A 42,915-nucleotide genomic window follows, 5' to 3' on the forward strand; every position below is an offset into this window, starting at 1 on the left:
GGATCAGCGGCGGGGCGATGCGGATGGTGTGCTCGTGGGTCTCCTTGGCCAGCAGCCCACGGGCCTGCAGAGCCTCGCAGACCCGGCGCGCGCCGCCAGCGTCATGCTGCAGCTCGACGGCGATCATCAGGCCGCGGCCGCGGACCTCCTTCACCGACGGCGTGGCGATGGCGGCCAGGTTCGCCTGGAGCCGGGCGCCGACGCGGGCGGCGTTCTCGATCATGCCCTCCTCGGTCAGCACCTTCAGCGCCGCCCGGGCGATCGCGCAGGCCAGCGGGTTGCCGCCGAAGGTGGAGCCGTGCTCGCCGGGATGCAGGACGCTCATCACTTCGGTGTTCGAGAGCACGGCCGAGACCGGGTAGAAGCCGCCCGACAGCGCCTTGCCGATCAGGGTGAGGTCGGCCTCGATGCCCTCGTGCTCTTCGGCCAGCAGCTTGCCGGTGCGGCCCAGGCCCGTCTGGATCTCGTCCAGGATCAGGATCACGTTGTGGCGGGTGCAGAGCTCGCGCACGCGCTTCAGGTAGCCGGCCGGCGGGATGATCACACCCGCCTCGCCCTGGATCGGCTCGACCAGGAAGGCGACGGTGTTCGGACCGATGGCGGCCTCCAGGGCGTCGGCGTCGCCGAACGGGACCATCCGGAACCCCGGTGCGAAGGGGCCGAAGCCGCCGCGCGACTGGGGGTCGCTTGAGAAGCCCACGATGGCCACGGTGCGGCCGTGGAAGTTGTCGGCGGCGACGATGATCTCGGCCTGGCCGTCGGGCACGCCCTTGACCTCGTAGCCCCACTTGCGGGCGACCTTCAGCGCCGTCTCCACCGCTTCGGCGCCCGAGTTCATCGGCAGCACCTTGTGGCTGTTGGTCAGCGCGCAGAGCTCTTCGTAGAACGGAGCGAGCTGGTCGTTGCGGAACGCCCGCGACGTCAGGGTCAGGCGCTGGGCCTGCTCGGTCATGGCGGCCAGGATCTTCGGGTGACAGTGGCCCTGGTTCACCGCGGAATAGGCCGACAGGCAGTCGAGGTAGCGGTTGCCGTCCACGTCCCAGACGTAGGTCCCCTCGCCGCGGGTCAGTACGACGTCGAGAGGCTTGTAGTTCTTGGCGCCGTACTGGGCCTCGGTCTCGATGTACCGGCTGGCGAGCGAGCGCTTGAGGGCGATGTCGTTCACGGGGGCGGCTCCTATTCGGCGGCGTGGAGGTGGGCGGCGGGGATGGAGGTGCGGTCGAGGCGGAGCGTCATGCAGTAGGAGGCGCCGCCCGAGAGGATGAAGGGCGACAGGTCCACCTCGGTCAGGCTGTAGCCACGGCCCAGCAGGGTGCGGCGCAGGCTCTCGGGCGCCTGGGCCATGATGATGCGGGCGTCCAGGTTCACGGCGTTGACGCAGAAGGCCGCGGCCTCCTCAGGCGTCGCCTCGATGCGCTGGCTTTCGGGGATGCGGGCGCGGATCGTGGCGAGCGCCTCGGGCGTGAAGGCCAGCGGGTAGTAGAGCACCTTGCCGCCCGCCAGCGGGCAGAAGCAGGTGTCGAGGTGGTAGAACTGCTCGGTGGCCAGTTCGAGCGCGACCGTCTCGTGGCCAAAGGTCTTGCGGATCACCGGGATCGCGGCGCGGCTGGAGCGCGGGCCGTGGCCGCACCAGAACAGCTTGCGGTCGGCGTCCCAGATCGCGTCGCCGGCGCCTTCGTGGAACAGGCCCTCGGGTAGGTCGACGATCTCGCGCACCAGGCCGCGGGTCTTCAGGCGCTGGAACACCGAGCGCAGGATGGGCTCCTCGCCCTGGCGCTCGGGATACCGGAAGCGGGCCAGCAGCACCTTGCCGTCCAGCACCACGGCGGCGTTAGCCGGGAACACCAGGTCGGGGAGGCCCTTCACGGCCTCGATGGTCTCCACATGCGCGCCGGCGGCGACCAGCGCGGCGCGCAGGGCAGCCGAGCCGGCGCAGGCGGCCTCGGCGTGGGCGGGCGTCCAGCCCTTCGGGTCCATCCACGGGTTGATCCGGTAGCTCACGTCGAAGCAGCCGGGATCGGTCATGAGGAAGGTGGGGCGGTCCATGCGCACTCCTGCTGGGTCGTCAGCAGAAGCGTGGCTCGGGGTCGCGCTAGCGTATAGTTCCCAAGCTGATACATAACGCTGATCATATTGGCGTATTGTCAGGCTGGGGTCGCGATGTGATCGACGAACTGGACCAAAGTCTGATCGCGCTGCTTCGCGCTGATTCCCGCATGCCGGCCGCCAGCCTGGCCAAGGCGCTGAAGGTCTCGCGCGGCACGATCCAGAACCGTATCGAGCGGCTCGTCTCGCGTGGGGTGGTGCAGGGTTTCACCATCAAGACCCGCCCCGACGTCGAGGCCAACCGCGTGCGTGCGGTCATGACCATCGCCATCGAGGGCGAGCGCTCGGGGGCGGTGGTGAAGGCGCTGAAGGGTTTCCCCGAGGTCTCCGCCGTGCACACCACCAACGGCCGCTGGGACCTTGTGGCCGAACTGGACGTGGAAACCCTGCAGGCCTTCAGCGGCGCCCTGGACCGCATCCGCCAGATCGAGGGGATCGCCTCGACCGAGACCTCGATCCTGCTGGCGACGCAGAAGATGTGAGGCCTGGGACTCTCCAACCGCCTTCGGGCTAAGCTCGACCCATGAACGCGCCCTTCAAGACCGACGCGCTGCCCACGTGGCGGCTGGACGACCTCTATGCCGGTCGCGAAGACCCGAGGATCGAGGCGGATCTGGTCGAGGCCGAGCGGCTGAACGGGGAACTGGCGAAGCTGGAAGGGCGGCTGATCGCCACCCGCGACCGGCCGGCCGAGCTGGGCGGGATCATCGACCGTGGCATCGAGCTCTACGAAGAGGCCACCAACGCCATGTGGAGCGTCGGGGCCTATGGCTCGCTGTCGGCCTCGGTGGCGCGGGACGACGCGGCCTGGGCCAAGTTCGAGGCCGACTTGCGGGCGCGCTCGTCCCAGATCGCGTCACTCAGCCTGTTCTTCACGCTGGAGATCAACCAGCTCGACGACGTGGAGCTGGAGGCGGCGCTGAAGGCCCACAAGCCGGCCCAGCGCTGGCGGCCCTGGCTGCGCCGGGTGCGGGCCGGACGGCCGCACGAGCTGTCGCCCGAGCTGGAGAAGATCCTGCTGGACAAGGCGCCGGCCACCGCCAACTGGGGCCGCCTGTCGGACGAGATCCTGGCCACGCTGAGCGCCAAGGTGGGCGGCCGCACGCTGACCCTGTCCGAACTCCTCAACACCATGTCGAGCCCCGACGCAGCCCAGCGCAAGGCGGCCGCCGCGGCGCTGGCCAAGGCGCTGGCCGAGCGCGCTTCGACGCTGGCGCTCAGCCTCAACACCCTGGCGTTCGAGAAGCAGGTCGAGGACCGCTGGCGCAAGTTCGCCACGCCGGCGGCCGCGCGCCACCTGGCCAACGAGGTCGACGCCGACGCGGTCGAGGCGCTGGAGGCCGCCGTCGTCGACGGCTACGCCTCGGTCAGCCACCGCTACTATGCGCTGAAGGCCAAGGCGCTGGGCCGGACGCACCTGGACCACTGGGACCGCAATTGCCCGCTGGATACCACCCCGCCGCGCACCTACTCCTGGGCGCAGGCCAAGAGCGTAGTGCTGGAGAGCTTCGACGCCCTGGCGCCTCAGTTCGCCAAGACCGCCGAGACCTTTTTCGCCCAGCCGTGGATCGATGCCCGGCCGCGGCCCGGCAAGCAATCTGGCGCCTATTCACATTCCGTCACGGCGACCCGGCACCCCTATGTCTTCATGAACTACATGGGCGAGCGGCGCGACGTGCTGACCCTGGCGCACGAACTGGGCCACGCCGTGCACCAGACGCTATGCAAGCCACTGGGCACCCTTTTGGCCGACACGCCGCTGACCCTGGCCGAGACGGCGTCGATCTTCGGCGAGGGTCTGGTGTTCGAGAAGCTGCTGGCCGAGGCGCCGAAGGCCGAGCGGCGCGGCCTGCTCGCCGGCAAGATCGAGGACGGGATCAACACGGTGATCCGCCAGATCGCCTTCCATCGTTTCGAAACCCGCTTCCACGCCGCACGCCTCCAGGGCGAGCTGTCGGCCGATCAGATCGGAGGCCTGTGGATCGAGATCATGGCCGAGAGCCTGGGCCCGGCGGTGAAGCTGGACAAGGGCTACCGCCACTACTGGGCCTACGTCAGCCACTTCGTCCACGCACCGTTCTACGTCTACGCCTATGCGTTCGGCGATCTGCTGGTGCGCGGGCTGATGGAGAAGCGGCGCGAGGACCCTAAGGCGTTCGCGCCGCTCTACGAGAAGCTCCTGGCCGGCGGCGGGACCAAGACCTACGTCGAGGCCTTGGCTGCGTTCGGGCTGAACCCGCGAGAGAAGGCGTTCTGGGCGGCTGGCGTGAAGCAGCTGGAGCGGCTGGTGGACGAGTTCGAGGCGCTGGTCTGATCCTCAGGCCTTCGACCAGGCCTCCCAGAGGAGCTGGCCGCCGACCAGGATCATGAGGACGTAAATCAGGGTGTAGAAGCGGCCCGGGTCGATGCGGCGAACAAGCCAGACGCCGGCGACGGTGCTGGCGATGGCGATCGGCAGCAGGGCGGCGGCGGTCAGCAGGTTCTGCGGCGTGAACTGGCCCAGCGCCCAATAGGCCGGAACCTTGATCCAGTTGATGGTGGCGAAATAGATCGCCGTGGTGCCGACCAGGCTGGCGGGCGGCAGAGCCTTGGGCAGGACCCACATCTGGAACGGCGGCTGGCCGGCGTGGGCGATCTGGCTGGTGAAGCCCGAGGCGGCGCCCAGGCCGACGCCGAGAAGTGTGTCGGCGGCGGGGTGGATGTTGCGCGGCGTAGCGATCCGGCCGCCGCGCGCGACCCAGAGCCGGTGCGCCGCGAACAGGATCGAGATGGCGCCGAGCACCGCCAGGATGGTGACCGGCGAGACCCTTGCCGCCAGCAGATAGCCCGCGAGGATGCCGACGGCGGCTCCCGGCAGCATGATCGCCAGGGTGCGTCCGTCCCACGTCTTCCGGAACGCCCAGACGCCGACCACATCCTGGACAATGAGGATCGGCAGCAGGATCGCGGCCGCCTGCACCGGGGATATGGCCAGGGCGAGCAGCGGCATGGCGACCGCGCCGACCCCCGAGAACCCGCCCTTCGCCAGGCCCATCAGGACAACGGCCGGAACCGCCAGGGCATAGAACAGCGGGTCCTGAAGCATGGCCCTGCACCTAGCGGCGTGACGCGATGGCTGCAATCGCGGGGAGTCGACGCCGTGAGTTGCGCCGCGCGGGAACCTAATCTGTGTTGGACCGTATAGCGGCCATGCCCACGGCCAAGATTCTCATCGTTGAGGACGAGTTCGTCGTCGCCGCCAACCTCGAAGCCATTCTCGCGGAGCGCGGCCACGAGTCGGTCGGGATCGCACCGGACCTGCGCACTGCCATGGAACTGGCGGCGGAGGCTCCCGATCTCGCGCTGGTGGACGTGAACCTGCGCGATGGCGAGACGGGCCCGCAGATCGCCGAGCGCCTGCGCGAGCGTGGCGTGGCCGTGCTCTTCGTCACTGCCAATCCGCGGATGCTCGAAGGGGCGAAGGCCGACGCGATCGGCGTTCTGACGAAGCCCTGCGACGAAGAGCTGGTGGCCGCCGCCGTGGAGTATGCGCTGAGCGCGCGGCACGGCATCCCGTTGCCCTCGCCGCCGGCCGGCCTGACGCTGCTGCGAGCGGCCTGACGCTCCTCAGCGCCGGCGCAGGTGCGCGGCGGGCAGTTCCATATCCACTCTCAGCCCTGTCGGTCGCCATTCGCGACGCATCACGCCGCCGAGCTGCTGGACGATGCTCAGCTCGGCCAGGCGCGAGCCGAACCCCTCACGTGTCGGCGGGCTCGCGATGGGCGGGCCGCCCTCCTCGCGCCAGCAAAGCCGCAGGGTTGGCCCGACCGCCTCGACCGTGACGGTGACGCGGCCTCCCGGCTTGGAGAGCGCACCGTACTTCGCGGCGTTGGTGGCGAGTTCGTGAAAGGCCAGCGCGATCGGCGTCGCGCCCCGATCGTCGACGAACGCGTCGTCGCCTTCGACAACGATCTGGCCTTCGTCGAAAGCGGGATAGGGGCGGAAGATCTCGGTCAGCAGCCCCCGTAGCGTGGAGTCCCCCAGCTCAGGCCGAGATTGCTCACTGTGGGGACGCGCGAACTCGTGAGCTCGACCCAGGGCCGCGATGCGGTGCTGCAGATCCTTCGCCCAGGGCTTCAGCTGAGGCTCGTGGCGGCTGGTCAGGCCGATGAGGCCCGAAATGACGGCGAAGATATTCTTGATGCGGTGGCTGAGCTCGCGACTGAGCAGCTCGTTCTGCTCGGCGGCCCGCTTGGCCTGGTCGATGTCCGTGCACGTGCCGATCCAGCGCGTGATCCGCCCCGCCTCGTCCCGCACCGGCAAGGCGCGGCCGAGGGTCCAGCGATATTCGCCGCTGTGGTGGCGCAGCCGGTACTCGATCTCATAGGGCTCGCCCGTCTCCAGGCAGCGACGCCATAGCCCCCACGCGCGCGGCTGATCGTCGGGGTGGAACATTCCGTTCCAGCCTTCGCCGTCGGTCGAGCCCCGCGGAACGCCGGTGAACTCGTACCAGCGCGCGTTGTAGTAATCGTGGAAGCCGTCCGGCCGCGTCGACCACACCATCTGCGGCATGGCGTCGGTGAGCACCTGAAGCGTCGCCTGGGTCTGGCTGGCGTCGTCCGCGGGCCCTGCGGGGACCCACGGGACATCGACAACCGTGTCGCTGCCGGGTTGGCGAACGCCGCTAGGCTCGGATGTATCGGACACGATGTACCTTGATTGATTACTGGTCGCCGGTCCGCTCGCCCTACGACGAAGCCGATCCCGCGGATTTCACCACGGGAGTTAGCGGAAACCCAAGAACCCCAGGACGAGCAATACAATGACCACGAGGCCGACGAGATAGATGATCCGGTTCATATGGGCTCCTTAACCCGTGTTAAGGTTCCGCTTGAGAAACGGTTCCCGGGCGGCGCATTCACGTTGCGCCCGCGAGCGGGCTGGCCGACCATGGCCGGCGGCCAACGGGGGACCTCATGACGTTCAAGCTTACCGCAGCGATCGCCGCATCGCTGGCCCTGCCCTGCGCCGCAGCGCGGGCGGCCGAGCCGACTGTCCTGCCGTTGAGCGAGACCGAGCAAGCGAAGCCCACACTCCCCGAAATCCTGAGCCTGCGAGACCGCGCCAAGGTGATCGACGCCATCCTTGCGGGGCGGCTGGACACCGTGGTTCCCAAGCTGATGCGCGAGCAGGGCGTCGACATGTGGGTGTTGGTGGCCCGCGAGTACCTGGAGGATCCGGTCGTCGCCACGATGCTGGACGCCGAGAGCCTGCGGGCGCGCCGCCGGACCATCCTGATGTTCTTCGATCCCGGCGGGGGCAAGCCCATCGAGCGGCTGACCGTCAGCCGATACGGCCTGGGCGGCCTGTTCAAGCCCGTGTGGAATCCGGACCAGCAGCCCGATCAATGGAAGGCGCTGGCCGAGGCCATCGCGGCGCGCAATCCGAAGAAGATCGCCATCAACACCTCCTCGCTCACCGCGTTCGGCGATGGCCTGACCCATAGCCAGCACGAGGACATGGTCGCCGCGCTGGCGCCGGCCTATCGCTCGCGGTTGGTGTCGGGCGAGAAGCTGTCGGTGGGTTGGCTGGAGACCCGCACGCCTCTGGAGATGAAGTACTATCCGGGCATCGTGCGCCTCGCGCACGCCGTGATCGCCGAGGGATTCTCGACCAAGGTGATCAAGCCCGGCGTCACCACCACCGACGACGTCGTCTGGTTCTGGCGCGAGCGCCTGGCGCGGCTGGGGATCGACACCTGGTTCCATCCCTCGGTGGGCGTCACCCGCCAGGACGTGAAGGAGCTGCTCGAGGGAGACACGGTCATCCAGAAGGGCGACCTGCTCTGGTGCGACTTCGGGGTGACCTATCTGCGGCTCAACACCGACACCCAGCACCTGGCCTATGTGCCGAAAGACGGCGAGACCGACGCGCCTGCCGGGCTGAAGGCGGGACTGGCGGCGGCCAACAAGATCCAGGACGCGGTTCGCGCGGCCTATGCCGTCGGCCGAAGCGGCAACGATGCGCTGAAGATCGCGCGCGACACATCGCTCGCCCAGGGACTGAAGCCGTCGATATACTCCCACCCGCTGGGCTACCACGGCCACGGCGCCGGCCCGGCCATCGGCATGTGGGACGACCAGACCGGCGTGCCGCACGGCGCACAGGCGATCCACGCCGACACCGTCTGGTCGATCGAACTCTCGGCCTTCGCGCCGGTCCCGGAGTGGGGCGGCCAGGAGGTCCAGTTCCGCACCGAGGAGGACGCCTTCTACGACGGCAAGACGGTGCGGTTCCTCGATGGTCGCCAGACCGAACTGACGCTGGTCCGGTAGCGGGCTACTCCCGCACCAGATCCAGCACCCAGTTGTCCTCCCAGGTGCGGCCGCCATCGACGGAGAACGACTGGACGAAGTGGGCCTTGTCCTTGCCCTGGTGGCTCCAGACGTAGCGAACGAATATCGCGCGGCCGCCGAACACCTCATAGTCGTAGAGCTCGCCGACGCCGTTCCTGAACTTCCCGATGGTGGCCGGCAGACCGAGCGCGCCGTTGGCGGCGTCGACCAGATAGATGCTCCACTCGCCGCTCTTGGGATTGTAGAGCCTTAGCGTCTGCCCGTCGTAGCGCTTGCCCTCTTTGGTCACGACGTCGAAGTCCTCGAAGTTGCCGCGCCCGCCCGCGATTTTCCGCGTCTTGGATGTGCCGGTGTACTCGAGCCAGGTGGTCGAGCCCGACAGCGGCTTCTCCAGCTTGCGAAGATGGGCCTTCCAGTCGCCGATCAGGAAGTCGAAGCCACCCCAGCCATCGGGGTCGTCCGCGGTGTTGGCGGGGGGAGCGGGCGGCGAGGCGGGCGCGCCGACCAAGGTGGGTTGCTGAGCTAGGGCCGGCTGGGCGGCGAGGACCGCCGCGGCGAGCGCGGCGGCTTGGATCAGGCGATGCATGGAACCCTCCGTGTCTTTGGTGAGGGCGTTATGCGGGCCTAAAGCTGACAGCTGGCGTCAGGTTTTGTCGGCCGCGTACATTTTTGTCAGGCTTCCCGCGATCTCGGCCATGCGGGCCCGCAGTTCCGGCGGTTCCAGGACCTCGGCGTCGGTTCCGAGCTTCATGAAGTCGGAGGCGGCGTGCTCGAGGGACTCGATGGGAATGGTGACGGTCGCCCACCCGGCGGCGTCGAAGTCGGTGGCGGCGCGGGCGGCCCGTTCGGCCAGGGGGCTGACATTGCAGACGAGGCGCAGGCCCACGGGTGACAGCCGCAGCACAGCCTCCGTCTTGTAGAGCCGGTCCTCGAAGTCCTTCACCCACGACCGCCAATAGCCGGCCAAGTCGAACGCCGTGGGCCGCTCGAACGTCTCGGGCCGCAACTCCAGCGACTGGATATTCGAGACGCGATAGGTGCGCGGCTTGCCGCCCGATTGGGCGACCAGGTACCAGACGCCCGCCTTGAGGGTGAGGCCCATCGGCTCCAGCTCGCGTTCGACGACGCCCGCCCAGCTGTCGTAGCGCACCTTGATCCGCCGCGCGTTCCAGACCGCCTCGGCGATCTGCGGCAGCACGTCGGTCTGCTCGGCGTTTCGATACCAGCCGATGGGATCGAGGTGGAAGCGGCTGCCGATCCGCGCCGCGCCGGTGCGCCCCTCGGCGGGCAGGGCGGCCAGCAGCTTCAGCTGGGCCGCGGCCATCGCGTCGCCCAGGCCCAGGTCGGCGGCTGGGCCCGGCAGGCCGGACAGGAACAAGGTCTCGGCCTCGGCGGCGCTGAGGCCGGTCAGCCGGGTGCGGTATCCCTCCAGCAGTTGGAAGCCGCCAGAGCGGCCGCGATCGGCATAGACCGGCACCCCGGCGGCGCTGAGGTGGTCGATGTCCCGATAGATGGTTCGGACGGAGGTCTCGAACTCGTCGGCCAGCGCCTGGGCCGTCATCCGGCCGCGGGTCTGGAGCAGAAGCAGGATCGAGAGCAGGCGGCTCGCACGCATCCGGCCACCCTAGCAGGCAAACCCGACACGCTGTGTCAGCTATTGCGGCGCGGGATGTCGTTGCGCGGCCGTCGGGCGAACCAGCCGCCGACCACGCAAGAGGGCTCGCCATGGCGGACGGTGACGGTGGTGCGCTTGCCTGGGCCGGGCTGGAAGACGACCTTCCGCGAGCCGGTGTCCACCGCCACGGCGCCAGGGCCGCTGAACTGGCAGACGCTGTAGCTCTCCGGGTTCATGAAGCCCGTCTCGCGAAAAGCCGAGCAGCTGACGTCGCCGAGATGCCGGGTGAACTCGATCTTGTTGTAGGTGAAGGTCCTCGGGGTCTTGTGGCCAACGACCCGCAGATCTGGAGCCGCGACGACAGGGCAGGCCGGCCCCTCGATGGTCCACAGCTTCCGCTCGGCCTCCGCGCCCGCCCAGGTACGATAGACGTCGATAGCCGGCATGGCGATGAGCATCAGCAGGATGCCGCCCAGGCCCGCGTGCTGCAGGAAGGCGTCCCGCCGCGACGGCTTGCGCAACGCCCGGATCGCCTCGATCACGACACGGCTCCCGAATTACAGATGTAGAAAGTTACACGTGTAATCTCAGCGCGCAAGTAGGCTTCCCAACGCCCTCGCTGCGGTTAAGCTCGGCCGCCACGAGCGGGAGGCGCTGTTGAGCAAGGAACCGCGGGCCGGATGGCTCTCCCGGCTAGCGCCGGGTGTGCGCAAGGCGCTGGGCAAGCCAGAGGTCCCGGACGACCTCTGGCTGCGCTGCCCCGCCACGGGCGACATGGTCTATCGGCCGGACGTCGAGGCCGCGCTGTGGGTGACGCCCGCCGGCCACCACCTGCGGCTCAACGCGGCGCAGCGGCTGGCGGTGACCTTCGACGAGGGCGTCTTCGAGCGGCTGGCCTCGCCGACGGTCCCGGACGATCCGCTGGGGTTCGTGGGCGACAAGGCCTACGCCGACCAGATCGTGGCGGCGCGCGAGGCCAGCGGCGAATATGACGCCATGGCGCTGGCGGTCGGGGCGGTCGGCGGCGAGGAAGCGGTGGTCGCCGTGCAGGACTTCTCGTTCCTGGGCGGTTCCCTCAGCCGGGCGGTGGGCGAGGCGTTCGTCGAGGCGGCGCGGACGGCCGCGGCCCGTAAGCTGCCCTTCGTGCTGTTCACGGCGACCGGCGGTGCGCGCATGCAGGAAGGCACACTGTCGCTGATGCAGATGGCGCGGACGACCCTGGCGCTGAACGAGTTGAAGGGCGCGAACCTGCCCTATGTGGTGGTGCTGACCGATCCCACGACCGCCGGGGTGATGGCGTCGTACGCCATGCTGGGCGACCTGCATGTGGCGGAGCCCGGCGCCCTGATCGGCTTCACCGGCCGCCGCGTGATCGAGCAGACCATACGCGAGACCCTGCCGGACAACTTCCAGCGGGCGGAGTTCCTGCAGGAACGGGGCATGGTGGACCAGATCGTACGGCGCGCCGACCTTCCGGCCGTGCTGGGCAGCTATCTGAAGACCCGTCGTCTCGGCCGCGAACGCGCCGCCTAGCGCCGGCGGCTTCAGATGGCGCCGACCTGACCCGGTCGGCAGGATCGATCTGCTTGGTTTAGAGCGCGTCTCGGCCCGAAGCCGGCTTCCGCTTTCGCCCAACGCGCTCTAGCCGCGGCCCCAGGTCTCGTTTGCGCCCTTTCGCCGGCTCGGCGCCGCGGGGGGCAACTCGGGCCGTGGGCCGGGCCGGCCGAAATGCCAGCCTTGGCCGAACTTCACGCCCAGGCCGGCGACACGCTGGGCGACGTCCTCGGTCTCGATCATCTCGGCCACCGTGGCCACGCCCAGTTCCGCGCACAGTTCGGCGAGGCGCTTCAGCAGCGTCACGTCGCGGGGACGCGTGTCGAGCGCACGAACGAAGCGGCCGTCAAACTTGAGAACGTCGGCCTCCAGCTCGCGAAGATAGTCCAGTGACGCCGATCCCGCGCCGAAGTCGTCAAGGCAGACCACGTGCCCTGCCGCGCGCAGGCGCTGGATCTCGGCGTTGGCTGCCCCGAGGTCCGACAGCCGATGACTTTCGGTGACCTCCAGCAGGAGCCGCGGTCGCAGGTGCGGGAACGCGATCGTCGTCTGGAGAACGTCTTCCACGAACCCTGACGTCTCCAGCGAAAACGCGCTGATGTTGGCCGCGATGCGGGTCTCGGGCGGGGAGTCGCGCAGCATCGCCACCACGCTCTTCACGATGGCGAGGTCGAACTCGACGACCAGGCCCAGTTCCTCGGCGAGCTTGATCGTGGCCGCCGGGCCTCCGCCACTCTCGAAGCGCGTCAGCGCCTCGTAGTGGTGCACGCCGCGCGTCCGAAGGTCGACCACGGGTTGATAGACCAACTCGAAGCGGCCGTTGCGGACCATGTCCTTGAAGCGCTTCGAGTCGGCGACGGTCTGACGCAGCGCCGCCTCGAAACCCTGAGCGGCGGCGGAGGGCCCGTCCTCGATGCAGCGGTCCAGGGCGTAGCGGATCGCCCGCAGGCTCTCGCCGGGCGCCGCCGGATCCAGGGCCAGCTCGCCCGAAGACATCTCGACGCCGGGGCCGGCGAGCTCGCGGATGCGCTCAGCGAGCGCTTCCGGGCCCGCGGGACCCGACCGCAGCATGGCGAAGCGTTCGGAGCCGAGGTCGGCCGCCGGCGCGCCGCCGTACGAGGCCGCGCGAAGAACGGCCGCCAGCTTGCGCCGAGCGGTCTCGGCGGCCTCGGCGTCCATCGCCGCGAGGGCCGGAGCCAGGCCGGTGAATTCCAGCAGGTCGACGTGCAGCGGCGTGCCGGTCTGTTCGGCGTGCGTCAGCAGCCCGAGCGCCGCGGTCTCGAAGTCCTCGCGGCTGGCCAGACCGGACGCGTCGACCTGAACCTCGGTGGGACTCGGTTGCCAGAGGCTGAGGGCGACGGCCACGCCCGTCCTCTCGGGCATCTGGAACAGGGACAGCGTCGCCGTCTGCACGCCATTGCCGCTCACCAGGCCGATCTTGAAGGGGCCGCGACGTTCTCCAGGACGAAGGTCGAGCAGCACGGCCTCGACCAGGTCCTTGTCGGCCGCGTGGATCAGGTCGAGAAATCGCTCGCCGGCCAGGGTTTCGGCCTGGCGTCCGACCAGTTGGCCGCCGGCGCCCGTCCCGAAGGCGATCCGGCCGTCCCTGGCGACCTCCAGCACCATGTCGGCGCTGGCGAAGACGAAGGTGAGGAGTTGCACGACGCTGGGCGCGGCAGGGCTGTTACCGCCCCGCGGCGAGATCCTCGACACCCTGCTTACCGACGCCGCCATCCCGCTCCGCCCCGACGCAAAAACGCGCGGCGCCCGGAGTTCGGGCCGCCGCAGGATCACCGGATAACCCCACTGTGCTTACAAGGTGCTGAATGCGGAGAAATTTATCCGCCCGCGCTTCAGAACATCGGGTCGGGCGGCGGCCGCTTCTTCTTCCGTGGCCGTTCCCACATCACGCCTGGATAGCCCTTCAGGGGCGCCAGCGGCTCACCCAGGTAGGTCCAGTCGGCCTGCTCGCCGAGGTTCATGTGGTAGCGGGGCTCCCGCCCGGTCCGCGTCGCGAAGAGGGCGCGCGGCACATTGACCATCTGCGGCGAACGGGCGCGTTCGTAGGTCAGCGGCGTGCCGCAGCGCGCGCAGAAGCTGCGGATCGTGCCCGCCGCGTCGTCCTGGTATCGCGTGACGTGTTCCTCGCCCTCGACGAAGCGGAAGCGGCTACGCCAGCTGCCGACATAAGTGGCGTACGCCGCGCCGTGCGCCAGCCGGCTTGCGGCGGCATGATCGTGCCAGGCCCAACGGGCGGGAACGCCGATCTCCACCATCACGGCGCCGCAGGCGCATGCGCCCACCGCCACGTCTCCCCGCGCCATCAGTCCAGGCCCAGCCAGCCGAGGATCGCGGCGTTGGCTTCGCGCGGATAGGTGTGGCTCAGGTCGTCGATCTCGACGTAGGTGACCGCGGCGCCGGCCCGGGCCAGGTCGGTCGCGGCTTCGCGGGCCATGCCGACCGGGAACATCCAATCCAGGGCGCCGTGGACGATATGGATCGGGAGGCCCGCCATCCGCGTGGGCTCGGCGAACCCGGCCAGCATGGGATGGAAGGCCGCGGCGACCGGTCCGAGATGGGTGAACGGCGAGGTCGGCTCCAGCCCGGACACATAGGTGAAGGTGCCGCCATCGCTCATGCCGGTCAGCAGCATGCGCGTCTCGTCGATATTCCAGCGGCCGCGGACGTAGTTCAGCAGGCGACCGAGGTTCGGCGTGTCGAGGTCCGGGCCGCTGAGCGCCCAGGTGCGGCCGATCGCGGTGGGCGAGACCAGGATCGCGCCGCGCGTGCGCGCATCGCGCAGCCAGCTCCACAGGAAGCCTCGCCCGCTGCCGCTGCCGCCGTGCAGGGCCACGATCAGCGGCCAGGCGGTGTTGGGGTCGTAGTACTCCGGCACATAGATCGAGAACCCGCCGCGGGCTTCTGGCGCGTTGTCATAGTGGAGGACGCCCTTGTCCGGTCCGGGCTCGGCGTGCGCCAGCCGACGGGCCAGCTCGGCGTCGCCGCGGCGGTCGGGATCGAGGAAGAAGCGACTGACGGGCGGCAACGTCGCGGCCAGCGGATAGAGCGCCTCGTTCGCCTTCGGCAGGTGGCGCAGCGCGCGGAACACGGCCGTCAGCATCTCGGGGTCGTCGGGCGCGGCGCGCAACTCGTCATAGGCGCAGAGCGCGGCGTTTGATGCGGCGAGCAGGGGCGCGCGAACATGGTCCAGCTCGTCCGGCCAGGCCCCCAATCGGGCGGTCTGGCCACGCAGCTCCGCGTCGGGCTGCCCGACGGCCGCGAGAACGCTCTCGAAGTCGGGCGGATTAAGGTAGCGCGCGATGAAGCCCAGGCGCTCCAGCGCCTGCAGCAGCGGCGGCAGGAACGCCACCAGGTCGTCGAGCTCGCGCTCCTCCACGCATCCCCCTTCGCGTCGGACCCCTCCAACCTAGGGTGCGGCCGGCGAAATGGAAGCGCCGCGGACGATCGCCGTTCAGGCGGCCGGGGGGAACGCCAGGACGCGCGGCGCGGGGATCTCAGGCAGGCGCAACACGCGCTTCAGTTCCGCCACCTTGGGCGGCGCGCCCGAGATGGTGATGTCGCCGCTGGCCAGGGCGTCGGCCATTCCCCGATGGCCCATCCAGACCCGCACGAAGGCTTCGAGGTCGGCGCCCAGCACCACGTCCACCTCATTGCCCGGATCCTTGAGGCAGACCTCGACGTCCGCCGGCCGCAGTATCATCCACCAATAGCGGCGGGCCGCATGGGCGCGGGGGATGCCTCGGAACTCGAAGCGCAGCACGATCTCGCGATCGGGCAGTTCGGACCGCGAGATCTGGCGTCGCATGCCCCACATGAGCAGCGTCGGGTCCAGTTCTTCGTGCGCGATCCGGCCCTGGCCGTAGCGCTGGCCCCAGTCCGACATCAGGTTGACGATGCCGCCGAAATGCTCGCCGGCGGGCGTCAGACTGTAGAGCTTGCCCTGCGCCAACGGCTCGGTGGCGATGACGCCCGCGTCCTCGAGTTCGGCCAAGCGCTGGACCAGCAGGGCGCGCGACATCAGGGGCACACCACTGTGGATCTCGGTGAACCGCTTCGCGCCGAAACACAGCTCGCGCACGATCAGCGGCGTCCACCGTTGAGCGAACACCTCGGCTGTCTTGGCGACCGGGCAGAATTGTCCGTATCCCTTCATGCCGCCAGGGTTGTCCGGAGAACCGGGTTCGACAAGTTCATTCTTCGAACTGGAGGCTATCGGGGGATATCGACGATACGCGGTCCTCGACATCGCGAACGATTGAGGCTGCCAATGAACATTATGGTCAAACACCCCCAAGCCACCGACTGGGCGCAACGCGTTCACGACCTTGCACCGCAGATCGCTCCGCGCGCGACCGAGGCCGACGAAACCGACGCCTTCGTGGCCGCGAACCTGGAGCTGCTCAAGGCGGAGGGCTTCCAGACCGCCCCCGCGCCGGCCGAGCTCGGCGGCGGCGGCGCCAGCATCGCCGAACTCTCGGCCATGCTGCGGGCCCTGGCCGGCTATTGCGGTTCGACCGCCTTGGCGCTCGCCATGCACACCCACGCCGTGGCCCTGCCGGCCTGGCGCTGGCGGCGCACGCCCGAGGCGGTGGAGGGTCTGCTCAAGCGGGTCGTCGGCGAGGGCCTGACCCTCGTCTCGAGCGGCGGCTCGGACTGGCTGGACGGCTCGTGCGTCGCCACGCCCGTCGAAGGCGGCTTCCGCGTCACCGGCCGCAAGATCTTCTCCAGCGGGTCCCCGCGTGGCGATCTGCTGGTGACGATGGCCGTCCAGGACACCCCCGACGGGCCGATGGTCCTGCACATGGCGATCCCGATGCGGGCCGAGGGCGTGCAGGTGCTCGACACCTGGCGCACCCTCGGCATGCGCGGCACGGCTTCGCATGACCTACAGCTCACCGAGGTGTTCGTCCCCGAGGCTGCGGTCACGGTCCGCCGGCCGTCGGGCAAGTGGCATCCGCTGATGCACATGGTCAGCATGGTGGCGTTTCCACTGATCATGAGCGTCTACGTCGGCCTCGCCGAGGCGGCGCGGAACCGGGCCGTGGAACTGGCGGCGCGCAAGGCCTCCGCAGACACCGAGCAACTGATCGGCCAGATGGAGACCGAACTGGCGGCCGCGCGGCTGGCGCTCGCCGACATGGTGGCCTGCGCCGAGACGCAAGAGCCCGGTCCGGAGACCACCAACCGCATCATGACCGGCCGGACGCTGGTCGCGCGCGCATCCATCGCCACGGTGGAAAAGGCCATGGCCGCGGCCGGCGGCGCGGGCTTCTACCGGGCCACGGGGCTGGAGCGGATCTGGCGCGACGTCCAGGCCGCCCGCTACCACCCGCTGCAGGAGCCGGCGCAGGCCCGCTTCGCCGCGCGCGTCGCGCTGGGCCGGCCCATCGACGGCTGACGCCGCCTCCCGGAAACGTCCGAGCCGGCCGTGCCCCAGACCGCCGCCGGCTCGTGCGACCCCGCCGCCTCCCCCGAACAGGCGGCGGGGGTATCCGCTTGCCATTTTTCAAACGGCCGTTAGACCGGATCGCGATGGCCAACGACCTCGCTGACAAGACCGGTTCTTCGAAGGAAACCTACGACGACCGGCCGTTCCATTCCGACGACCTGCCGCCCGAGGTCCGCGCGCCGCTGGCGCCTTACGCCGGGGCCGAGCCGGCGTCGCCCGAGTGGTTCAAATGGGCCGTGGCCCAGGCGCCCGAGCGCAGCTTCGTCACCTCGCACGGCACGAAGATCGAAGCGCTGACCTGGGGCCAGCGCGGCAAGCCCGGACTGCTGCTGGCCCATGGCAACAGCGCTCACGCCGACTGGTGGAGCTTCATCGCTCCCTACCTCGCGAAGGACTATCGGGTCACCGCCATGTCGCTTGCCGGCATGGGCGAGTCCGACTGGCGCGAGACCTATCGCTTCTCCGACTTCTCGGACGACGCCGAGGCGGTCAGCCGCGCGACGGGCCTGTACGACGGCGGCCGCAAGCCGATCTACATCGGCCACTCTTTCGGCGGCGGGCAGGTGTTCTTCACGGCGGCGCAACGGCCCGAGCTGATGGAGGCTGCGATCCTGGTGGACACCGGCTTCGGCGGGCCCCCGCCCGAGGTGCTGAAGGAACGGGCCGCGCGCCGCGAGCTTCTGGCCAACATCCCCAGCCCCGACAAGCCGTCGCGCGTCTATCCCACCCTGGCCAAGGCGTTGGAGCGGTTCCGCCTGATGCCGCCACAGCCGGCCGAGAACCACTACATCCTCGATTTCATCGCCCGCCGCTCGCTACGGCGCGCCCCGCTTTCCGAGGCGGACGGCGGCGGCGAGGGGTTCGCGTGGAAGTTCGACCCGAACATGTGGGAAAAGCTGGACCGCTCCGGGATGGGCATGTCGACCAGCGGCAAGCTGCCGCCCGTCGCGGTCCCGTTGGTGCACATCTATGGCGAGAAGAGCCGGATCATCGAGCGTCGGCGCGTCGGCGAGGAGACGGCGCTGGCCGAGGTGGCGCGCGAGATCGAGATTCCCGATTCCCACCACCATGTGATGATCGACCAGCCGCTGGCGCTGGTGGCGGCGCTTCGGACGCTTCTCGCCACTTGGCCGCATTGAACCCGGGTGGCGGTTCGTGTATCGCCCCCTCGACCTCCCTTTTCGTCTGAGAGTGAAATCCCGATGGCCGGAGCTTCTTCCGACTACCAGCGCGGCAACATGGACATTGCCGAGCAGACCGCGACGTTCCACCTGATCATGGGCCTGACGAAGTGGGGCTCGCTGTACATCGCGGCGGGCGTGTTCTTCTTCACCCTGCTGTTCTGCACGCACACGGGCTTCGCCGGCTCGGCGATCAGCGCCGTCGTCATGCTGGTGCTGGGCACGCTGCTCCTGCGCGACAAGAAGGACGCCGCGGCGCACTGACGCCCGGCCAATCCAGGCTGCCATTGACGAGCCTCCGCGAACGCGGGGGCTTTGTCGTGCGTGGAGCCCCGGATCGGTGTGAACGCCGGTCGCCGGACGGGTCGTGCGTTGCGCAGGAAGCTCCCTGAAGTTCGTCGTCCGGTGAAAACTTGCGCGGCTTTGCTGCGCTGCAGCGAAATCTTTCAAACATATGTTCGAAAGCCCGGCTGAGGGCGGCTGGACAAGGGTTCGCCACACCCCCTATGGTCGCGCCGCAAGAGGGCTTAGCGGGGGATTTCGCGGACCATGGCCGTTATCGCCGTGACGAAGGAACGCCGGGCGGGCGAGACCCGCGTGGCCGCCGTGCCCGAGACGGTGAAGAAGCTGATCGCGGCCGGATTCTCGGTGGTCGTCGAGACAGGGGCCGGCGTCGCCGCTTCCTATCCCGACGCGGAGTACGAGGCCGCGGGCGCCGCCATCGCCAAGACGGCCAAGGACGCTATCGGCAAGGCCGACATCCTGTTCAAGGTGCGCGGCCCCGAGGCCGATGAGATCAAGGCGCTGAAGTCCGGCGCGATCGTCGCCGCGACGCTGAACCCCTACATGGAGCGCGCCACGGTCGACGCGCTGGCCGCCCAGGGGGCCACCGCCTTCGCCATGGAGTTCGTGCCGCGGATCACCCGCGCCCAGGTGATGGACGTCTTGTCGTCGCAGGCCAACTTGGCGGGCTACCGCGCCGTGATCGAGGCCGCCGAGGCCTACGGCAAGGCGCTGCCGATGATGATGACCGCCGCCGGCACCGTCGCCGCGGCCAAGGTGTTCGTCATGGGCGTGGGCGTCGCCGGCCTGCAGGCCATCGCCACGGCCCGCCGACTGGGCGCGGTTGTGACGGCGACCGATGTGCGCCCCGCCACCAAGGAGCAGGTCGAGAGCCTCGGCGCCAAGTTCCTGGCGGTTGAGGACGAGGAGTTCAAGAACGCCCAGACCGCCGGCGGCTACGCCAAGGAGATGAGCAAGGAATACCAGGCCAAGCAGGCCGAGCTCACCTCCAGCCACATCGCCAAGCAGGACATCGTCATCACCACCGCCCTGATCCCGGGCCGCCCGGCGCCGAAGCTGGTCAGCGCCGCCCAGGTCGCCTCGATGAAGCCGGGCTCGGTGCTGGTCGACTTGGCCATCGAGCAGGGCGGCAACGTCGAGGGCGCCAAGCTCGGCGAGGTCGTCACCACGGCCAGCGGCGTGAAGATCCTGGGCATTCCGAACCTGCCGGGCCGCATCGCCACCGACGCCTCGGCGCTCTACGCCCGCAATCTGCTGGCCTTCTCGGGCCTGTTCCTCACCAAGGAAGGGGCCTTCGCACCCGACCTTGAGGAGGAGATCCTGAAGGCTGCCCTGGTCACCCACGGCGGCGCGGTCGTCCACCCCAACCTCAAAGCCTGATCCGGAGCTGAAACGATGGATGTCGATCCCACGGTCTTCCGCCTGGCGATCTTCGTGCTCGCGATCTTCGTGGGCTATTATGTGGTCTGGAGCGTCACGCCGGCGCTTCACACGCCGCTGATGGCCGTGACCAACGCCATCTCGTCCGTGATCATCGTGGGCGCCCTGCTGGCCGCCGCGGCGAGCGGCGGGGACGGCCATCTCACCACGAACGTCATGGTCTCCAAGGGCGCCGGCGCGATCGCGGCGGCCTTCGCGGCGGTGAACATCTTCGGCGGCTTCCTCGTCACCCAGAGGATGCTCGCGATGTACAAGAAAAAGTCGAAGTAGCGCGGCCGGGCGGGGGCACTGCACATGAACGCCAATATCGCGGCCATCCTGTACCTCGTCTCCGGGGTGCTCTTCATCCTGGCGCTGCGGGGCTTGAGCTCGCCGACCACCAGCCAGGCGGGCAACCGCAACGGCATGATCGGCATGGCCATCGCGGTGGCGACCGCGCTCGCCACCCTCTGGGGCCAGGGCGCGCTGGATCCGCTGACCCTGGGCCTGATCGTCGGCGGCGTCGCCATCGGCGGGGGCGTGGGCGCCATGATCGCGCGCAAGGTCGCCATGACCTCGATGCCCCAGTTGGTCGCCACCTTCCACAGCCTGGTGGGCGCGGCCGCCTGCCTCGTGGCCGTGGCGGCGATCTACACGCCCGCGGCCTACGGCATCCTGGGCGACGACGGCTCGATTCACCTGAACTCGCTGATCGAACTCAGCCTGGGCCTGGCCATCGGCGCCATCACCCTCACGGGCTCGGTGATCGCGGCGCTTAAGTTGAACGGCAACATGAGCGGCGCGCCGATCCTGCTGCCCGCGCGCCACCTGCTGAACATCGTGCTGGCCCTGGGCATCGTCGCCCTGGTGGTCGTGCTCGTGATGAGCGGCGGCTCGGCGCTGTGGGCGTTCTGGGCGATCCTGGCGCTCAGCCTGATCATCGGCATCACCCTGATCATCCCGATCGGCGGCGCGGACATGCCCGTCGTCGTGTCGATGCTGAACAGCTATTCCGGCTGGGCGGCGGCGGCCCTGGGCTTCACGCTCGAGAACGTCACCCTGATCATCACCGGCGCGCTGGTGGGCTCGTCGGGCGCGATCCTCAGCTACATCATGTGCAAGGCGATGAACCGCAGCTTCATCTCCGTCATCCTGGGCGGCTTCGGCGCCGAGGACGCGGCGGCCGGCGGCGGCGGCAAGGTCGAGACGCGCCCCGTGAAGCAGGGCTCGGCCGACGACGCGGCCTTCATCATGAAGAACGCCAGCAAGGTCATCATCGTCCCCGGCTACGGCATGGCCGTGGCCCAGGCGCAGCATGCCCTGCGCGAGATGGCCGACAAGCTGAAGGAGGAGGGCGTCGAGGTGAAGTACGCCATCCACCCCGTCGCCGGCCGGATGCCCGGGCACATGAACGTTCTGCTGGCCGAGGCCAACGTCCCCTACGACGAGGTCTTCGAGCTTGAGGACATCAACGCCGAATTCCCCACGGCCGACGTGGCCTTCGTGATCGGCGCCAACGACGTGACCAACCCTGCCGCCAAGACCGACCCGCAGTCGGCCATCTACGGCATGCCCATCCTGGACGTCGAAAAGGCGCGCACGGTGCTGTTCGTGAAGCGCGGGATGGCGGCCGGTTATGCGGGCGTCGAGAACGAGCTGTTCTTCCGCGACAACACGATGATGCTGTTCGGCGACGCCAAGAAGATGGTCGAAGGGATCCTGAAGGGGCTGTAGCGGCCCCGATCTCAGCCGAAGAGATCGCCCGTCGTGAAGGACTGCCCCGTGATCACGACCGGGCTCTCCGCGCCGCCGATCACGTGACCGTTGCGGCCGACAAGCACATAGCCGTCCATGACACCGTCGCCGTCGAGGTCGATCTCGACGCGGCTCAGCGGGGGACCCACCAGGGTCGTACCGAAATCGCCGCCAGTCCCGGTTGGCGGCGTCAGGGTTGGATGCGTCGGATCGCCACCCTGGCCGGTGAACCCTCCGCCACCCGAGCGGTCGCCGTCGCCGCCTTGGTCTGGGGTCGTCGTGGTCGTGACGGTCTTGTCGTCCGTCACCGGCTTGGCTGGAAGTGTGATGATCCGGCCGTTGGCCGTGGTCAGCTTATCGCCGTCGAGGACGCTGAAGTCGAGGACGACGCCCAGCAGCGTGTTGGCGTGGCCCAGCTGAACTGGCGCTTCGACCACGAAGGTGTCCGCGCCCGCGCCGCCAATGGCGACCGTTCCCGAGGTCAGTTCGATCTGGTCGTCGCCCGCGCCGCCTTCCAGCAGGTCGTGGCCGCCGCCGCCGCGCAGCGTGTCGTTGCCGGCGCCGCCGATGATGTGCTCGTCGGCCGCCGTGCCGGTGATCCGGTCGTCGCCGTCCGTGCCGCGGATGACGGCGGGAGGCGGCTCGGCTTGTGGCGCGGCCATCACGGCCTCAGTCTTGGCGGTGGGCGTCTCGGCCGGAGAGTCGACGGGGCGCGAGGCGACCAGCGGAGTCGGTTCGGCTTCGCGCGGCGCGGCGGCCTGCGGAGGCTCCGGCGCCGGCGCGACCAGGATCGCCGCAGCATGCGGCGCGTTCGCCGGCTGCTGCAGGGTGGCGCCCTGGGTCGCCAACTCGCGCTCTTGGGTCGGGGTCTCGTCTTCCGGCGGCGGTGGGGCAGGTTCGCTAGGCAGTTCGGGTGGCAGCTCTGCGGCCTCGGCCGTCCCGGCGACACCGGACGTCTCGTAGAAGAAGGCCGCGGCGGCCACGAGGGCGAGGAAGGTCTGGCCTTGGCGGGCCGTCAGGCCGAACGGCAGGATCGTGGCGCTCTGCGGCGCCATCGCCGCTTCGGTCACATCGAGTCGGTCCCGAAGGGCCGCGTGGAGGTCGGCGCCCTCGTTCACTGCGTCGTCCACCGCGGAGTGGACCACGAACCGGCCATCGATGCGCGCCACGTGGATCAGGACGTCGCCCGAACCATCGGTGACCACGCACCAGGGGTCGCCCTCGTCGGTGGCCCCGAAGATCACCTCGACGTGCACGCCGCCGGCGGCAAGCCGGTCGGCGACCTCTTCCAGGCGCGCGCGTTCACCCGCGGTCCACTCGCCGCTGTCGCGCACACGGGCGATGAAGGGAACGACCTGACCCATGGCTCTAGGGAAGCATCTCCTGCCCGATCTCGGGGCTTAGCCGGTCGCCCGGCCCTTGAGGGCCTGGGCCGCGCTCTCGGCGCCGAACAGCAGCCTATATAGTTCCGGTTCGTAGAAGCGCAGCAGGGTCTTGGCGAAATCTCCGGGTTCGAGGCCCAGCGCCGTGGCCCAAGCCCCCTGCGTTTCGATCGGCAGGCGGCCCAATCCGCTCTCCACCTGCGAGACGAACGTGTAGTAGCGCAGCCCCACCTTCTCGGCCAATTCGGCTTGAGTGAGGCCCGCGTCCTCGCGCGCCGACTTCAGCCAGCGACCGGCCTGCTGGCGCAGGACCTTGATCTGGGCGGCCTTGGCAGGGTCGGTCGCGGGTCTCGGCATCGTGGGCTCCGGGCTTGCGGTGCGCACTTGCGGCACGCACCCAAGCCTAATAATACAGTATTTACGCAACGCATAATTACGCGACGTGTAGCCGCTCGTCAGCTGCTATCACGCCGACTCGTTTCAGGAAAGCAATGAAGCGCCTCCTCGTCTCCGCGGCCGTGCTGCCGCTCATTCATGCCGCCTCCGCCCACGCGGAGACCAAGATCACCACAGCTACCACCGCGCCGGTGCGGACCTCCACCATCGCGAGCGGACAGCCCGACCATCTGACCATCGACACGACGGGTTCGATTGCGCCGACGGCGGCGGGCGCCGCGGTGACCGTCGACAGCTCCAACGCCGTGATCAACAACGGGTCCATCACATTCACCGGCGTCAACGGCGCCACCGGCGTGCTGGTCAACAGCGGCGTGGCCACCGCGCTGACCAACAACGGCACGATCAGCCTGGTCGAGGACTACACGGCCACCGACAGCGATAGCGACGGCGACCTGGATGGCCCGTTCGCGCAGGGCTCGGCTCGCTTCGGCATCCGGGTGCAATCCCCCGGCGCGATTGGCGCCATCGCCAGCGGTGGCGCGATCAGCGTCGAGGGCAACGACTCGGGCGCGATCTCTATCGAGGGACGGCTTACCGGCGCCCTCACCACTACAGGTGCGATCTCGCTGGTCGGCGACCGCGGCGTGGGCGTGCGCGCAGATTCCGTCTCCGGCGACGTGAGGATCCTGGGGGCGGTCCAGACCCAGGGCGAAGGCACGGTGGCCGTGCAACTCGGCAACGTGGACGGCGCTGTCGTGCTGCAAGGCGCGATCGCCAACACCGGCTACCGGTCGAGCGACCGGCTGACCGACGCGGCACGGGCCAAGCTTGACGCCGACGACCTGAAGCAGGGCGGCGGCGCGGTGCGCATCACCGGCAGCGTCGGCAAGGGCATCCTTCTCGACCGGCCGCCCGCCGACAACAGCACCACCGACACCGATGAGGACAAGGATGGGATCGCCGACGCCGCCGAGGGGACGGCGGCCATAGCTTCGTACGGCGGGGCGCCGGCCATCGACATCGGCGGCGCGACCGCCACCACAATCGGCGCCGTCGGGGCGGGCGACCTGGCGTTCGGCTTCATCAACCGCGGCGCCGTCTCCGGCAATGGCGTGAACGACGGCATCGCCGGCACGGGCGTTCGCATCGGTCAGGCTGGCGGCGGGACCGTCACCGTCCAGGGCGGCATCAGCAACATCGCCGGCGCCTCCATCGTCGGCCGCGCGTACGGCGCCCAGTCCACCGCCGTGCTGCTGAACTCGAACGCGGCCGTCCCGGCGCTCCGCAACGCCGGCACCATCGGCTCGGAGCAGAACGGCGGGCTGCACGACGCGCGGGCCATCGTCGACCTGTCCGGTAAGCTGGCGCTGGTGGAGAACTCGGGCGTCATCCGCGCCGTGGTGAACCCGGTCACCGGCGTCACCCAGACCGGTAAGGCGATCGCCATCGATCTGTCGGCCAACACCACGGGCGCCACCGTGCGCCAGGCGAAGGTCAACACTGCCGACGCGCCGGCGATCGGCGGCGACGTGCTGTTCGGCTCAGGCGCGGACCGACTGGAGATCCTGGGCGGCGCGTTCGCCGGTAATATGACCTTCGGCGCGGGCGCCGACAGCCTGGTGGTCGACGGCGGGGCCACCGCCGCCGGTCGGATCTCGGACAGCGACGGCCGCCTGGCCATCGACGTCCGCGATGGGCGCCTGACGGTCGCCAACACCGAGACTGTGACGGTGAGCTCGCTCAACCTGGGCGCCAAGGGCGTGCTGGCGGTCAGCGTCGACCCGACGCTCACCAATACGCGCCTGAACGTCACCGGCGCGGCCACCGTGGCCACCGGCGCGCAGGTGGACGTAACCCTGACCACCATCTCCAAGGGCTCGAAGTCGTTCCAGATCGTCCAGGCGCAGAGCCTGGCAGTCGGCCAGGCCGGCGCGACGCTGGCCGGGGCGCCGTTCCTCTACAGCGCCAGCCTGCGGGCCGACGCGGGGGCCGGCGCGCTCTACGTCGACCTGCGGCCCAAGACGGCGACGGAACTGGGCCTGAACCGCTCGGGCGCCCAGGCCTATGACGCGGTCTTCGCCTCCCTCGACAAGGACGACCGCATCGAACAGGCCTTCCTGGGCCAGAAGACCCAGTCCGGATTCCAGGGCCTCTACGACCAGATGCTGCCGGACCATTCGGGCGGCGTGCTGATGTCGGCCGCGGCGATCTCGGCGGCGGTGTCCGGCGCGGTGGCCGAGCCGGCGCCGATCGATCCCTCGTCCGGGACCGGGGTCTGGGCCCAGGAGGTCGCCTTCAACATCAAGCGCGACAAGCAGGACGCCGCCGGCTTCAAGAGCCAGGGCTTCGGCTTTGCCGCCGGCATGGACCTGCAGGGCGAGAGCGCGGCGCTGGGGGCCAACGTCTCCTTCGTCACCACCGACGTGAAGGACCGCGGGGCGGCGGCGGGCGAAGAAACCTCGATGAACCTCTTCGGCGCCGGCCTCTATTGGCGCCTGGATGGCGGCCCGCTGCAGGCGGCCGTGCGCGGCGGGGTGGGCTATGCCTTCTTCGACGGCGACCGGCGGCTGGAGGCCGGCACGGTCAGCCTGCGGGCGGATTCCAAGTGGAACGCCTGGATGGTCGACGCCTATGCGGGCGCCTCGTACGAGATGCGCATGGGCAGCCTCTACGCCCGGCCCGAGATCTCGGCGAGCTACCTGCGGCTGGCCGAGGACGGCTACAAGGAGAAGAACGGCGGCTCGGGTTTCAACCTGATCGTCGACAAGCGGACCGGCGACATGCTGACCGGCGAGGCGCTGCTGGCCATCGGCTGGCGCTTCGGCGACGAGGTGTACTTCGCCCCCGAGATCAAGGCCGGCTATCGCGCCAAGCTGGCGGGCGGACCGTCGCGGACCACCGCCCACTTCGACGGCGGTGAGGAGTTCACACTGAATCCGGAAGACGTCTTCAAGGGCGGTGCCGTCGCCCGTGTCGGCTTCCGCGGCGGCGCGGCGCGCGTGGTCTATTCGGTCAACGCCGGCGCGACGGTCGACGGTGACTACGAGGAGTACGACGCGCGCGCCACGGTCCGCTTCCAGTTCTGACGGCGGCCTCTCCCGAGGAGGATCGCCGGCGGAGCCCGGGCCGGATGGCCGTCCGCGACCGTCCATGCGGACGCGCCGCGTACCGGCCCGGGCGTTTCGACAGCTCGCCTCGCGGGCGCGCGCGTTTGCCCGCGGCCCGCTTTTTGCCTAGAACGCCCGGCAGTTTGCCGGCCGGTCCCGTATGGACGCGGCCAGACCGCGTGCGGTTGGTGGGAGTTCGAGACCCTTGGCGCCAGAACGGAAGCCGATCCTGAAAGCCCGCTCGCGCCTTGCGGCGGAGGCGGCGATCGTGGCGACTGCCGGGCTCAGCGCTTTCGCGGTGGCCCATGCTTCGCTGCTGGCGCCATCCGCGGCCCCCAAGCGCACGGCGGAACAGGTCGCGCTGACCAGCGCCAAGGCCCGCCCCGTGTCGGCGGCGGCGGAGGACGAGGTCCTGATCGCATTCGAGGAGCCCGTGCCCGGCCACGCGGTCGTCTCGCCCTTCGGCCTGCGCCAACTGCCCTGGGAGGGCAACGGCCGCCTGCACGAGGGCGTCGATATCTCGGCCGACAGCGGCGTGCCGGTGATCGCCGCCGCCGATGGCGTGGTCGTTGAGGCCGGGACCAAGGGCGGCTACGGCCGCTATGTCGCTGTGCGCCATGCCGAGAGCCTGACCACCTTCTACGCCCACCTGGGCGCCATCGCGCCTGGCTTGAAGCCCGGCATGGCGGTGAAAGCAGGGATGCCCGTAGGCCGCATAGGCTCGACCGGCACATCCACCGGCCCGCATCTGCACTTCGAGATCCGCGACGGCGATCAGCGGCCGCTGAACCCGGCCATGTTCCTGGGACGCGCCTTCGCCGAAGCCGGCGACCTGCCGCTTGACAAGGCCAAGCGCTACTCCGGGCGGGTGCGTATGGCCTATGTGTCGTTCATCCCCGAGAGCAAACGCGCATTGATGGAAGCGCGCGACAACCCAGGCACGATCGTGGTCCGCCGCAAGACCACCGACGCGGAGGATCTGGCCGCCGCCCAGAAGAATCTGGAGGGGCAGGCCAAGGCCGCCGCCAAGCAAGAGAAGATCGACGGGATGCGCGAGCTTTCCATCGGTCCGGACGGCCGCCCCCGGGCCCAGCTCAGCCTTTGAGCGGCTATCGCGGCGAGAAGGTCGACATCGGCGGCCGGTCCCTGCGGATCGTGCGCGCCGGTCCAGCGGCCAGCGACCATCCCCTGATCGTCTGCGAGCACGGCGCGTTCGGCTGCGCCGCCGACTGGGCCGTGGTGCAGGAAAAGCTGGCGGCGCGCGGCCTGCGTAGCCTGGCCTACGACCGCGCCGGCCTGGGTCACTCCGACGCCGGCCCCGCACCGCGCGACGGCCGGGCGATCAACGACGACCTCGAAGCTCTATTGGGCGCCCTGCGCGAGACCGGTCCAATCCTCCTGGTCGGACACTCCATGGGCGGGCTGATGGTCCGACTCTTCGCCTTGGAGCGCGAGCGGCGTCTGACCGGGCTGGTGCTGGTCGATGCGGTGACGCCCGACGTCTTCAACCTGCCGGGCGGCCCGGCGGCGATCAAGAGCTTCGGCCGCCTGCTGCAGGTGGTCAGCCACGGCGCGCGGTTCGGGCTGATGGTCCCGGTGTCGGTGATCAGCGGCAATCTCATCGGCCTGCCGGGCGCGGCGGGGGCAGAGAAGCGGCGCATCCACGCCTCGGCCCCCCATGCCCACGGGGCGGCCGCCGAGGTGATGCAGTGGCCCCGGACGTCGGAGATGGCCGGCGCGGTCGAGCTTCCGGCCGACCTGCCGGTGGCGGTGGTCACCGCCGGCCCGCACAAGGGGCGCGGCGCCCTGAAGGCCATCCAGGAAAAGCCGGCGAACCATTCGCGGGCTGGTTTCGTGGAGCATGTGCCGCCTTCGAACCACGCCAACCTGCTGGGCCCACGCTACGCGGACGCCATCGTCCGCGGCATCGACCACGTGCTTCAGGCCGGCTCGCGCTGAACCAGGCCGGCGGCGGCGCGGAAGCGGGCGCCCACCAGGCTGAGAAGCGGCGCGAGTCGTACGCCGCCGTCCGCCTCCACGACAGCCGGCAAGGCCCCGCGCGCGGCGGCGGGAATGTCTCGCAGGATCGCCCGGTCCGCCGGCGTGAGCCACCCGGCGAGCCCGGCCAACCGTCGCACCTCCGGACCTGAAGCGATCTCGAAACGTCCATCCCACACGCCGGGCGGACGCATGATGGCAAGACCGCCCCGTCCGGCCTCGCCGCTCTCGCGGTGGATACGTACCGATCCGTTGCACACCTCGATACGGGCGCCCGCCAGGGTTCCCACAAAGGGCTCTGAACCGACCAACGCAGCCGCGACACGGGCCACGCGGCCACTGGTCGGCAGGCGCTCACCGCCTCCCGCGCAGACGACGGCCATTCCGACGAAGCGATGTACGGCTTCCACAGGCTCCGCACGCAAGCGGGAGCGGTCGATCATGATGACGCCCGCGTGCTCGACCGCTAGGTCGGCGAGGGCGAGCGGCGCCTCAGTCGGGGCGGGTGGACACGCCGCCGGGGGCGCGAGCCGCGCGCGGCTGCGGGCATAGCGTGGGTCGGCATTCGCGGGGTCGTCGATCCAGATCTCGTCCCGGTCCCGCAGCCACGCGCGGAGTTCGTCCCGGCCCGCCTGCAACAGTGGCCGAAGCATGAAGATGCAGCGCCCTTCCGGCCATACAGGGGAGGGCGACCAGACGCGTGGGTCGGGGGTCGTCGCCCCCTCTGCGCGCATGACCGCGGCCTCGGCGAGGTCGTCGGCGGTGTGGCCCAGCAGGATCACCCGGGCTCCGCTCGCTCGCGCCGCGTCCGCGAGCAGACGATGCCGCGCGGCCCGGGCGGCGGCCGGCAAGCCGGTCTTCGGCTTCTCGCCCTCCCAGGCCAGGGCCTCGAACGGCCGAGCGAGGCGCGCGGCCAGGGCGGCGCAGGCCTGCGTCCAGGCGGCGCTGTCGGATTGCAGTCGATGATCGACGGTCAGGATCACGAGCTCTCGGCCGGCGTCGCGGGCCCAGGCGTCGGCGATCAGCGTGAGGGCGAGGGAGTCGCCGCCCCCCGACAGCGCGATGGCGATGGGGCGGCGGCTGTCGCGCAGTAGATGGCTGTCGAGAACCTGGCGGGCGGCCGCCTCTAGGCCGCGCACTTGGCTTGGGTGCGGGTGGCGGCGGCGCGGCTCTGCACGTTGGCGGGCGCCTTGGCGTAGCGCCGGCCGAATTCGCCCAAAATCTGGCAGGCGTCGGCGGGCTTCTTCAGCGCGACCAGCGAACGCGAAAGCTCCACCACCGCGTCCGGCGCCCACGTCGTCTGGGGCCAGCCGCGGATGGCGGCGATATAGGCCTGGGCGGCATGCGCGTGGGCGCCGCGCACGCTCAGCGTCTTGCCCCACCAGTAGTTGGCCTCCGCGGTGCGCTGGCCGTCCGGGTAGGCCTGGACGTAGCCGGCGAAGGCCTGCTCCGCGCCGTCGTAGTCGCCCGCCAGCATCAGCTGACGCGCCTGGGCGAAGTCCTTGGCGGGATCGCCCGCCGCGGCCTGGACCCCAGCCGGAGGGCCCGCGCCGCCAAAGGTGTCGGCCGGCGGCGCGGTGACCTTGCCTTCGAGGGCTGTAAGGCGTTCGGTAAGCGCCGCCACCTGCTGCTTGAGGGAAGCGATCTCGCGCTTGGCTTGGTCGGCCTCCATGGTGGCGCTCTCGACCGAGCCGTTCAGCCTGCGCAGGGTCTGCTCGAGGTCGTTCAGCTTCTCGCCCATCTCGGCCAGGCGCGCGTCGGTATCCGCGGGCTGCACGACGACCGGCTTTCCGCTGTCGCGCAGCTGGAAGACGATCGAGCGGAGCTCGCGGACGACCTTTTCCATCCGCTCGACTCGCCGGGCGTCGCGGGCGTCGAGCGGATCGGGCTGGCCCTCGGCCGGCAGCGGCGTCTGCGCGGCCGCGGGTGCGGCCGTCGCGAGGACGGCCGCGGTGAGCAGCAGCGCAGGCAGGCGGCTTAGACGCATCGTCGCTTAGCGGGCGCCGGAGACGATAGCCGTGCGGGCGTTCCGGTTCTTGGCCCAGGCCTCTTCGCCCGAACCCGCGTCGATCGGCTGCTCCTTGCCGAACGAGATCGTCGAGATCCGGCCGGCGGTGACGCCCTGGCTCACGAGGAAGTCGCGCACGGAATTGGCCCGGCGGGCGCCAAGGGCGAGGTTGTATTCGCGGGTGCCGCGCTCGTCGGCGTTGCCTTCGATCTTCACGACCACGCTCGGATACCGGCGCAGCCATTCGGCCTGGGCCGTGAGCAGCGGGCGAGCATCCTCGCGGATGTCGTGCTGGTCGGTGTCGAAGTAGACGCGGTCGCCCACGTTGACGACGAAGTCCTGGGTGGAACCCGGGATCGGCGCGGTGGCTTGCCCCGTCACCGGGCCGGCCTGAGGCGGCGCGGTGGACGGACCGGTGGTGGCCGGCGGCGTCGTCTGGGTCGGATAGGTGGGCTTCGGCTTGCTCTGGCAGGCGGCCAGGGACGCCGCGGCCGTTGCGACGAGGGCCAGGCGAAGGGCGGCGCTCCCGGTGAAGCTGCGGACCATAAACGTCTCCTCGTTCTTGGGGCTGTTGATCATCTGAAGGGTCTATCGGGCGGTATTACGGCGCAAGTCTAGTTAAGCAAAGGGGACCAGGCGGGGTCGGAACCCGCCCCCGGATAGGGCATCGGCTGAAGGATTCGCCCCGTCACATCCACACTCCATAACCTGGGGGCGCCCCCCGGGGTTTCACGCGAGAACATCAAAACGCGACCATTGGGGGCCCAGGTGGGCCCTTCGTCCAGATAGCTGGAGGTCAAGAGGCGCTCGTCCGAGCCGTCCGGGCGCATCACCCCGATGTGGAATTCGCCGCCTGTCTGCTTGGTGAAAGCGATGAATTCCCCGGTCGGGCTCCACACTGGCGTCGTGTAACGGCCACCGCCGCTCGAAATGCGCCGCGCGCCCGATCCGTCGGCGCCCATCACGTAGAGTTGCGGTGAGCCGGCGCGATCCGAGTTGAACACGATCCGCGACCCGTCAGGCGAGAACGAACCCGAGGTGTCGATGGACGGGTCGCTGGTCAGGCGCGTGGAGCTGCGGCTGGACAGGTTCATCACGTAGATGTCGCTGTTGCCGCCACGCTCGACGGAGAACACGACGCGGCTGCCGTCGGGCGAGAAGCGCGGCGCAAACACCATGCCGGGGAAGGTGCCCAGGCTCTCGCGGCGCGCCGTCTCGAGGTTGAGGATGTGGATGGTCGAGCTGTCGGGCCGGAGCGACATGTAGGTCACCTCCTGGCTGTTCGACGAGAACCGCGGCGTCATGACGATGGTGTCGCCTGAGGTCAGGTAGCTGGGATTGGCCCCGTCCTGATCCATGATCGCCAGGCGCTTCACGGGGTTCAGGCGCGAGCCGCTCTCCGCCACGAACACCACGCGGGTGTCGAAGTAGCCCTTTTCGCCCGTCAGTCGCTCATAGACGGCGTCCGAGATCTTGTGCGCCACCTTGCGCCAGCTCTCCGGGCTAGCCGTGAACTGCAGGCCCAGGAGCTGCTGCTCGGCGAACACATCCCAGAGCCGGAAGTCGACGCGCAGCTTGCCCCCTTCGACGGTGACCTGGCCATTGACCAGGGCTTGGGCGTTGATGGTCTTCCAATCGGCGAAGCGCGGCTGGACGTTGGCCGTCAGGCCCTTTTCCACGAAGCTGGCGGGGTCCAGCGGCCGGAAGAGGCCCGAGCGCTGGAGATTGGCCGAGATCACCCCGCTGATGTCGGATCCCACCTGGCCGCCGCCGAAGGCCGGCACCGCGATGGGTAGCGGCTGGACGTCGCCGCGGTTGACGTTGACCTCGATCTCGGCGCGCGCCGGCTGGGCCAGGGCGGCCACGAGGGTGATCGCGCTCAGGAGGGCGAACAGGACGGCGGCGACGGGATTGCGGGCTTGGACGCGGACGCGGCTTCGGGTCATCGGGCGCAGGCCTCTCGGGCATTGAAGTTGACGGCGATACGGTCGCCGTAGAATTCGCGGGGCAGGTTGCGGAACGGAGCGGCGGCGTAGACCGCCCGGGTGGCGCGGTCGGCGGCGGCGAGCGAGACCGGCGTACGCGGGCCCTGGATCTCGCTGCGGACGTCGCCGACCACCTGGCCCCCGACGCCCATCTGGAAGGTCACCTTCACCACCACGTCGCGGCCGCCCTCGACGTCGCAATTGGGGTTCCAGCGGCGCTGCAGTTCCTCTGCGAGGCCTTGCAAGGCGGCGCCGGCCGCAAGCCCGCTCCCCGTGGTCTGGCGGGCCACCGGCGCGGCCTCGGCGCGGGTCTGGCCCTTGGGCGCGGCCGACGGCCGCTGGGGCGCGTTGCGCGCAGGCGCGGTCAGGCTGGCCGAGAGGGCGTCGAGGTCGAAGCTCTTCGGCGCGGGTTTGGTCGGAGCCTTCGCCGCGGGCGTGGCCGGCTTGGGCGTCGGAGTCGGCGCGGCCTTGGGCGTAGGCGGCGGCGGAGTCGGTTGGGGCGGCGGCGGCGCAGGCTCCGGCGGGGCTTCGGGCGCTGGCTCCTCGGTGGCCGCGGTCTGGCTCTCCGGGGCCTGGATCGCCGGGCGGGTGTCGACGTCGGGGGCGCTGGAAACGATCGTCACGGGCACGACCGCGCCCACCTTCAGGTCGCGGCTGCCCCAGGTGATCATGAAGGCGGCCGCCACCGCCACGTGCAGGGCGACCGAGCCCAGCGCGGCGGGAGAGACCTCGAAGCGCCTGGCGCTGGCCCGGCTCACTGCGCGGCCTCCTCCTGACCCTGGCCCGCCGACGGCTCGGCGCCCGAGGACGGGCCGCCGGTGTCGGTGATCAGGTTGATCGAGGTGAAGCCCGAGGTGGACAACGAGGCCATCACGCGGGCGACGATCTCATAGCTGGCGCGGCCGTCGGCGCGGACATAGATCGGCCGGGTGGTGTCGGACGCCATTTCCTTGAGCTGCGGCGAGAGGTTGGCGAAGGGGACCTCGTTCTCGCCGATGTACAGCCGCCCGTCCGAGCGGATCGAGATGGTGATCGGGTCGGGCACGTCCTGCATGGCGCCCGCCTCGGTCTTGGGCAGCTCCACCGGCACGCCGGCGGTGAGCAGGGGCGCCGAGATCATGAACACGATCAGCAGCACCAGCATCACGTCGACCAGCGGCGTGACGTTGATCTCGCTCAGCGCGCCCCGGCGACCTCGGCCGTAGCGCCGGCGCCGCTTGGCGCCGCCCGCCGCGAAGGCGTCGTTGGCCGACAGCGCCATGGCTCAGCGCTCCGCCAGGCGGCGCTGGATGGCGGTGGAGAGGTCGTCGGCGAAGCCCTCCAGCCGGGCGGCGTACTTCCCGGCCGCGGTCGAGAAGCTGTTGTAGAAGATGTAGGCCGGGATGGCCGCAACAAGTCCTATAGCGGTGGCGAACAGGGCCTCGGCGATCGAGGGGGCGACGATGGCCAGCGAGGTGTTCTTCTGGATGGCGATCGCCTGGAAGGACCGCATGATACCCCACACCGTGCCGAACAGCCCCACGAAAGGCGACGCGGTGGCGACGATGGCCAGGGCGCCCAGGCCGTTCTCCACGCGGGCGCTCTCGCGCGCGATGGTGGCGTCGAGGTGACGGTCGATCCGCTGGATCAGGAACGCGATCTGGCCCTCGCTGGCGGGACCCTTGTTGCGGGCGTCGCGCCATTCTTTCAGGGCGCCTTGCAGCATGCGGGGCAGGGCGTGGGTGGGCGCCGGGCCGGCGGCGCCGGCGACGTCTTCCAGGCTGGCGCCCGAGGCGACCTCATCCTCGAACCGGTCGGCCTCGCGGTTCAGCTTGGCGAACCTGACCAGCTTGTCGATGATGATGGTCCACGACCACAGCGAGGCCACGGCAAGGCCGATCATCACCAGCTTCACGACCCAGTCGGCGCGCAGGAAGATCGTGACGAGGTCGAAGCTCTCGGGCGTGACGGCGGCGGCCGGGTCCATCATCTCTCCTAGTGTCGTGTCCGGTCGTGGGTTGGCGGGGTTCGGTGGCGATCTTATGGCGTCTCGAAGTAGGGACTCAGAAGATCGACCATCCCTGGTGGCGGGCGGCGCGCGCGGCCGGACATGTCGATGCAGACCGCCTGGACCTTGGCCTCGGCGATCAGCTCGTCACCCCGGGTGATGCGCTGGCTGACCAGCAGGCGCGGCCCCTTCACGCTGTCATAGGTGGTGCGGACCAGCAGCGCGTCGTCCACCCGGGCGGCGCGCTTGTAGTCCAGCTCGATGCGAATGATCGTGAAGGCCGTCGGTTCCGGCAGCTCCAGCAGCGCCGTGTGGCTGATGCCCACCAGCCGGAAGAAATCGCTCCGCCCGCGCTCGAAATAGCGCAGGTAGTTGGCGTGGTAGACGACGCCGGTGAAGTCGGTGTCCTCGTAGTAGATGCGCACCGGCAGCTGGTGCTCGCGGCCCTCCAGCCAGCCGGTCGAGGGCTCAGCGCTCGAAGGGGTGCTCATTCGAACAGGTCCGGCGTCGAGGGCTGGCCCACGCCCTTGGGCGCCGTCAGGCCGAGGTGGGCGTAGGCCTTGGCGCAGGCCATGCGGCCGCGCGGCGTGCGCTGGATGAAGCCCTGCTGCAGCAGGAAGGGCTCGATCACGTCTTCGACCGCGTCGCGCGCCTCGGCGATGGCATAGGCCAGGGTCTCGACCCCCGCCGGCCCGCCGGCATAGTTCTCGATCAGGGCCCGCAGGTAGCGGCGATCCAGTGCGTCCAGGCCCATCTCGTCCACGTCGAGGCGGGCGAGCGCGGAGGCGGCGGCCTTGCGGTCGATCACCGCCGCGCCGTCGGCGGCGGCGAAGTCGCGCACCCGGCGCAGCAGGCGACCGGCCACGCGCGGGGTGCCGCGGGCGCGGGCTGCGATCTCCATGGCGCCGTCCGGCGCGAGCTGCGTCCCCAGCTTGGCCGCGGCGCCCAGCAGCACCTTCTGCAGCTCCTCGTGGGTGTAGAACTCCAGCCGGATCGGGATGCCGAAGCGGTCGCGCAGCGGCGTGGCCAGGAGGCCCGCCCGCGTGGTCGCCGCGACCAGGGTGAAGGGCGCGAGGTCGATGCGGATCGAGCGCGCCGACGGCCCCTCGCCGATGATCAGGTCCAGCACATGGTCCTCCATCGCCGGATAGAGGATCTCCTCGACGTTGGCGGCCAGGCGGTGGATCTCGTCGATGAACAGGACGTCGCGCGGTTCCAGGTTGGTCAGGATCGCGGCCAGGTCGCCGGCCTTGGCCAGCACGGGCCCCGAGGTGGCGCGGAAGCCCACGCCCAGCTCGCGGGCGACGATCTGGGCCAGAGTGGTCTTGCCCAGGCCGGGCGGGCCGAACAGCAGCACATGGTCCAGCGCCTCGGCGCGGGCCTTGGCCGCCTCGATGAAGACGCTGAGGTTGCCCTTGGCCTGCTGCTGGCCGACGAACTCGGCGAGGGTTTGAGGCCGCAGCGCCTTGTCGGTCGGCTCGAACGCCTGGGGTTCGCCGGAGACGATGCGGGTCATGGGGTTTGAACCGCGAGAAGGGGAACCACGAAAGGCACGAAAAACACGAAAGGATATGCCCCGCGAGCGCCTTGCGGGCTTCGACGCCGAAGGCGTCCGACCACGATGGACCGCGCCGCTTCGCGGCCTTGGCGGATGGGACCGCCTTTCGTGTTTTTCGTGTTTTTCGTGGTTCCAATCCTCACCGGCCCAGCTCCTGCAGGGCGGCCTTGATCAGGGCGGGGGGTTCGGCGTCTTCGCCCAGGCGGATGGCGGCGGCCTCGACCACGCGGCGGGCGGCGGGCTCGGCGACGCCCAGCCCCATCAGCGCGGCGACGGCCTCGCCCGACGCCGACGGCTTCATGGGCTCAGCGGCGGTCGCCTGGGCGTGGAAGGCCGCCACGGTCCCGCCGTCGGTGATCGGCTTGCCCTTCAGCTCGGTGACGATGCGCAGCGCCAGCTTCGGCCCCACCCCGTTGGCGCGGGCCACCGCGGCCTTGTCCTCGCGCGCCACCGCGGCGGCCAGCTCGGCCGGGGGCAGCACGTCCAGCACGCCCAGCGCCGCCTTCGGCCCCACGCCCTGGATGGTGCGCAGAAGGACGAAGGCCTGGCGGTCCTCGCGGGACAGGAAGCCGTAGAGGGTCATCCCCGTCTGCTCGCCCCAGTGGCTCTCCACGTGCAGCAGCGCCTCGCCGCCGATCTCGGGCAGGCGCGACAGGGTGCGCGCGCCACAGCGCACGACATAGCCCACGCCCATCACGTCGATGAGCGCGTCCTCCTCGCCGACCTCGGCCACCGCGCCGCGCAGTCGGCCTATCATGTGCGAATCACGTTCGGCATGTGTTCCGGAGGAGTACCGCAGAGGCGACTCCGGGGGAATGATACCGCGCTTATACGGCGGTCACTTGTGGGGGTTGGGGACGCCCGAGCCGTACGGCGGGTCGCGCAGGCCGTCGGGGCAATTGTCGATCACGCCCGAGCAGGCGGTGAGGAGCACGGCGGCCAGGGCGCAGAGGGTGAGGGTGCGCATGGCGCACATGGTGGAGCTTGGATTGCGGCGAACTGGTGGCGTCCACGCCGCGCCCAAATCTGCGCGGGTCTTGTAAGAACCGGAAATCCGGTTCACGTTTACCGTGGTTGCGGATGGAAGGGGGCGCGAGCCTGCCGGCCAGACACGTGGCCACCGCGGCTTGGCCGGGGATCACAGGACGTCGCGAAGGGGGAAATGCTCATGAAGGTCAACAGACTCGCCGCCGCCGGCCTCGCGGCGGTCGGCCTGGCGCTGGCGCCGGCCGCCATGGCCGCTCCGCAGGATTCGGTCGGTGCGAGCGCCAAGGAATCGCGGGTGACGCGGCGGCCGAACATCGTCGTCATCCTCGCGGACGACCTCGGCTACAACGACGTCTCGCTGCATGGGAATCCGCTGGTTCGGACGCCCAACATCGATTCCATCGCCCAGGGCGGGGCCCGGTTCGAGAGTGGCTACACGGGCGACGCCGTCTGCGCGACGTCGCGCGCGGCGCTGCTGACCGGCCGCAACTATTCCCGCTATGGCTTCGAATGGCTGCCGAACCTGCCCGGGTTCGTGAACGCCAGGAACGGCAAGTACGTCGTCGAGCGCTATCCGGCCAAGGTGCTGCCGAACGACGGCAAGCCGATCCCGCCTGAGAAGAACGGACTGCCCGACACCGAGCTGACGATGGCCCAGGCCTTGAAGGCCCAGGGGTACCACACCGGCATCGTCGGCAAGTGGCACCTGGGCACCGCGCCCAACCTGCTGCCCCAGCGCCGGGGCTTCGACGAGTTCGTGGGCTTTCCGGGCGGCGCGGCCCTCTACGCGAAGGTGGACGACCCGACGGTGGTCACCGCGAAGCTGCCGTGGAGCGGGATCGACGCCTATCTCTACGACAACCTGACCACCAACGTGTGGCGCGACGGCAAGCCGACGCCGGCGAAGAAGTACATGACCTACGAGCTGGCCGACGAGGCGGCGGCGTTCATCGACCGCAACCGGAAGCAGCCGTTCTTCCTCTACCTGGCGTTCAACTCGCCACACAATCCGATCCAGGCGCCCAGGGCGATCTACGATCGGATGGGGCACATCAAGGACGAGAAGACGCGGGTCTATTATTCGATGATCCAGGCGATGGACGACGGCGTCGGCCAGGTCCTGAAGAAGCTGAAGGATTCCGGGCTGGAGAAGGACACGATCGTCGTGTTCCTGTCCGACAACGGCGGCGCGTCGTATCACCAGATCCCGCAGGAGAACCTTCCCTACCGCGGCTGGAAGACCACCTACTTCGAAGGTGGGGTCCAGGTGCCGTTCTTCATGAAATGGCCGGCGAAGATCCCGGCGGGGACCATGGTTCCCGGCATCGCCTCCAGCCTCGACCTGTTCCCGACCTTCGTCGCCGCGGCAGGCGGCAAGCTGCCCGCCGATCGCGAGTACGACGGGATGGACCTCTCGCCCTCGCTGACCGGCCGGGCGGGGCCGGACGCCCTGCGCGACCGGACGCTCTACTGGCGCAAGGGCGACTACAAGATGGTGCGTTCGGGGAACTGGAAGCTGCAGACCATCGACGACCCGAAAGCCGCCTGGCTCTTTGACCTCGCCACCGATCCCACCGAGCGGACGAACCTGGCGCCCCTGATGCCGGAGAAGGTGCTGGAGCTGAAGGCGCTCTATGCGGCGCAGGAGAAGAAGTACATCGCCCCGGCCTGGCCGGCCACCGCCCGGACCCGCATCAACGTCGACGGCCATCCGCCGGTGATCCCTGGGACGGTCGAGTATGTGGAGTGGATGAATTAGCGGGAGGTCCGGGACGCCTGGCCGGCGGGCTTGTCGCCCGGGCGTGGGCGCCGGGCGTCCGCCGGCGCGGGGCGGCCGTGAAAGCGGGCGCCTCCGCCACCCGCCGCCAAGCTCCCGAACCGCCCGCGGCCAAGTTGTTTGTCGGCTTCGGACGCTTGGCCCACGTTCGGGGATCGACCCCTAGGTGACCTTGGGATGGTCCGCTTTGCGGCGTAGTTGTACTTTCTCGCTGCCTGGCTGATCAGGTGATCCGGACGCCATCGCGTGGGAATGGGGCGCGCATGGCGTCGCCGGAGAATCGCGACAGAGCTTGCCCTATGAGGCGGACGTCGCCTCGCGTGCCAGTAGGAGTAGGCGTGGTCGACATCGATGAGATCTACGACGCCGCCTTCGATCGCGAACGCTTTCCGGCCCTGCTGAGGAAGATCATCCAGGCGATGGGCGCCCAGTGCGGCTTCCTGGCGTGGGTGGACATGGCCGAAGAGACCCGGTTCGAGACCGAGTTCGGCAACGATCCGGCCTTCCTCCAGAGCTACATGACCACCTACGGCGAGCTGGACCTGATGCGGCCGACGCTGCAGGCGGCGGACGAGGGCGTGATCATGCAGGCGTTCTCGCATCTGCAGACGCCGGAAGTGCGGAAGAGCCGGTTCTACAAGGAGTGGCTGGCCCCGCAGGAGATCGTGGACAACCTGGCGGTCAACCTGATCAAGCGCGAGCAGATGTTTGCGCCGATGGCGATCATCCGCACCGGCGATGCGCCGCCGTTCAGCGCCGACGACGTGGCGCGGCTGGAGGCGCTGGTCCCGCACCTGAAGCGGGCGATCTACATGCAGGCCCGGCTGATCCACCAAGCCAACCTGGTGAGCGGCTATCGCAGGATCACGAGCGGTGCGCGCAATGGCGTGATCCTGCTGGACGCCCGGTTGCGGGTTCTCGACCTGGACCCCAGCATCGGGACGCTGACCGGGCTGAAGGTCGGCCAGACCGCGGGCGCGGCGACGGCGTTTGAAGGCGCCGTGCTGCAGACCGTGCGCGACGACGCGCCGGTGGCGATTGCGGTGGCGGGCAATGAGGGTGACCCGGTGACGCTGCTGTGCGTGGCTCAGACGCTGCGACGCGACCCGTTCGGCGACCTGACGGCGGATGGCGCGGCGCACGCGGTCCATGTGATGCGGGTCGACCACGGCTCGCCGGTGGCCTTCGCCAGCATGGCCGAACTCTACAGCCTGACGCCGACAGAGCTGAGGGTGCTGGCCGACGCCTTCGCGCACGGCGACCTGACCATGCTGGGCGAGCGGCTGGGCATGGCCAAGGCCACGGCGCGGACCCACCTGCATCGCATCTACGACAAGACCCAGACCCAGGGGTTCGCGGCGCTCTGCCTCCTGGCGCACCGGTTCGCCCTGCCAGGCTGAGAAAAGCGCGCAGGGTAAACAGATGATGGACGCGCCCGCGCGCGGCTCCGTCTAACGCTCCAGACGGCGCCGGCTTGGCGCCGAGGCTGGGAGAAGTCTTGATGAAACTGGGTCTGGCCCTCGCGGCGATCGCCGTGGCATTGCCGCTGAGCGCCAGTGCGGCGAACGTCTACCTGTTCGATTCCGCGCCGAAGGCGGCCAACTACGAATTCGCGACCTACCTGCCGCCGGGCGAGAATTTCAGCACCGGCAACTACGCGGCGCAGGGCCAGTACGGCTATTTCGATCAGGCGCTTGGCTTCTATTACCGCAAGGACGGGCAGGCGAACTCGGTTCCGCGCTATCAGGCGATGAACACGAGCTTCGTCTATGACCCGTCGACCGAGGGCGCGATCCTGTCGATCGACGCGGCGCTGACGCAGAAGCACTATCTGTATCTGGACGGGCAAGCGGTGACGCCGTCGGCTCCGATCGGCACCACGCTGCGGGTCCTGGCCGAGCAGGACGGCAAACTTTACGAAGCGTCGGCGTTCGGCGGGACCGCGCCTGGCATCCTGGGCTGGAACTACTCATCGCTGACGGGCCTTGTGGCCAGCGACTTCCTGCTGTTCGACCGCGACAATCCCTACGCGCCGCGCACGGAGACAGGGCTCGACTTCGCCGGCGGCCTGATCCGTTTCGGCTTCGAAGTCGTCCCGTCGCGCGTGGTCTACACCAGCGGCAATCCCATCCCCCAGACCAGCTACTCCGACGCCCTCTATGAGGTCGACGACTTCGGAATCACCCTGCGCACCGGCGATATCGTGGCCGGCGGCGGCGTGCCGGAGCCGGCGACCTGGGCGCTGATGATCACCGGCTTCGGCCTGACGGGCGCGGCCCTGCGCCGCCCCCGCGAAGGCGCGCTCGCCGCCTGAACCAAAGATCCCGATCCCGCATCAGGCGGCCGCAGCGATGGGGCCGCCTTTTCTTCTGGGCGGATATCCCCCGTGCGCCCCCGGCGGGCTGATGCAGACGTCCGCTGTCGACCCTTAGCGGACCTTTCGCGAGTTGCTCCTCTCCCACAGCGCTGCCGCGCCTGGGAGAGGAGATGGCTCTCAACCACCCTCCTCAGAACTCCACTGGGTCTCCGTTGAGCGGGCGACGGAGGGGCGGCCTGCAGCCGCCGGACCGCTATTTCCCCGCATAGAGGTCCACGGCCCGCCTGGCGGCGGCGTCGTAGTAAAAGAGGGCCTGTTCGGCGCCTTCGGCGGCGGCGGGGTCCTTGGCGTAGCGCTGGTAGGTCGCCCAGTGGCCATGGGCGTTGCGGCAGTGACTGTCGCGGTCGTTGATGCCCGTGGAATAGCGGAAGGTCTGGTAATTGGCCTGGGTGTAGCCGGCGCAGGCGGACTCCGCGAACAGCCAGTCGAGGCGACCGCGTTCGGCCATAATGCGCTCGCTGTGGGTGGGCTGCTTCTTGATCTCGCCAGCGCCGGCGTAATCGCCGTTGGCGACCGCGCGCTCGATGTCGTCGGCCTGTTTCAGCATCTGGGCGCGCGCGTCGGGCGGAAGCTTGTCGCCCAGCTTTTCCACGTTGGCGCGCATCTGACGGGCCATTTCGAGCATGTGCTGGGCGGTGCTCTGGGCCGAGGCGGGGGCCGGGACGAGCAGCACGGCCGCCGTGGCGGCGGCCAGGGCCAGGCTAAGGACGGTGGCGAGGATGGGTGCGCGCATCCGGGGCGGGTCTCCAGTCAAGGTTCGGAGCCGACAGTACGGCCGAACGCGGGATTCGGACGAGATGGCCGGCTGAGAACAAGTTCGCCTTCAGGGCCGGGTTGGGGGGAAGCTGGGCGGATGACGTCCGGTCCTGCTTCTCCCGCTTCTTCCCGCTCCCGCGCCGTCCGCACCCTGGCGCGACAGCCGGCCCCGGCGGGGATCTATGCCTCGTCCTACCGCCCGGAGGTGGCGGCGGGGATCTGCGCGCGGTTGGCGGCCGGGGAGAGCCTGCGGGCGATCTGCCGGACGGATCCGTCGATGCCGACGGAGAAGACGGTGTGGAACTGGGCGCGGGCGCATCCCGACTTCGCGGCGGCGAAGGACGCGGCGGTGAGCTGGGCGCGGTCGCGGGCGAGGGCGGCGCATTCGGCCCAGGTGGAGGCGCGGGAGGCCCGGTGGTGGGCGCGGGCGCTGTCGTCGCCGGACGGACGCTCGCGCGTGCGGCGTGCGAGCGGCTATTCGCCGGCGCGCGTGGCGCCGATCCTGGATCGGGTGTGCCTGGGTGAGCCCCTGTACCTGGTCTGCCGCGAGCCGGGGACGCCGTCGCTGGGGACGGTCTACAACTGGCTGCGCGCGCACCCAGAGTTCCGGGCGGCCTATGCGCGGGCGAAGGAGGTCGCGTTCGACTACCTGGTCGAGACGTCGGCCGACGCGGCGCCGTGGCTGGGGAACGAGGCGCGTTCGATGCGGGCGTTGCGGCGGATCGAGACGGCGGCGCATCGACGCTGCGCCCAGATCGCGCCCCGGACGTTCGGGAACGGACCGTACGGGCCGGAGTCGTTGCGGGGGGGGGGGGGGGGGGGGGGGGGGGGGGGGGGGGGGGGGGGGGGGGGGGGG

At 69.8% G+C, this 42,915-nt stretch carries 43 protein-coding genes (1 of these 43 cut by a window edge); 18 read left to right on the plus strand and 25 right to left on the minus strand.

All coding sequences use genetic code 11. The features are described 5' to 3' along the window. On the minus strand, positions 1 to 1,165 hold the 5' portion of the coding sequence (rocD, locus tag ACODSY_RS16830) for an ornithine--oxo-acid transaminase (RefSeq protein WP_488952920.1). It extends 53 nt beyond the left edge of the window; the window shows 1,165 of its 1,218 coding nt (coding positions 1-1,165); the start codon lies at positions 1,163 to 1,165; its stop codon lies off the left edge, out of view. Between the two features lie 11 nt (positions 1,166 to 1,176). Beyond that, positions 1,177 to 2,046: a dimethylarginine dimethylaminohydrolase family protein gene (locus tag ACODSY_RS16835; RefSeq protein WP_488952921.1), complete on the minus strand. Its 870-nt coding sequence runs from the start codon at positions 2,044 to 2,046 to the stop codon at positions 1,177 to 1,179. Between the two features lie 116 nt (positions 2,047 to 2,162). Between ACODSY_RS16835 and ACODSY_RS16840 the strand changes: the two genes are divergently transcribed. Together ACODSY_RS16840 and ACODSY_RS16845 are read left to right on the plus strand one after the other, a co-directional pair. After that, entirely contained in the window at positions 2,163 to 2,588 is a 426-nt protein-coding gene (locus ACODSY_RS16840) for an Lrp/AsnC family transcriptional regulator (protein WP_488952922.1), read from the plus strand. Positions 2,589 to 2,629: 41 nt separating this feature from the next. Further along, positions 2,630 to 4,420 (plus strand): M3 family oligoendopeptidase, encoded by a 1,791-nt coding sequence (locus ACODSY_RS16845; RefSeq protein WP_488952923.1) that lies wholly within the window; start codon positions 2,630 to 2,632, stop codon positions 4,418 to 4,420. A gap of 3 nt (positions 4,421 to 4,423) precedes the next feature. Here the strand turns inward: ACODSY_RS16845 and ACODSY_RS16850 are convergent, their stop codons facing one another. Beyond that, complete coding sequence (locus ACODSY_RS16850; protein WP_488952924.1) at positions 4,424 to 5,191, minus strand: sulfite exporter TauE/SafE family protein; 768 nt, start codon at positions 5,189 to 5,191, stop codon at positions 4,424 to 4,426. 104 nt (positions 5,192 to 5,295) lie between these two features. On the opposite strand from ACODSY_RS16850, the gene ACODSY_RS16855 reads away from it, so the two are divergent. Next, positions 5,296 to 5,706, plus strand: a complete 411-nt coding sequence (locus tag ACODSY_RS16855) for a response regulator (RefSeq protein WP_488952925.1) — start codon at positions 5,296 to 5,298, stop codon at positions 5,704 to 5,706. A gap of 6 nt (positions 5,707 to 5,712) precedes the next feature. Here ACODSY_RS16855 and ACODSY_RS16860 read toward each other — a convergent pair whose 3' ends face one another. Further along, on the minus strand, positions 5,713 to 6,792 hold the full coding sequence (locus ACODSY_RS16860; protein WP_488952926.1) for a sensor histidine kinase: 1,080 nt from the start codon (positions 6,790 to 6,792) through the stop codon (positions 5,713 to 5,715). Between the two features lie 269 nt (positions 6,793 to 7,061). On the opposite strand from ACODSY_RS16860, the gene ACODSY_RS16865 reads away from it, so the two are divergent. Continuing rightward, a complete protein-coding gene (locus ACODSY_RS16865) occupies positions 7,062 to 8,420 on the plus strand; it encodes a M24 family metallopeptidase (protein WP_488952927.1) in 1,359 nt (452 codons plus the stop codon). Positions 8,421 to 8,424: 4 nt separating this feature from the next. Here the strand turns inward: ACODSY_RS16865 and ACODSY_RS16870 are convergent, their stop codons facing one another. From ACODSY_RS16870 to ACODSY_RS16880, 3 genes are read right to left on the minus strand one after another with little or no spacing between them, the layout of a single operon-like run. After that, a complete protein-coding gene (locus ACODSY_RS16870; protein ID WP_488952928.1) occupies positions 8,425 to 9,027 on the minus strand; it encodes a hypothetical protein in 603 nt (200 codons plus the stop codon). Positions 9,028 to 9,084: 57 nt separating this feature from the next. Next, positions 9,085 to 10,056, minus strand: a complete 972-nt coding sequence (locus tag ACODSY_RS16875; protein WP_488952929.1) for a helix-turn-helix transcriptional regulator — start codon at positions 10,054 to 10,056, stop codon at positions 9,085 to 9,087. Positions 10,057 to 10,091: 35 nt separating this feature from the next. Continuing rightward, entirely contained in the window at positions 10,092 to 10,598 is a 507-nt protein-coding gene (locus ACODSY_RS16880) for a hypothetical protein (protein ID WP_488952930.1), read from the minus strand. A gap of 115 nt (positions 10,599 to 10,713) precedes the next feature. On the opposite strand from ACODSY_RS16880, the gene ACODSY_RS16885 reads away from it, so the two are divergent. After that, on the plus strand, positions 10,714 to 11,589 hold the full coding sequence (locus tag ACODSY_RS16885; RefSeq protein ID WP_488952931.1) for an acetyl-CoA carboxylase carboxyltransferase subunit beta: 876 nt from the start codon (positions 10,714 to 10,716) through the stop codon (positions 11,587 to 11,589). Between the two features lie 108 nt (positions 11,590 to 11,697). On the opposite strand, the gene ACODSY_RS16890 is transcribed toward ACODSY_RS16885, so the two are convergent. The 4 genes from ACODSY_RS16890 to ACODSY_RS16905 form a co-directional block, all read right to left on the minus strand. Beyond that, the gene (locus ACODSY_RS16890; RefSeq protein ID WP_488952932.1) at positions 11,698 to 13,272 is read right to left on the minus strand and encodes an EAL domain-containing protein; all 1,575 of its coding nucleotides are present in this window, start codon (positions 13,270 to 13,272) and stop codon (positions 11,698 to 11,700) included. 191 nt (positions 13,273 to 13,463) lie between these two features. Next, complete coding sequence (locus ACODSY_RS16895; protein WP_488952933.1) at positions 13,464 to 13,934, minus strand: GFA family protein; 471 nt, start codon at positions 13,932 to 13,934, stop codon at positions 13,464 to 13,466. Then, complete coding sequence (locus ACODSY_RS16900; RefSeq protein ID WP_488952934.1) at positions 13,934 to 15,007, minus strand: hypothetical protein; 1,074 nt, start codon at positions 15,005 to 15,007, stop codon at positions 13,934 to 13,936. The genes ACODSY_RS16895 and ACODSY_RS16900 overlap by 1 nt, the downstream gene beginning before the upstream one ends. A gap of 75 nt (positions 15,008 to 15,082) precedes the next feature. After that, positions 15,083 to 15,784, minus strand: coding sequence for a winged helix-turn-helix transcriptional regulator (locus tag ACODSY_RS16905; RefSeq protein ID WP_488952935.1), 702 nt, complete (start codon positions 15,782 to 15,784; stop codon positions 15,083 to 15,085). 114 nt (positions 15,785 to 15,898) lie between these two features. Between ACODSY_RS16905 and ACODSY_RS16910 the strand changes: the two genes are divergently transcribed. From ACODSY_RS16910 to ACODSY_RS16935, 6 genes are all read left to right on the plus strand, one after another. Beyond that, positions 15,899 to 17,029 (plus strand): acyl-CoA dehydrogenase family protein, encoded by a 1,131-nt coding sequence (locus tag ACODSY_RS16910; RefSeq protein WP_488952936.1) that lies wholly within the window; start codon positions 15,899 to 15,901, stop codon positions 17,027 to 17,029. A gap of 134 nt (positions 17,030 to 17,163) precedes the next feature. Then, positions 17,164 to 18,219 (plus strand): alpha/beta fold hydrolase, encoded by a 1,056-nt coding sequence (locus ACODSY_RS16915; protein ID WP_488952937.1) that lies wholly within the window; start codon positions 17,164 to 17,166, stop codon positions 18,217 to 18,219. Between the two features lie 63 nt (positions 18,220 to 18,282). Next, positions 18,283 to 18,525 (plus strand): aa3-type cytochrome c oxidase subunit IV, encoded by a 243-nt coding sequence (locus ACODSY_RS16920; protein ID WP_488952938.1) that lies wholly within the window; start codon positions 18,283 to 18,285, stop codon positions 18,523 to 18,525. 285 nt (positions 18,526 to 18,810) lie between these two features. Next, on the plus strand, positions 18,811 to 19,944 hold the full coding sequence (locus ACODSY_RS16925; RefSeq protein ID WP_488952939.1) for a Re/Si-specific NAD(P)(+) transhydrogenase subunit alpha: 1,134 nt from the start codon (positions 18,811 to 18,813) through the stop codon (positions 19,942 to 19,944). Positions 19,945 to 19,959: 15 nt separating this feature from the next. After that, a complete protein-coding gene (locus ACODSY_RS16930) occupies positions 19,960 to 20,274 on the plus strand; it encodes a proton-translocating transhydrogenase family protein (RefSeq protein WP_488952940.1) in 315 nt (104 codons plus the stop codon). 24 nt (positions 20,275 to 20,298) lie between these two features. Beyond that, positions 20,299 to 21,717: an NAD(P)(+) transhydrogenase (Re/Si-specific) subunit beta gene (locus ACODSY_RS16935; protein ID WP_488952941.1), complete on the plus strand. Its 1,419-nt coding sequence runs from the start codon at positions 20,299 to 20,301 to the stop codon at positions 21,715 to 21,717. Between the two features lie 11 nt (positions 21,718 to 21,728). Here ACODSY_RS16935 and ACODSY_RS16940 read toward each other — a convergent pair whose 3' ends face one another. Then, on the minus strand, positions 21,729 to 23,102 hold the full coding sequence (locus tag ACODSY_RS16940) for a hypothetical protein (RefSeq protein WP_488952942.1): 1,374 nt from the start codon (positions 23,100 to 23,102) through the stop codon (positions 21,729 to 21,731). 36 nt (positions 23,103 to 23,138) lie between these two features. Further along, on the minus strand, positions 23,139 to 23,477 hold the full coding sequence (locus tag ACODSY_RS16945) for a helix-turn-helix domain-containing protein (protein WP_488952943.1): 339 nt from the start codon (positions 23,475 to 23,477) through the stop codon (positions 23,139 to 23,141). 134 nt (positions 23,478 to 23,611) lie between these two features. On the opposite strand from ACODSY_RS16945, the gene ACODSY_RS16950 reads away from it, so the two are divergent. The 3 genes from ACODSY_RS16950 (at position 23,612) to ACODSY_RS16960 (ending at position 28,585) form a co-directional block, all read left to right on the plus strand. Further along, positions 23,612 to 26,605 (plus strand): autotransporter outer membrane beta-barrel domain-containing protein, encoded by a 2,994-nt coding sequence (locus tag ACODSY_RS16950; RefSeq protein ID WP_488952944.1) that lies wholly within the window; start codon positions 23,612 to 23,614, stop codon positions 26,603 to 26,605. Between the two features lie 226 nt (positions 26,606 to 26,831). Then, a complete protein-coding gene (locus ACODSY_RS16955; RefSeq protein ID WP_488952945.1) occupies positions 26,832 to 27,731 on the plus strand; it encodes a M23 family metallopeptidase in 900 nt (299 codons plus the stop codon). Further along, the gene (locus tag ACODSY_RS16960) at positions 27,728 to 28,585 is read left to right on the plus strand and encodes an alpha/beta fold hydrolase (protein WP_488952946.1); all 858 of its coding nucleotides are present in this window, start codon (positions 27,728 to 27,730) and stop codon (positions 28,583 to 28,585) included. Before ACODSY_RS16955 ends, ACODSY_RS16960 begins: the two co-directional genes overlap by 4 nt. Here the strand turns inward: ACODSY_RS16960 and tilS are convergent. From tilS to ACODSY_RS17015, 11 genes are all read right to left on the minus strand, one after another. Next, positions 28,567 to 29,763, minus strand: a complete 1,197-nt coding sequence (gene tilS / locus ACODSY_RS16965; protein WP_488952947.1) for a tRNA lysidine(34) synthetase TilS — start codon at positions 29,761 to 29,763, stop codon at positions 28,567 to 28,569. The two genes, ACODSY_RS16960 and tilS, sit on opposite strands and share 19 nt — an antisense overlap. Next, positions 29,751 to 30,611, minus strand: a complete 861-nt coding sequence (ybgF, locus tag ACODSY_RS16970) for a tol-pal system protein YbgF (RefSeq protein ID WP_488952948.1) — start codon at positions 30,609 to 30,611, stop codon at positions 29,751 to 29,753. Before ybgF ends, tilS begins: the two co-directional genes overlap by 13 nt. A 6-nt stretch (positions 30,612 to 30,617) precedes the next feature. Continuing rightward, the gene (pal, locus tag ACODSY_RS16975; protein WP_488952949.1) at positions 30,618 to 31,211 is read right to left on the minus strand and encodes a peptidoglycan-associated lipoprotein Pal; all 594 of its coding nucleotides are present in this window, start codon (positions 31,209 to 31,211) and stop codon (positions 30,618 to 30,620) included. 35 nt (positions 31,212 to 31,246) lie between these two features. After that, positions 31,247 to 32,578, minus strand: a complete 1,332-nt coding sequence (gene tolB, locus ACODSY_RS16980) for a Tol-Pal system beta propeller repeat protein TolB (RefSeq protein ID WP_488952950.1) — start codon at positions 32,576 to 32,578, stop codon at positions 31,247 to 31,249. Beyond that, entirely contained in the window at positions 32,575 to 33,375 is an 801-nt protein-coding gene (locus ACODSY_RS16985) for an energy transducer TonB (RefSeq protein ID WP_488952951.1), read from the minus strand. Before ACODSY_RS16985 ends, tolB begins: the two co-directional genes overlap by 4 nt. Beyond that, positions 33,372 to 33,878 carry an ExbD/TolR family protein gene (locus ACODSY_RS16990; protein ID WP_488952952.1) on the minus strand — a complete coding sequence of 169 codons (507 nt, stop codon included), beginning with the start codon at positions 33,876 to 33,878 and terminating at the stop codon, positions 33,372 to 33,374. The genes ACODSY_RS16985 and ACODSY_RS16990 overlap by 4 nt, the downstream gene beginning before the upstream one ends. Positions 33,879 to 33,881: 3 nt before the next feature. Then, positions 33,882 to 34,583: a protein TolQ gene (gene tolQ / locus ACODSY_RS16995; protein WP_488952953.1), complete on the minus strand. Its 702-nt coding sequence runs from the start codon at positions 34,581 to 34,583 to the stop codon at positions 33,882 to 33,884. A gap of 53 nt (positions 34,584 to 34,636) precedes the next feature. Then, a complete protein-coding gene (locus tag ACODSY_RS17000; protein ID WP_488952954.1) occupies positions 34,637 to 35,095 on the minus strand; it encodes a YbgC/FadM family acyl-CoA thioesterase in 459 nt (152 codons plus the stop codon). Next, complete coding sequence (ruvB, locus tag ACODSY_RS17005; RefSeq protein ID WP_488952955.1) at positions 35,092 to 36,120, minus strand: Holliday junction branch migration DNA helicase RuvB; 1,029 nt, start codon at positions 36,118 to 36,120, stop codon at positions 35,092 to 35,094. Before ruvB ends, ACODSY_RS17000 begins: the two co-directional genes overlap by 4 nt. A gap of 181 nt (positions 36,121 to 36,301) precedes the next feature. Continuing rightward, entirely contained in the window at positions 36,302 to 36,919 is a 618-nt protein-coding gene (gene ruvA / locus ACODSY_RS17010; RefSeq protein WP_488952956.1) for a Holliday junction branch migration protein RuvA, read from the minus strand. Positions 36,920 to 37,000: 81 nt separating this feature from the next. Next, entirely contained in the window at positions 37,001 to 37,129 is a 129-nt protein-coding gene (locus tag ACODSY_RS17015) for a hypothetical protein (RefSeq protein WP_488952957.1), read from the minus strand. Between the two features lie 201 nt (positions 37,130 to 37,330). Here ACODSY_RS17015 and ACODSY_RS17020 point away from each other — a divergent pair, with 201 nt between their 5' ends. The 3 genes from ACODSY_RS17020 to ACODSY_RS17030 all read left to right on the plus strand — a co-directional run bounded on the left by ACODSY_RS17020 (position 37,331) and on the right by ACODSY_RS17030 (position 41,240). Then, positions 37,331 to 38,908, plus strand: coding sequence for a sulfatase-like hydrolase/transferase (locus ACODSY_RS17020; protein ID WP_488952958.1), 1,578 nt, complete (start codon positions 37,331 to 37,333; stop codon positions 38,906 to 38,908). A gap of 356 nt (positions 38,909 to 39,264) precedes the next feature. Next, positions 39,265 to 40,326, plus strand: a complete 1,062-nt coding sequence (locus ACODSY_RS17025) for a helix-turn-helix transcriptional regulator (protein ID WP_488952959.1) — start codon at positions 39,265 to 39,267, stop codon at positions 40,324 to 40,326. Between the two features lie 101 nt (positions 40,327 to 40,427). Beyond that, the gene (locus ACODSY_RS17030) at positions 40,428 to 41,240 is read left to right on the plus strand and encodes a PEPxxWA-CTERM sorting domain-containing protein (RefSeq protein WP_488952960.1); all 813 of its coding nucleotides are present in this window, start codon (positions 40,428 to 40,430) and stop codon (positions 41,238 to 41,240) included. Between the two features lie 256 nt (positions 41,241 to 41,496). On the opposite strand, the gene ACODSY_RS17035 is transcribed toward ACODSY_RS17030, so the two are convergent. Next, entirely contained in the window at positions 41,497 to 42,036 is a 540-nt protein-coding gene (locus ACODSY_RS17035; protein ID WP_488952961.1) for a hypothetical protein, read from the minus strand. Positions 42,037 to 42,156: 120 nt separating this feature from the next. Here ACODSY_RS17035 and ACODSY_RS17040 point away from each other — a divergent pair. Beyond that, positions 42,157 to 42,915, plus strand: a 759-nt coding sequence (locus tag ACODSY_RS17040) for a terminase small subunit-like protein (RefSeq protein WP_488952962.1), incomplete at its 3' end; no start/stop codon positions are given.

This window comes from Phenylobacterium sp. FG114, assembly GCF_057809855.1.

Coding starts and splice junctions, on each gene's coding strand:
- ACODSY_RS16835 (WP_488952921.1), bottom strand. CDS start 2,046: ATGGACCGCCCCACCTTCCTCATGACCGATCCCGGCTGCTTCGACGTG.
- ACODSY_RS16845 (WP_488952923.1), top strand. CDS start 2,630: ATGAACGCGCCCTTCAAGACCGACGCGCTGCCCACGTGGCGGCTGGAC.
- ACODSY_RS16850 (WP_488952924.1), bottom strand. CDS start 5,191: ATGCTTCAGGACCCGCTGTTCTATGCCCTGGCGGTTCCGGCCGTTGTC.
- ACODSY_RS16855 (WP_488952925.1), top strand. CDS start 5,296: ATGCCCACGGCCAAGATTCTCATCGTTGAGGACGAGTTCGTCGTCGCC.
- ACODSY_RS16865 (WP_488952927.1), top strand. CDS start 7,062: ATGACGTTCAAGCTTACCGCAGCGATCGCCGCATCGCTGGCCCTGCCC.
- ACODSY_RS16870 (WP_488952928.1), bottom strand. CDS start 9,027: ATGCATCGCCTGATCCAAGCCGCCGCGCTCGCCGCGGCGGTCCTCGCC.
- ACODSY_RS16875 (WP_488952929.1), bottom strand. CDS start 10,056: ATGCGTGCGAGCCGCCTGCTCTCGATCCTGCTTCTGCTCCAGACCCGC.
- ACODSY_RS16895 (WP_488952933.1), bottom strand. CDS start 13,934: ATGGCGCGGGGAGACGTGGCGGTGGGCGCATGCGCCTGCGGCGCCGTG.
- ACODSY_RS16905 (WP_488952935.1), bottom strand. CDS start 15,784: ATGAAGGGATACGGACAATTCTGCCCGGTCGCCAAGACAGCCGAGGTG.
- ACODSY_RS16910 (WP_488952936.1), top strand. CDS start 15,899: ATGAACATTATGGTCAAACACCCCCAAGCCACCGACTGGGCGCAACGC.
- ACODSY_RS16915 (WP_488952937.1), top strand. CDS start 17,164: ATGGCCAACGACCTCGCTGACAAGACCGGTTCTTCGAAGGAAACCTAC.
- ACODSY_RS16920 (WP_488952938.1), top strand. CDS start 18,283: ATGGCCGGAGCTTCTTCCGACTACCAGCGCGGCAACATGGACATTGCC.
- ACODSY_RS16925 (WP_488952939.1), top strand. CDS start 18,811: ATGGCCGTTATCGCCGTGACGAAGGAACGCCGGGCGGGCGAGACCCGC.
- ACODSY_RS16930 (WP_488952940.1), top strand. CDS start 19,960: ATGGATGTCGATCCCACGGTCTTCCGCCTGGCGATCTTCGTGCTCGCG.
- ACODSY_RS16935 (WP_488952941.1), top strand. CDS start 20,299: ATGAACGCCAATATCGCGGCCATCCTGTACCTCGTCTCCGGGGTGCTC.
- ACODSY_RS16940 (WP_488952942.1), bottom strand. CDS start 23,102: ATGGGTCAGGTCGTTCCCTTCATCGCCCGTGTGCGCGACAGCGGCGAG.
- ACODSY_RS16945 (WP_488952943.1), bottom strand. CDS start 23,477: ATGCCGAGACCCGCGACCGACCCTGCCAAGGCCGCCCAGATCAAGGTC.
- ACODSY_RS16950 (WP_488952944.1), top strand. CDS start 23,612: ATGAAGCGCCTCCTCGTCTCCGCGGCCGTGCTGCCGCTCATTCATGCC.
- ybgF (WP_488952948.1), bottom strand. CDS start 30,611: ATGCGTCTAAGCCGCCTGCCTGCGCTGCTGCTCACCGCGGCCGTCCTC.
- pal (WP_488952949.1), bottom strand. CDS start 31,211: ATGATCAACAGCCCCAAGAACGAGGAGACGTTTATGGTCCGCAGCTTC.
- tolB (WP_488952950.1), bottom strand. CDS start 32,578: ATGACCCGAAGCCGCGTCCGCGTCCAAGCCCGCAATCCCGTCGCCGCC.
- ACODSY_RS16990 (WP_488952952.1), bottom strand. CDS start 33,878: ATGGCGCTGTCGGCCAACGACGCCTTCGCGGCGGGCGGCGCCAAGCGG.
- tolQ (WP_488952953.1), bottom strand. CDS start 34,583: ATGGACCCGGCCGCCGCCGTCACGCCCGAGAGCTTCGACCTCGTCACG.
- ACODSY_RS17000 (WP_488952954.1), bottom strand. CDS start 35,095: ATGAGCACCCCTTCGAGCGCTGAGCCCTCGACCGGCTGGCTGGAGGGC.
- ruvB (WP_488952955.1), bottom strand. CDS start 36,120: ATGACCCGCATCGTCTCCGGCGAACCCCAGGCGTTCGAGCCGACCGAC.
- ruvA (WP_488952956.1), bottom strand. CDS start 36,919: ATGATAGGCCGACTGCGCGGCGCGGTGGCCGAGGTCGGCGAGGAGGAC.
- ACODSY_RS17015 (WP_488952957.1), bottom strand. CDS start 37,129: ATGCGCACCCTCACCCTCTGCGCCCTGGCCGCCGTGCTCCTCACCGCC.
- ACODSY_RS17020 (WP_488952958.1), top strand. CDS start 37,331: ATGAAGGTCAACAGACTCGCCGCCGCCGGCCTCGCGGCGGTCGGCCTG.
- ACODSY_RS17030 (WP_488952960.1), top strand. CDS start 40,428: ATGAAACTGGGTCTGGCCCTCGCGGCGATCGCCGTGGCATTGCCGCTG.
- ACODSY_RS17035 (WP_488952961.1), bottom strand. CDS start 42,036: ATGCGCGCACCCATCCTCGCCACCGTCCTTAGCCTGGCCCTGGCCGCC.